The 55618-nt window shown below is 70.4% G+C and carries 58 protein-coding genes, 1 tRNA gene and 1 pseudogene (2 of these 60 only partly in view); 36 read left to right on the top strand and 24 right to left on the bottom strand.

Going from position 1 to position 55618, the window contains the following annotated elements:
* A protein-coding gene (locus AB0P29_RS13695; protein ID WP_217531424.1) for a phosphoglyceromutase crosses the window boundary here: on the top strand, positions 1-242 show its final stretch. Its footprint begins 508 nt before the window's first position; 242 of the gene's 750 nt are visible here — the last part of the coding sequence; the start codon falls outside the window, past its left edge; its stop codon occupies positions 240-242.
* A 67-nt stretch (positions 243-309) separates the two neighbouring features.
* Here AB0P29_RS13695 and phoU read toward each other — a convergent pair whose 3' ends face one another.
* Positions 310-981, bottom strand: coding sequence for a phosphate signaling complex protein PhoU (gene phoU, locus AB0P29_RS13690; protein WP_064003130.1), 672 nt, complete (start codon positions 979-981; stop codon positions 310-312).
* A gap of 176 nt (positions 982-1157) precedes the next feature.
* Here phoU and AB0P29_RS13685 point away from each other — a divergent pair, with 176 nt between their 5' ends.
* Positions 1158-2345: an ATP-binding protein gene (locus tag AB0P29_RS13685; protein WP_311285545.1), complete on the top strand. Its 1188-nt coding sequence runs from the start codon at positions 1158-1160 to the stop codon at positions 2343-2345.
* Entirely contained in the window at positions 2342-3025 is a 684-nt protein-coding gene (locus AB0P29_RS13680) for a response regulator transcription factor (RefSeq protein ID WP_363380574.1), read from the top strand. The genes AB0P29_RS13685 and AB0P29_RS13680 overlap by 4 nt, the downstream gene beginning before the upstream one ends.
* 58 nt (positions 3026-3083) lie before the next feature.
* On the opposite strand, the gene AB0P29_RS13675 is transcribed toward AB0P29_RS13680, so the two are convergent.
* Entirely contained in the window at positions 3084-3569 is a 486-nt protein-coding gene (locus tag AB0P29_RS13675) for a DNA modification methylase (protein ID WP_311285546.1), read from the bottom strand.
* A gap of 134 nt (positions 3570-3703) precedes the next feature.
* Here AB0P29_RS13675 and AB0P29_RS13670 point away from each other — a divergent pair, with 134 nt between their 5' ends.
* The 3 genes from AB0P29_RS13670 (at position 3704) to ispD (ending at position 6748) form a co-directional block, all read left to right on the top strand.
* The gene (locus AB0P29_RS13670) at positions 3704-4186 is read left to right on the top strand and encodes a CarD family transcriptional regulator (protein WP_036313590.1); all 483 of its coding nucleotides are present in this window, start codon (positions 3704-3706) and stop codon (positions 4184-4186) included.
* Positions 4187-4283: 97 nt separating this feature from the next.
* Positions 4284-5561: an acyltransferase gene (locus AB0P29_RS13665; RefSeq protein WP_363380569.1), complete on the top strand. Its 1278-nt coding sequence runs from the start codon at positions 4284-4286 to the stop codon at positions 5559-5561.
* Entirely contained in the window at positions 5558-6748 is a 1191-nt protein-coding gene (gene ispD / locus AB0P29_RS13660; RefSeq protein WP_363380566.1) for a 2-C-methyl-D-erythritol 4-phosphate cytidylyltransferase, read from the top strand. The genes AB0P29_RS13665 and ispD overlap by 4 nt, the downstream gene beginning before the upstream one ends.
* Before the next feature lie 9 nt (positions 6749-6757).
* Here the strand turns inward: ispD and AB0P29_RS13655 are convergent, their stop codons facing one another.
* Both AB0P29_RS13655 and AB0P29_RS13650 read right to left on the bottom strand, forming a co-directional pair.
* Positions 6758-7225 carry a GNAT family N-acetyltransferase gene (locus AB0P29_RS13655; RefSeq protein WP_363380563.1) on the bottom strand — a complete coding sequence of 156 codons (468 nt, stop codon included), beginning with the start codon at positions 7223-7225 and terminating at the stop codon, positions 6758-6760.
* A gap of 1 nt (position 7226) precedes the next feature.
* Entirely contained in the window at positions 7227-8156 is a 930-nt protein-coding gene (locus AB0P29_RS13650) for an EamA family transporter (RefSeq protein WP_363380560.1), read from the bottom strand.
* A 55-nt stretch (positions 8157-8211) separates the two neighbouring features.
* Here AB0P29_RS13650 and cysS point away from each other — a divergent pair, with 55 nt between their 5' ends.
* Genes cysS through AB0P29_RS13635 form a run of 3 tightly spaced genes read left to right on the top strand, consistent with a single transcriptional unit; the run spans position 8212 to position 11296 of the window.
* The gene (gene cysS / locus AB0P29_RS13645) at positions 8212-9618 is read left to right on the top strand and encodes a cysteine--tRNA ligase (RefSeq protein ID WP_363380558.1); all 1407 of its coding nucleotides are present in this window, start codon (positions 8212-8214) and stop codon (positions 9616-9618) included.
* On the top strand, positions 9611-10597 hold the full coding sequence (gene rlmB, locus AB0P29_RS13640; RefSeq protein WP_363380555.1) for a 23S rRNA (guanosine(2251)-2'-O)-methyltransferase RlmB: 987 nt from the start codon (positions 9611-9613) through the stop codon (positions 10595-10597). Before cysS ends, rlmB begins: the two co-directional genes overlap by 8 nt.
* Positions 10598-10657: 60 nt before the next feature.
* Positions 10658-11296: an NAD(P)H-binding protein gene (locus AB0P29_RS13635; protein ID WP_363380552.1), complete on the top strand. Its 639-nt coding sequence runs from the start codon at positions 10658-10660 to the stop codon at positions 11294-11296.
* Between the two features lie 6 nt (positions 11297-11302).
* Here AB0P29_RS13635 and AB0P29_RS13630 read toward each other — a convergent pair whose 3' ends face one another.
* Together AB0P29_RS13630 and ugpC are read right to left on the bottom strand one after the other, a co-directional pair.
* Positions 11303-12613: a DUF4032 domain-containing protein gene (locus AB0P29_RS13630; RefSeq protein WP_363380549.1), complete on the bottom strand. Its 1311-nt coding sequence runs from the start codon at positions 12611-12613 to the stop codon at positions 11303-11305.
* 79 nt (positions 12614-12692) lie between these two features.
* Positions 12693-13796 (bottom strand): sn-glycerol-3-phosphate ABC transporter ATP-binding protein UgpC, encoded by a 1104-nt coding sequence (gene ugpC / locus AB0P29_RS13625; RefSeq protein WP_217531414.1) that lies wholly within the window; start codon positions 13794-13796, stop codon positions 12693-12695.
* A 225-nt stretch (positions 13797-14021) separates the two neighbouring features.
* Here ugpC and AB0P29_RS13620 point away from each other — a divergent pair, with 225 nt between their 5' ends.
* Entirely contained in the window at positions 14022-14993 is a 972-nt protein-coding gene (locus tag AB0P29_RS13620) for a thioredoxin domain-containing protein (RefSeq protein WP_217531413.1), read from the top strand.
* Positions 14994-15023: 30 nt separating this feature from the next.
* A tRNA-Thr gene (locus AB0P29_RS13615) sits at positions 15024-15099 on the top strand.
* Positions 15100-15188: 89 nt separating this feature from the next.
* On the opposite strand, the gene AB0P29_RS13610 is transcribed toward AB0P29_RS13615, so the two are convergent.
* From AB0P29_RS13610 to AB0P29_RS13590, 5 genes are all read right to left on the bottom strand, one after another.
* Positions 15189-16292: an acyltransferase gene (locus AB0P29_RS13610; RefSeq protein ID WP_253034278.1), complete on the bottom strand. Its 1104-nt coding sequence runs from the start codon at positions 16290-16292 to the stop codon at positions 15189-15191.
* A 118-nt stretch (positions 16293-16410) separates the two neighbouring features.
* A complete protein-coding gene (locus AB0P29_RS13605) occupies positions 16411-17691 on the bottom strand; it encodes a hemolysin family protein (protein ID WP_253034279.1) in 1281 nt (426 codons plus the stop codon).
* A 62-nt stretch (positions 17692-17753) separates the two neighbouring features.
* Positions 17754-18791 (bottom strand): TerC family protein, encoded by a 1038-nt coding sequence (locus AB0P29_RS13600; RefSeq protein ID WP_363380545.1) that lies wholly within the window; start codon positions 18789-18791, stop codon positions 17754-17756.
* 193 nt (positions 18792-18984) lie between these two features.
* Positions 18985-19887, bottom strand: a complete 903-nt coding sequence (locus AB0P29_RS13595) for a hypothetical protein (protein ID WP_363380542.1) — start codon at positions 19885-19887, stop codon at positions 18985-18987.
* A 33-nt stretch (positions 19888-19920) separates the two neighbouring features.
* Positions 19921-22035 (bottom strand): S9 family peptidase, encoded by a 2115-nt coding sequence (locus AB0P29_RS13590; RefSeq protein WP_363380539.1) that lies wholly within the window; start codon positions 22033-22035, stop codon positions 19921-19923.
* Between the two features lie 170 nt (positions 22036-22205).
* Between AB0P29_RS13590 and AB0P29_RS13585 the strand changes: the two genes are divergently transcribed.
* From AB0P29_RS13585 to AB0P29_RS13560, 6 genes are all read left to right on the top strand, one after another.
* Positions 22206-23459 (top strand): inorganic phosphate transporter, encoded by a 1254-nt coding sequence (locus tag AB0P29_RS13585; protein ID WP_363380537.1) that lies wholly within the window; start codon positions 22206-22208, stop codon positions 23457-23459.
* Complete coding sequence (locus AB0P29_RS13580; protein ID WP_311859976.1) at positions 23456-23791, top strand: peptidase; 336 nt, start codon at positions 23456-23458, stop codon at positions 23789-23791. Before AB0P29_RS13585 ends, AB0P29_RS13580 begins: the two co-directional genes overlap by 4 nt.
* A 37-nt stretch (positions 23792-23828) precedes the next feature.
* Complete coding sequence (locus tag AB0P29_RS13575) at positions 23829-24731, top strand: phosphodiesterase (protein WP_363380534.1); 903 nt, start codon at positions 23829-23831, stop codon at positions 24729-24731.
* Positions 24732-24773: 42 nt separating this feature from the next.
* A complete protein-coding gene (locus AB0P29_RS13570; RefSeq protein ID WP_363380531.1) occupies positions 24774-25049 on the top strand; it encodes a MerR family transcriptional regulator in 276 nt (91 codons plus the stop codon).
* 123 nt (positions 25050-25172) lie between these two features.
* A complete protein-coding gene (locus AB0P29_RS13565; RefSeq protein ID WP_363380528.1) occupies positions 25173-26630 on the top strand; it encodes an aspartate ammonia-lyase in 1458 nt (485 codons plus the stop codon).
* A gap of 80 nt (positions 26631-26710) precedes the next feature.
* Complete coding sequence (locus AB0P29_RS13560; protein ID WP_363380526.1) at positions 26711-27154, top strand: DUF4190 domain-containing protein; 444 nt, start codon at positions 26711-26713, stop codon at positions 27152-27154.
* A gap of 64 nt (positions 27155-27218) precedes the next feature.
* Here AB0P29_RS13560 and AB0P29_RS13555 read toward each other — a convergent pair whose 3' ends face one another.
* Positions 27219-28088: a fumarylacetoacetate hydrolase family protein gene (locus AB0P29_RS13555; RefSeq protein ID WP_363380524.1), complete on the bottom strand. Its 870-nt coding sequence runs from the start codon at positions 28086-28088 to the stop codon at positions 27219-27221.
* A gap of 64 nt (positions 28089-28152) precedes the next feature.
* On the opposite strand from AB0P29_RS13555, the gene AB0P29_RS13550 reads away from it, so the two are divergent.
* From AB0P29_RS13550 to rpsO, 5 genes are all read left to right on the top strand, one after another.
* The gene (locus AB0P29_RS13550; protein WP_363380522.1) at positions 28153-29310 is read left to right on the top strand and encodes a PrsW family intramembrane metalloprotease; all 1158 of its coding nucleotides are present in this window, start codon (positions 28153-28155) and stop codon (positions 29308-29310) included.
* Positions 29311-29531: 221 nt separating this feature from the next.
* On the top strand, positions 29532-30095 hold the full coding sequence (locus tag AB0P29_RS13545; RefSeq protein WP_064003157.1) for a YceI family protein: 564 nt from the start codon (positions 29532-29534) through the stop codon (positions 30093-30095).
* A 40-nt stretch (positions 30096-30135) separates the two neighbouring features.
* Positions 30136-30504, top strand: a complete 369-nt coding sequence (locus AB0P29_RS13540; RefSeq protein ID WP_217531400.1) for an FKBP-type peptidyl-prolyl cis-trans isomerase — start codon at positions 30136-30138, stop codon at positions 30502-30504.
* 78 nt (positions 30505-30582) lie between these two features.
* Positions 30583-32118 carry a M15 family metallopeptidase gene (locus AB0P29_RS13535; RefSeq protein ID WP_363380518.1) on the top strand — a complete coding sequence of 512 codons (1536 nt, stop codon included), beginning with the start codon at positions 30583-30585 and terminating at the stop codon, positions 32116-32118.
* Between the two features lie 125 nt (positions 32119-32243).
* Positions 32244-32513 (top strand): 30S ribosomal protein S15, encoded by a 270-nt coding sequence (rpsO, locus tag AB0P29_RS13530; RefSeq protein WP_018187174.1) that lies wholly within the window; start codon positions 32244-32246, stop codon positions 32511-32513.
* An 82-nt stretch (positions 32514-32595) separates the two neighbouring features.
* Here rpsO and AB0P29_RS13525 read toward each other — a convergent pair whose 3' ends face one another.
* Positions 32596-33606 (bottom strand): 2-oxoglutarate and iron-dependent oxygenase domain-containing protein, encoded by a 1011-nt coding sequence (locus tag AB0P29_RS13525; RefSeq protein WP_363380515.1) that lies wholly within the window; start codon positions 33604-33606, stop codon positions 32596-32598.
* Between the two features lie 59 nt (positions 33607-33665).
* Complete coding sequence (locus AB0P29_RS13520; protein WP_363380512.1) at positions 33666-34175, bottom strand: Lrp/AsnC family transcriptional regulator; 510 nt, start codon at positions 34173-34175, stop codon at positions 33666-33668.
* 119 nt (positions 34176-34294) lie between these two features.
* Here AB0P29_RS13520 and ald point away from each other — a divergent pair, with 119 nt between their 5' ends.
* A complete protein-coding gene (gene ald / locus AB0P29_RS13515; protein WP_363380509.1) occupies positions 34295-35392 on the top strand; it encodes an alanine dehydrogenase in 1098 nt (365 codons plus the stop codon).
* A 6-nt stretch (positions 35393-35398) separates the two neighbouring features.
* On the opposite strand, the gene AB0P29_RS13510 is transcribed toward ald, so the two are convergent.
* A complete protein-coding gene (locus AB0P29_RS13510; protein ID WP_363380629.1) occupies positions 35399-36070 on the bottom strand; it encodes an acyltransferase family protein in 672 nt (223 codons plus the stop codon).
* A 181-nt stretch (positions 36071-36251) separates the two neighbouring features.
* Between AB0P29_RS13510 and AB0P29_RS13505 the strand changes: the two genes are divergently transcribed.
* Positions 36252-37448 carry an LLM class flavin-dependent oxidoreductase gene (locus tag AB0P29_RS13505; protein ID WP_363380627.1) on the top strand — a complete coding sequence of 399 codons (1197 nt, stop codon included), beginning with the start codon at positions 36252-36254 and terminating at the stop codon, positions 37446-37448.
* Positions 37445-38089 carry an FMN reductase gene (locus AB0P29_RS13500; RefSeq protein ID WP_064003163.1) on the top strand — a complete coding sequence of 215 codons (645 nt, stop codon included), beginning with the start codon at positions 37445-37447 and terminating at the stop codon, positions 38087-38089. The genes AB0P29_RS13505 and AB0P29_RS13500 overlap by 4 nt, the downstream gene beginning before the upstream one ends.
* Positions 38090-38094: 5 nt before the next feature.
* On the opposite strand, the gene AB0P29_RS13495 is transcribed toward AB0P29_RS13500, so the two are convergent.
* The gene (locus AB0P29_RS13495; RefSeq protein ID WP_363380506.1) at positions 38095-38691 is read right to left on the bottom strand and encodes a VTT domain-containing protein; all 597 of its coding nucleotides are present in this window, start codon (positions 38689-38691) and stop codon (positions 38095-38097) included.
* A 150-nt stretch (positions 38692-38841) separates the two neighbouring features.
* On the opposite strand from AB0P29_RS13495, the gene AB0P29_RS13490 reads away from it, so the two are divergent.
* Complete coding sequence (locus AB0P29_RS13490; protein WP_363380503.1) at positions 38842-40797, top strand: glycosyltransferase; 1956 nt, start codon at positions 38842-38844, stop codon at positions 40795-40797.
* 10 nt (positions 40798-40807) lie between these two features.
* Here AB0P29_RS13490 and AB0P29_RS13485 read toward each other — a convergent pair whose 3' ends face one another.
* Both AB0P29_RS13485 and AB0P29_RS13480 read right to left on the bottom strand, forming a co-directional pair.
* Entirely contained in the window at positions 40808-41488 is a 681-nt protein-coding gene (locus AB0P29_RS13485) for a response regulator (protein WP_311289757.1), read from the bottom strand.
* A complete protein-coding gene (locus AB0P29_RS13480; RefSeq protein ID WP_363380500.1) occupies positions 41485-42750 on the bottom strand; it encodes an ATP-binding protein in 1266 nt (421 codons plus the stop codon). The genes AB0P29_RS13485 and AB0P29_RS13480 overlap by 4 nt, the downstream gene beginning before the upstream one ends.
* A 127-nt stretch (positions 42751-42877) precedes the next feature.
* Between AB0P29_RS13480 and AB0P29_RS13475 the strand changes: the two genes are divergently transcribed.
* On the top strand, positions 42878-44317 hold the full coding sequence (locus AB0P29_RS13475; protein ID WP_363380497.1) for a cation:dicarboxylase symporter family transporter: 1440 nt from the start codon (positions 42878-42880) through the stop codon (positions 44315-44317).
* A 72-nt stretch (positions 44318-44389) separates the two neighbouring features.
* On the opposite strand, the gene AB0P29_RS13470 is transcribed toward AB0P29_RS13475, so the two are convergent.
* Entirely contained in the window at positions 44390-44572 is a 183-nt protein-coding gene (locus AB0P29_RS13470) for a DUF5302 domain-containing protein (RefSeq protein ID WP_064003169.1), read from the bottom strand.
* Positions 44573-44866: 294 nt separating this feature from the next.
* Between AB0P29_RS13470 and AB0P29_RS13465 the strand changes: the two genes are divergently transcribed.
* The 6 genes from AB0P29_RS13465 (at position 44867) to AB0P29_RS13440 (ending at position 51108) form a co-directional block, all read left to right on the top strand.
* Entirely contained in the window at positions 44867-47131 is a 2265-nt protein-coding gene (locus tag AB0P29_RS13465) for a polyribonucleotide nucleotidyltransferase (RefSeq protein WP_363380494.1), read from the top strand.
* A gap of 201 nt (positions 47132-47332) precedes the next feature.
* Positions 47333-48352, top strand: coding sequence for an aldo/keto reductase (locus tag AB0P29_RS13460; RefSeq protein ID WP_363380491.1), 1020 nt, complete (start codon positions 47333-47335; stop codon positions 48350-48352).
* 65 nt (positions 48353-48417) lie between these two features.
* Entirely contained in the window at positions 48418-49017 is a 600-nt protein-coding gene (locus tag AB0P29_RS13455; protein WP_308210378.1) for a histidine phosphatase family protein, read from the top strand.
* Position 49018: 1 nt separating this feature from the next.
* A complete protein-coding gene (locus AB0P29_RS13450) occupies positions 49019-49840 on the top strand; it encodes a TSUP family transporter (protein ID WP_363380488.1) in 822 nt (273 codons plus the stop codon).
* A gap of 9 nt (positions 49841-49849) precedes the next feature.
* Entirely contained in the window at positions 49850-50662 is an 813-nt protein-coding gene (dapB, locus tag AB0P29_RS13445; protein WP_363380485.1) for a 4-hydroxy-tetrahydrodipicolinate reductase, read from the top strand.
* Entirely contained in the window at positions 50659-51108 is a 450-nt protein-coding gene (locus AB0P29_RS13440; protein ID WP_363380483.1) for a tetratricopeptide repeat protein, read from the top strand. Before dapB ends, AB0P29_RS13440 begins: the two co-directional genes overlap by 4 nt.
* Before the next feature lie 4 nt (positions 51109-51112).
* Here AB0P29_RS13440 and AB0P29_RS13435 read toward each other — a convergent pair whose 3' ends face one another.
* From AB0P29_RS13435 to AB0P29_RS13420, 4 genes are all read right to left on the bottom strand, one after another.
* Complete coding sequence (locus tag AB0P29_RS13435; protein WP_363380480.1) at positions 51113-52003, bottom strand: TIGR01777 family oxidoreductase; 891 nt, start codon at positions 52001-52003, stop codon at positions 51113-51115.
* Positions 51996-52421, bottom strand: coding sequence for an OsmC family peroxiredoxin (locus tag AB0P29_RS13430; RefSeq protein ID WP_311289764.1), 426 nt, complete (start codon positions 52419-52421; stop codon positions 51996-51998). Before AB0P29_RS13430 ends, AB0P29_RS13435 begins: the two co-directional genes overlap by 8 nt.
* Before the next feature lie 94 nt (positions 52422-52515).
* On the bottom strand, positions 52516-53082 hold the full coding sequence (locus AB0P29_RS13425) for a DUF4395 domain-containing protein (protein ID WP_363380477.1): 567 nt from the start codon (positions 53080-53082) through the stop codon (positions 52516-52518).
* On the bottom strand, positions 53075-53512 hold the full coding sequence (locus AB0P29_RS13420) for a thioredoxin family protein (protein WP_253034308.1): 438 nt from the start codon (positions 53510-53512) through the stop codon (positions 53075-53077). Before AB0P29_RS13420 ends, AB0P29_RS13425 begins: the two co-directional genes overlap by 8 nt.
* Positions 53513-53595: 83 nt before the next feature.
* On the opposite strand from AB0P29_RS13420, the gene thyX reads away from it, so the two are divergent.
* The 3 genes and pseudogenes from thyX to AB0P29_RS13405 all read left to right on the top strand — a co-directional run.
* The gene (gene thyX / locus AB0P29_RS13415) at positions 53596-54339 is read left to right on the top strand and encodes an FAD-dependent thymidylate synthase (RefSeq protein WP_217531385.1); all 744 of its coding nucleotides are present in this window, start codon (positions 53596-53598) and stop codon (positions 54337-54339) included.
* A gap of 21 nt (positions 54340-54360) precedes the next feature.
* Positions 54361-55110, top strand: coding sequence for an SDR family NAD(P)-dependent oxidoreductase (locus tag AB0P29_RS13410; RefSeq protein WP_363380474.1), 750 nt, complete (start codon positions 54361-54363; stop codon positions 55108-55110).
* Between the two features lie 87 nt (positions 55111-55197).
* Positions 55198-55443, top strand: a pseudogene (locus AB0P29_RS13405) (type IV toxin-antitoxin system AbiEi family antitoxin domain-containing protein); the annotation flags it as partial.
* Between the two features lie 39 nt (positions 55444-55482).
* Here the strand turns inward: AB0P29_RS13405 and AB0P29_RS13400 are convergent.
* On the bottom strand, positions 55483-55618 hold the 3' end of the coding sequence (locus tag AB0P29_RS13400; RefSeq protein ID WP_363380636.1) for a hypothetical protein. 368 nt of this gene lie beyond the right edge of the window; only the last 136 of its 504 coding nucleotides appear in the window; the start codon falls outside the window, past its right edge — the gene reads right to left on this strand; the stop codon is at positions 55483-55485.

Here is a 55618-nt window from a genome sequence, read left to right as displayed (position 1 = left end):
TCCCCGACCTGAAGACGGGGAAGACCGTCATGGTGACCGCCCACGGCAACTCGCTGCGCGCGCTCGTGAAGCACCTCGACGGCATCAGCGACGACGACATCGCCGAGCTGAACATCCCCACCGGCATCCCGCTCGTGTACCGCCTCGACGAGAACCTCGTCCCGATCGGCCCGGGCGAGTACCTCGACCCCGACGCCGCCGCTGCCGGCGCCGCCGCGGTCGCCTCGCAGGGCAAGAAGTAACCCGCCTCACACCGGGAACACGAAGAGCGGATGCCTCCCGGCATCCGCTCTTCGTGGTTGCGGCGGCTCAGACTTCGAGGTCGACGCCCTCGGTGTCGGCGGCCCAGGTTCCGGTCGCGAGGTACGACACCTTCTTGGCGACCGACAACGCGTGGTCGCCGAAGCGCTCGTGGTAGCGGGAGGCCAGCGTGGCGTCGACGGTGGCGGATGCCTCGCCCTGCCAGTTGTCGCTCAGGACCTTCTCGAACACCGCGAGGTGCAGTGCGTCGAGCTGGTCGTCGAGCTCGTGCAGGCGGCTCACGAGCGACAGGTCCTCGGTGCGCAGCAGGTCGGCCAGGGTGCGGGCGACCTCGGTGTCGATCTCGCCCATCTTCGTGAACGTGTTCTTCAGGCCCTTCGGGACGGCGCGCTCGGGGAAGCGCATCCGCGTCAGCTGGGCGATGTGCTCGGCGATGTCGCCCATGCGCTCGAGCGAGGCGCTCACGCGCAGCGCCGCGACGACGATGCGCAGGTCGCGCGCGACGGGCTGCTGGCGCGCGAGGATCTCGATGGCGAGCTCGTCGAGCTCGATGGCCTTGTCATCGATGACCTGGTCGTTGTCGATGACGTCCTCGGCGAGGGCGACGTCGCTCGTGGCGAAGGCCCGGGTGGCCTTCTCGATGGCGACGGTGACGAGTTCGGAGATCTCGACGAGACGGGTCTGCACGTCCTCGAGGGACTGGTGGAAAACTTCGCGCATGGAGCACCTTCTCTTCGTGCGGGCGGGTGAGGGGCGCGACTGTCGCGCAGAGACCTCGGCGATCCTCCCGCGCTCAGGTTAACGGTCGGTGCCGACACGGTGAACAGTCGGCGGTGACCGACCTACGGGCCGATTTCCGTCCGATGGCGGGGGTGTGGCCACCCTACGCTGGGGTCATGGATTCGACGCAGCTCGAGCTGCTGGCGCTCGTCGTGGGGCTCCTGGTCGGCGGTGGTGCGGCCGCGCTCGTGTTCTATGCGGCGCGATCGCGGGAGCGCACCCGGCTGGTTACCTCGACCGAGCTCCCCGAGGGCACGGCATCCGTTCTGCAGGCCATGGACGACGCGGCCGTCGTCGTCGATCCGTCGATGCTCGTCCTCGCTGCCTCCGCGACGGCAGAGGTCTTCTCGCTGCGGGTGAACGAGAGCCTCGACGCCGAGCGGCTGCGCGTCCTCGTGCGCGGCGCCCGCCAGACGGGGCTTCCCGCGACCGAGAACATGACGCTCAACCGCGGCGTCGAGCCGCGCGTCGTGGCCGCGCGGGCGAGCGTCATCACCCCGCGTCTCACCCTCATCGTCATCCGCGACATCACCGAGCGCGAGCGCGTCGAGCAGATGCGGCGCGACTTCGTCTCGAACACCTCGCACGAGCTCAAGACCCCCGTCGGCGCCGTCACCCTCCTCGCCGAGGCGATCGAGTCCGCCGCCGACGACCCCGAACAGGTGCGCCACTTCGTCAGGCGTCTGAGCGCCGAGGCGACCCGCCTCGGGCAGCTGACCTCCCGCATCATGAACCTCTCCCGCCTGCAGTCCGCCGACGAGATCTCCGAGATGCGCGACGTCTCGGTGGACGAGGTGGTCCGCGCGGCGATCGAGTCGCTCGCGGTGTCGGCGGAGTCCGCCGAGATCAGCGTCGCCCGCGGGGGCGACCGCGGCCTGTTCGTCCGCGGCGACCGCCAGATCCTCACCGAGGCGGTCAGCAACCTGCTCGCCAACGCCATCGCCTACTCGCCGCCCGGAGCGCAGGTGGGGGTCGGCGTGCGGGAGGCCGACGGCGCGGTCGAGATCGCCGTGGCCGACCATGGCATCGGCATCCCCGAAGAGGACCAGCAGCGCGTCTTCGAGCGCTTCTACCGCGCCGACCAGGCCCGGTCCCGGCGCACCGGTGGCACGGGACTCGGGCTCGCGATCGTCAAGCACGCCGTCCAGCGCCACGGCGGGTCGGTCGACCTCTGGTCGCGCCCCGGGCGCGGGTCGACCTTCACGATCCGCCTGCCCCTCGCCGCCGTCGACACCTCCACCACCCGTAAGCCCAAGAAGAAGAAGATCGGCGCGAAGGCGCCCAGCAGAAGGAAAGCCTCATGACCCGAGTCCTGATCGTCGAAGACGAACCCGACCTCGCAGACCCCCTCGCCTACCTCCTGCGACGGGAGGGGTTCGAGGTCGAGACCGCCGAGGACGGAGGCCTGGCCCTCGACGCGTTCACGTCGCGCGGCGCCGACATCGTCCTGCTCGACCTGATGCTGCCGGGGATGCCGGGCACCGAGGTGTGCCGCGTCATCCGGCAGACCTCCAAGGTGCCGATCATCATGCTGACCGCGAAGGACAGCGAGGTCGACATCGTCGTGGGGCTCGAACTCGGCGCCGACGACTACATCACGAAGCCCTACTCCTCGCGCGAGCTGCTCGCCCGCATGCGTGCCGTGCTGCGCCGTGCGGACAGCGACGAGCTCGACGTCGACGACCGCATCATCCAGGGCGGTCGTGTGACCCTCGACATCGACCGGCACACGGTCGCCGTCGACGGCGACGAGATCTCGATGCCGCTCAAGGAGTTCGAGCTCCTCGAACTGCTCATGCGCAACGCGGGTCGCGTGCTGACGCGCGGGCAGCTCATCGACCGGGTGTGGGGGAGCGACTACTTCGGTGACACGAAGACGCTCGACGTCCACATCAAGCGCATCCGCTCGCGCATCGAGACGAATCCGAGCGACCCCGTCATGCTGCTGACCGTCCGCGGACTCGGCTACCGCTTCGAGGCCTGAGCGCTCCCTCGACGACGAAGGCCCCCACCTCGCGGTGGGGGCCTTCGTGACGGGGGTGTCAGCCGGTGGTCGTCGCCGTCGCGGCGGGCGTCGGGACGAATTCGGTGTAGTAGGGGAGCGTGCCGTCGAGGATCGGGACGGCGACGCGGACGCCCTCGCCCTCGCCCGACTGGAACGAGACCTCGACGTCGGAGCCGGGCTTGCCGGTGTCGTCGAACAGGAGCGGAGCCTGCGTCACGCCGAGGCTGACGGTGCTGTTCGCCGGGACGTCGACGCGCTGCGGCTGGTCGCCGACGGTGACGTTGAGGACCAGGTCCTCATCGGTGCCGTTGACGATGCCGGCGATGAGGTTGCCCAGCGAGCCGTCCTCGTTGGCGATGATCATGGCGTTCCGGACCTTCAGCGGCCCGGACTCGGGGATGTTGACGCCGTCGGACGCCGAGTACTGGATGGTCGTCGCCTGCGGGGCCAGCATGTTGCAGCCCGTGGTTCCCAGAACGACGGCGGCGCCCAGGGCGAGGGACGCGATGAGACGCGATTTCACGGATCCTCCAGATGACACGAACGGCGGCACTCTCATCCTATGGGGTCACGACGGCGAGACTGGGCGGAGGGGGCGGCGAACTCTAGCGTATATCGCCTGTGGTATTCTGGAGGTTGCCGAAAGGACACAACTGCATGCTTTTTGAGGTTGGCGAAACCGTCGTCTATCCGCACCATGGCGCTGCGACCATCATCGAGGTCAAGGATCGCGTCATCAAGGGAGAGACGAAGAAATACCTGAAGCTCAACGTCACCCAGGGCGACCTCATCATCGAGGTCCCTGCGGACAACGTCGATCTCGTGGGCGTCCGCGACGTGATCGGCAAGGACGGGCTCGAGAAGGTCTTCGACGTCCTGCGCGCACCCTTCACCGAGGAGCCGACCAACTGGTCGCGTCGCTACAAGGCGAACCTCGAGAAGCTCGCGTCGGGTGACGTCATCAAGGTGAGCGAGGTCGTGCGCGACCTGTGGCGCCGCGACCAGGACCGCGGGCTCTCCGCGGGTGAGAAGCGGATGCTGGCGAAGGCGCGGCAGATCCTCATCTCCGAGATCGCGCTGGCACTGAAGGCCGACGAGGAGAAGGCGTCCAGCGTCCTCGACGAGGTCCTCGCCTCCTGAGACCACGAAAGAACGGCCGGCTGCTCAGCCGGCCGTTCTTCGTTTGCCGCGGGACGGCATGCGTGCGTTCGGGCGATGCGCGCGCCAGGATGAGGCCGTGACCACCCGCGCCGCACCCGCCGCCGTCGACCTCTCGCGGCGGGACCTCACCCTCGACCTCGCCCGGGTCGTCTGCGTCCTGTTCGTCATCGTCGTGCACCTCGTGCAGGTCGGCATCGGACCCGGGCAGGACGGCGGTCTCGTCGCATCCCGCCCCGCCGAACAGCAGCCGTGGTTCGATGCGGCGACGTGGGTCGGCCAGATCATGCCGCTCTTCTTCGTCGTCGGCGGATTCGCCGCGGCCACCGGCTGGCGGTCCTGGACGGCGAAGGGCGGGGATGCCGCCGGCTTCATCCGCACGCGCACGCTCCGTCTCGCGCAGCCCGCCCTGCCCCTCTTCGTCTTCTTCGCGGTCGTCCTCGGCGTCGCCACGGCGGCCGGTCTGCCGGCGCAGCTCGTGTCGGATGCCGCCGTGGGCGCCGGGTCGCCGCTGTGGTTCCTCGCGGCGTATCTCCTCTGTCAGGCGGCGGTCCCGTTCCTCGCGGCCTGCCACGCCCGCCGCCCGGTGGCGACGCTCGTCGTCCTCGCACTGGGGGTCATCGCGGTCGACGTGGTGCGATTCTCGTCGGGTGTCGAAGAGGTCGGCCTGCTGAACCTGCTGTTCGTCTGGCCCCTCGTGCAGCAGTTCGGGTTCTGGTACGCCGACGGATGGTTCGCCCGGCGGCATCCGCTCACCCTCGTCGGCATCGCGACCGCCTGCTATCTGCTCCTGTGGCCGTTGACGACGGTCGGACCGTACTCGACCAGCATGCTCGGCAACCTCAATCCGCCGACGGTGCCGCTCGTGGTTCTCGGGATCGCCCAGGCCTGTCTGCTGCGACTGCTCAAGCCGGCGCTCGCGCGCCTCATGTCGCTCCGTGCGATGCAAGAGGTCGTCTTCGTCCTCGGGTCCCGGCTCATGACGATCTACCTCTGGCACCTGCCGGTGATGCTGGCCCTCACCGGCATCAGCCTGCTCATCCCCGGGGCGGCGCCGACACCGGCGTCCGAGGCCTGGTGGTGGTCGCGGCCGATCCTCTTCGTCGTCGTGCTGGCCGTCCTGCTCGTGCTCTCTCTCGCCATCGCACGGTGGGAGGCCCTCGGCACGCTCGGGTCGACACCGCCCCGGGCGGTCGTTGCCCTCGCCTGGGTGTGCGCGTTCGTCCCGCCGTTCGCGGTGATGGAGTGGTTCCTCGATCTGCCGATCGCGGTCGGGGGTGCGGTGCTGCTGGCCCTCGCTGTGTTCCTCCTTCGGCGCCGCCCGCGCGCACACGCGTCGGTACGCTCGGAGGCATGAGCATCATCCCCGTTCCCCATGTGGCCGTCATCGTCGTCGCCGCGGGGTTGGGCACCCGGCTCGGGGCCGACGCGCCCAAGGCGTTCGTGGGGATCGATGCGCACACGATCCTGCGTCACGCGCTGCGCGGCGTGTTCGCGGCCCCCCAGGCGCAGGTGGTCGTCGTCGCGCCCGCCGACCGCGTCGGCGACGCCACGACGGAGGCCCACGAGGCCGCCGGTGATCGGGGTGACCTGGTCTCGGTCGTCGCCGGCGGGGCGACCCGGCAGGCGTCGGTCGCGGCGGGACTGGCCGCGGTCTGGCCCGACGTCGAGATCGTCCTCGTCCACGACGCCGCCCGCGCGCTCACCCCGCCCGAGGTCTTCGCCCGGGTGATCGACGCGGTCGCCGCGGGGTCGGATGCGGTCATCCCCGTGCTGCCCGTCGTCGACACCCTGAAGCGGATCGACGCCGACACGGTCGTCGAGCCGGTGGACCGGTCGGTCCTCGCCGCGGCGCAGACCCCGCAGGGTTTCCGTCGCGCCGTCCTCGACGACGCGTATCGGGATGCCACGGCCGACCACACCGACGACGCCGCCCTGCTGCAGGCCGCCGGCACGGTCGTGCGCACCGTCCCCGGCGACGAGCGGGCGTTCAAGATCACGACGTCGGCGGACCTCGACCGGGCACGCGGACTCGTCTCGCCGATCCCGCCGGTCGTCCCCGCGGCGCCGGTCGCGATCCCGCGGGTCGGGATCGGTACCGACGTCCACGCCTTCGGCGGCGACGGCACGCTGTGGCTCGCCGGCCTCGAGTGGCCGGGGGAGCCGGGACTCCACGGGCACTCCGACGGGGATGCCGTCGCGCACGCGATCGTCGACGCGGTGCTGGCAGCTGCGGGGCTCGGCGACATCGGCACGCACTTCGGCACGGACCAGCCCGAGTACGCCGGTGCGCATGCCGCGGCGTTCCTCGCCCGCACCCGCGCGCTCGCCGGAGAGGCGGGATGGCGCATCGGCAACGTCAGCGTGCAGGTGCAGGCGAACCGGCCGCGGTTCGCCGCGCGGCGCGCGGAGGCGGAACGGGTGCTGTCCGAGGCGCTCGGCGCCCCCGTCGCGGTCTCGGCGACGACGACGGACGGGCTCGGATTCACCGGTACCGGAGAAGGAGTCGCGGCGTTCGCGGTCGCCATCGTCGTCCCCGCGTGACCCGGCGGCTCAGAGCTCTCGCGTCATGAACGTCGAGGCGGGATCCGGGCGGTAGTCGCCGAACGGCTCACACTCGACGAACCCCTCACTCGCGTACAGCGTGCGCGCGGCGAGGAACGCAGCATCCGACCCCGTCTCCAACCAGATTCGGGTGAGGCCGTCGGCGCGCGCCGCAGCGAGGATGTGACGCAGAATCGCGCGGCCGACGCCGGTGCCGAGATGGGCGTCGGCGACCCGCATCGACTTCAGCTCGCCGTCCGTCGCGCTGAGCCGGGCGAGGGCTCCGATCCCGGCGATCTCGCCGTCCCGCCACGCCGACCAGACGGTGACGGACGGATGCCGCAGCGCGCCGACGTCGAGGGCGTGCACGCTCTCGGTGGGGGACTGCGCGTGCATGCCGGCGAGGTGCTGCCGCACGAGGGCGGTGCTGGCCGGCCCGGTGAGGTCGTCGAGGCGGATGTCGAGGGGAGCGGGCACGTCAGGCCTCCACGGCGAACGGGGCGGGGTCGCGGGGTCGCCGCGACCCCCAGGCCAGGGTCACGAGACCCGCAGCCAGGACGACGAGGCCCGTCACCGCGAGAGCGGAGAGCCCCTCGCCGAGCACCGTCACGCCGAGCACCGTCGCCGTGAGGGGTTCGCCGAGGGTCAGCGTCGCCGCCGTCGCCGCCGTCAACCCCTGGAGGCCCCACGTGAAGAGCACATAGGCGAGGGAGATCGTCGCGAGACCGAGCCAGACCGCCATCGCGAGCCCGGACGGCGTCGCCGCCCAGCTCAGGTCGACGAAGGGGATCGCCGCGGCGCACAGGACGGCCGACCCGACACCCATCGATCCCACGACGGTGAAGGCGTCCCATCCCGCGTCCAGCAGTCGCCGCTGCGCGTTCGCGATGACGGCGAAGCAGGCGCCGGCGCCGACGGCGGCGGCGAGACCCGCGCCGTCGACACCACCCGTGCCCGATCCGCCGCCGAGCCCGAGCAGCACGACACCCACCGCGGCGAGGGCGGTGGCAGCCATCCACAATCCGGAGGGCACCTGGCGCGAGATCGCCCATTCGAGGATGCCGGCGAGCACGGGAGCGGACCCGAGCGCGATCACGGTGCTGACGGCGACGCCGTTGGTCTCGGTGCCGAGGAAGAAGAGCGGCTGGTAGAGGCTGATCGCGACCCCCGTGGCCGCCATGAGCGCGAGCGGGCGCCAGGTGAGCGCGGGGCGCGGCCGGTCGGGCGTCCGCCGGCGGAACCGGGCGGCGAGGAGGAACGCGAGGGCAGCGAGCCCGATGCCGCCGACCACCATCCGCGCGACGCCGACCGAGAGCGTCGAGGCGTCGTCCGGACCGAGGGCGCCTGCGGTTCCCGTCGTCCCGAACAGCAGCGCGGCGGCGAGGACGGCGAGCAGATGCAGCACCATCCTTTTCTATCGTCTCGACGCGGGTGCCTCCGCCACCCGCCGGTAGCATGGACCGGTGACGGTTCGGCTCTACGATTCCCAGGCTCAGGCGCTGCGCGACTTCGCGCCCGCCGACCCCGGAAACGTCACGATGTACGTCTGCGGGCCGACCGTCCAGTCGGGGCCGCACATCGGCCACGTCCGCGCGGCGCTGAGCTTCGACGTCCTCCGTCGGTGGCTCGCCCACCGTTTCGGTCGCGTCACGTTCGTCCGCAACGTCACCGACATCGACGACAAGGTCCTCGCGAACGCGACCGACGACGAGCCCTGGTGGGCGCTGGCGTACCGGATGGAACTCGAGTTCTCGCGCGCGTATGCCGCGGTCGGCATCCTGCCCCCGACGTACGAACCCCGGGCGACGGCATCCATCCCGCAGATGCAGGAACTCATCGAACGCCTCATCGAGGCCGGCCACGCGTACGCCGCTGCAGGTGACGTGTACTTCGACGTGCGGTCCTGGCCGCAGTACGGGGCGCTCACCCGCCAGTCCGTCGACGCGATGGAGTCCGCCGCCGACGCCGATCCGCGCGGCAAGCGCGATCCGCGCGACTTCGCCCTGTGGAAGGGCGCGAAGGAGGGCGAACCGGCGGATGCCGCATGGGCATCGCCCTGGGGATCGGGCCGTCCCGGCTGGCACATCGAGTGCTCGGCGATGAGCCGGCGGTACCTCGGGCCCGAGTTCGACATCCACGGCGGGGGTCTCGACCTGCGCTTCCCGCACCACGAGAACGAACTCGCGCAGTCGACCGCCGCCGGCGATCCGTTCGCGCGGTACTGGGTGCACAACGGCCTCGTCACTGTCGGCGACCAGAAGATGTCGAAGTCGCTCGGCAACTTCCTGCTCGCCGAGGACGTGCTGGCGGAGAACGACCCCGTCGTGGTGCGCTACGCGCTGCTCGCCGCCCACTACCGCTCGAATCTGGATCTCTCCGCCTCGACGTTCGCCGAGGCCGAGGCGGCGCTCGGTCGGATCGACTCGTTCCTGCAGCGCGTCCTCCGCGCGGCGGGTTCCGAGCCGTCGGTCCTGCAGCCAGGGAGCATCCCGGAGGCCTTCGCGGTCGCCATGGACGACGACCTCGGCGTGCCGCAGGCTCTCGCGGTCCTGCACGACACGGTGCGCCGTGGCAACACGGCGGTCGATGCGGGGGACCTGGCGACCGCCATCACGCACCGGGGGAGCGTCGTCGCCATGTTGCAGGTCCTCGGACTTCCCGCAGACGATTCCGCGACAGCGGTCGGTTACGGCGCCGCTGCGGACGCCGCCCTCGACGCCCTCATCACCACCATGATCGACCAGCGTGCGGAGGCCCGCGCGGCGAAAGACTGGGCGGCAGCCGACCGCATCCGCGACGCGATCGCGGCGGCCGGCGTCGTCCTCGAAGACGGTCCCGAAGGGACCCATTGGAGTTTGAACAATGGCTAAGCCAGGCAACCCGTCCGCCGGACGCGGCAAGAAGGGTCCCACGAAGGGATCCGGCGGCAAGAACAAGCGCTCGCTCGAAGGGCGCGGCCCGACCCCCAAGGCCGAGGACCGCGCCTGGCACCCCGCCGGGAAGCGCAAGGCCGCCAAGGAGCGGTTCGTCGCCGCCGGCGGCAAGCCGCAGATCCGCCAGACCACGGGCGGTCGCGCGCCCAAGGCGAAGTCCGGTGACGACACCGAGACCGTGACCGGGCGCAACAGCGTGCTCGAGGCCCTCCGCGCCAAGATCCCCGCGAGCGCGTTCTACATCGCGCAGCGCGTCGAGATGGACGACCGCGTCAAGGAGATGCTCTCGATCGCGACCAACCGCGACATCCCCGTCCTCGAGGTCACCCGTCAGGAGCTGGACCGGATGGCCGGGTTCGACGGTGTGCACCAGGGTGTCGCGCTCAAGGTGCCGCCGTACGAGTACGCCCACCCGCAGGACCTGCTCGAGCAGGTCATCGACCGCGGCCAGCTGCCCCTGTTCGTCGCCCTCGACGGCGTCACCGATCCCCGCAACCTGGGTGCCATCATCCGCTCGACCGCCGCGTTCGGCGGGCAGGCGATCATCCTGCCGCAGCGCCGCTCGGCGGGCGTGAACTCCGCCGCGTGGAAGACGAGCGCGGGAGCGGCCGCCCGCATCCCCGTCTCCATTGCGCCGAACCTCACGACGACGCTCAAGGAGTTCAAGAAGCAGGGCGTCTTCATCCTGGGTCTGGACGGCGGCGGGGACGTCTCCCTGCCCGCGCTCGAGCTCGCCGACCGCCCCGTCGTGATCGTCGTGGGCTCCGAGGGCAAGGGTCTCTCGCGCCTGGTCACCGAGACGTGCGATCAGATCGTGTCGATCCCGATCAACGCGGCGACCGAATCCCTGAACGCCGGCATCGCCGCATCCGTCGCGCTCTACCAGGTCGCCACGCTGCGCGCGGCGTCCGAGTGAGAGCCCAGGCGGAGGAGCGCGCGCCAGACTGACGTCACCGACTGCGAAAGGACGCATCCCATGACCCGTATCGCTGTGATCGGTGGCACCGGCTACGCCGGCGGCCACATCGTCGCCGAGGCCGCCGAGCGCGGCCACACGGTCGTCTCCGTGGCCCGCAAGCTCCCCGCCGAACGCGTCGACGGCGCGACCTACGTCGAGGGCACGCTCCTCGACGCGCCCGCGCTCGTCGCCGAGCTGGAGGGCGTCGAGGTCGTCGTGTTCGCGACGTCACCGCGCGGTGACATGGCCGGCAAGATGCGGGATGCCGTCACCGAGCTGATCCGCGAGCTTCCGCTGTCCGTGCGGGTCGGTGTCGTCGGCGGCGCCGGGGGCAGCCTCGTCGCCCCGGGTGGGCCCCGCGTGATCGACAGCGGCTTCCCCGACGAGATCAAGCCCGAAGCGATGGAGGCCATCGGCATCCTCGAGGACCTGCAGGCCGACACGACCGGCCGCGAATGGTTCTACATCCACCCGGCCGGCGGATTCGGCGCCTGGGCGCCGGGGGAGCGCACCGGCTCGTACCGCGACGGCGGCGACGTGATCGTCACCGACGACGAAGGCGAGTCCTTCATCTCCGGTGCCGACTTCGCGATCGCCGTCCTCGACGAGATCGAGTCGCCGAAGCACCGCAACGAGCGGTTCACCGTCGGGTACTGACCCCGCTCAGACGAGGTCGCGCCAGTCGACCTGCTCCTCGTCGTCCTCGTCGGGGAGGGGCAGATCGGCGGTGACGACCGGAACGGCCATCGTCTCGGTCGGCGGCCCCATCACGGTCGCCTCGTCGCGGCGGTGACGGAGGACGTCGTCGATGTACGACGACAGGACCTCCGCGATCGGGATGGATCTGCCGCGCGCCTGCGACATGTACCAGCGGTGCTCGAGCACCTGGTGGAACACCTCGGCAGGCTCGAGCTTGCTCCGCAGCTCCCACGGGATCGCCTTGACGACCGGCTCGAACACCCGCGTGAGCCACTCGTGCGCGACCATCTCCTCGTCGCTGCCGAGGCGCGAGACTCGGGCGGCGAACTCGTCCATGTCGTTGAGCAGGCGCCGCGCCTGGTTCTCCTCGACGTCGAGCCCCGTCAGGCGGAGCAGACGTCGCTGGTGGTGGCCAGCATCCACCACCTTCGGCTGGATGAGGACCTTCGTGCCGTCGGCGGTCTCGTCGATCGACATCTCGCCGATGTCGAAGCCGAGACCGTTGAGCCGCTGCACACGCTCGGTGATGCGCCAGGTCTCGTTCGCGGCGAAGCTCTCGGTCTCGGTCAGCGCGCTCCACAGGGAGCGGTACGAGGACATGATTCCGTCGGCGATGGCGACGGCATCCACACCGCCCTCGAGGCGGCCACCCGCTTCGAGGTCCATGATCTCGCCGGCGATGTTCGTGCGGGCGACGTCGAGGTCGTGCTCGCGCTGACCCCGCGTGAGGCCGCCCTCGTGCAGTTCGCCCGTCTCGGCATCCACCAGGTACGCGGCGAAGGCCCCGGCATCCCGTCGGAACAGCGTGTTCGACAGCGACACGTCGCCCCAGAAGAAGCCGACGTTGTGCAGGCGCACGAGCAGGGCTGCCAGTGCGTCGACCAGCCGCGTCGCCGTGTCGGGACGCAGCACCTGGGTGAACAGGGCGCGGTAGGGGAGGGAGAAGCGCAGGTGCGCGGTGACGAGCGCGGCCGGGAGCGGCTCGCCCTTGGGCGTCCGCCGCCCGTCGATGACCGCCACCCGACTCACGCAGGGTACGTCGAGCCGGCCGAGCGAGCCGAGCATCTCGTACTCCCGGCGCGCCATCTCGGCGGTCGTCTCCTTCACCGCGATCACCCGCCCCGACAGGCTCGCGAATCGCACGAGGTGGCGGGAGAGGCCTTTGGGGAGCGAGACGATCGCGTCGCTCGGCCACTCGCCGAGCGGGGTCGACCAGGGCAGGGCGAGGAGCCCTGCGTCGACGCTGCTGGCGGTGATGCTCAGGGAATGGACCACGCGGTGACCTCCGGCTGACGCGCCGCGGCGCGGGAGGTCCGGAGACCTTCCCGCGCCGCGGTCCTGCTGATGATGACGATCAGGCCGAGACGACCGGCTTGTCGTTGAGGCGGTCGCCCGACTCGATGTCGAACGCGTGGACGTGGCCCGGCTTGGCGGCCAGCGTGACCGTCTCGCCCGCGTTCGGGTGGTTGCGGCCGTCGACACGGGCGACGACGTCGGTGCGCTTGCCGTCGATGTCGACGTGACCGTACAGGTAGCCGTCGGCGCCGAGCTCCTCGACGAGGTCGACCTGAACCGCGAGGCCGCGACCGTCGGCGGGGCCGACCTCGAGGTCCTCGGGGCGCACACCCACGGTGACCTGGCTGCCGGTGGCGCGGCCGACGGTGTCGCGGTCGAGGGGGACGACCTCGGTGCCGAACTGGATGCCGCCGTCGGCGAGGCTCGCCGGGAACAGGTTCATGGCAGGCGAGCCGATGAAGCCGGCGACGAAGACGTTGTTCGGCTTCTCGTAGAGGTCGCGCGGGGTGCCGACCTGCTGGAGCAGACCGTCCTTGAGGACCGCGATGCGGTCACCCATCGTGAGGGCCTCGGTCTGGTCGTGCGTGACGTAGACCGTGGTGACGCCGAGGCGACGCTGCAGCGACGCGATCTGCGTGCGCGTCTGGACGCGGAGCTTGGCGTCGAGGTTCGACAGCGGCTCGTCCATGAGGAAGACCTGGGGCTGGCGGACGATGGCGCGACCCATGGCGACACGCTGACGCTGACCACCCGAGAGGGCCTTCGGCTTGCGGGTCAGGTACTGCTCGAGGTCGAGGAGCTTGGCGGCCTCGAGGACGCGGGCGGCGCGCTCCTCCTTGCCGACGCCGGCGATCTTGAGCGCGAAGCCCATGTTCTCGGCGACGGTCATGTGCGGGTACAGCGCGTAGTTCTGGAAGACCATCGCGATGTCGCGGTCCTTCGGCGGGACGTCGGTGACGTCGCGGTCGCCGATGCGGATCGAGCCGGAGTTGACCTCCTCGAGACCCGCGAGCATGCGCAGGGAGGTGGACTTACCGCAGCCGGACGGGCCGACGAGGACGAGGAATTCGCCGTCGGCGACCTCGAGGTTGAGCTTGTCGACCGCGGGGCGGGTTCCACCGGGGTACAGACGGGTTGCGTTGTCGAACGTGACGGACGCCATTGTTTCTTCTCCTTCACCGGCAGGTACGTGCCGGACGATCCGTAGTGAAGCGAGCGGGGACGACCCCGCACACCCGCCATCGGGTGCGTCTTCAGTATGGCACGGGAGGGCCGCGAGAGGGGATGCGGTCTCGTCAGCCTTTTTCCAGCGCGTCTGACTAACATCGACCGTGCGCCACCCCCGAGCGCCGGGCCCTACGGCCACCACAGATCTTCCCGAGGTTTCATGTCCACCGATTCCGGCGACACTCCGTCATCCGCGACCGACCGCCGCGAGGCCGTGCGAGAGAAGGCGCAGCGCGTCCACATCCGCCAGTCGCGCGCGCGGATCGCTCGTCGCATCTCGCTCGGCGTCCTGGCGACCGCGGCCGTCGCCGCCGTCGCGACCGTCGTCGTGTGGTCGGTCACGTCGACAATGGGCGGACGCGACCTGACCCCGAGCACCGCATCATCGGACGGCTTCGCGGTCAGCGACGTCACGGGCGTCGCGGCGGACCAGGGCGCGATCGACGAGAGCGCCGTCGAGGCGACCCCGGGGTCGGACAAGGCGGCGACGCCGGCACCGACGGCATCCCCGACCGCTGCTCCCGTCGACATTCGCGTCTACGTCGACTACCTCTCGCCGGGTGCGCGCGAATGGCAGCTCGCCAATGTCGACCAGCTCACCACGTGGGTCGACCAGGGAGCCGCGACGCTCAGCTACCACCCGGTGTCGATGCTCACGGCCAAGTCCAACGGTACGAAGTACTCGCTGCGCGCCGCCGCGGCGGCGGCCTGCGTCGCGACCCACGACGAGAGCGTCTTCTTCGCGTACAACACCGAGCTGCTCACGCGTCAGCCGGCGATGGACACCGACGGATTCTCCGACGTCGAGCTCGCCGACCTGGCGCAGGCCGTCGGCGCGAGCGACCCCGAGAAGCTGCGGTCGTGCATCGAGGACGGCGACTTCATCGAGTGGGCGAAGGATGCCACGGAGCGCGCGATCGCCGGCATCCCCGACACCGACGGCCTGGAGCTCACCGGCACGCCGATGATCCTCGTCAACGGCCAGCCCTACATGGGTGCGCTGTCGGACGCCGCGGAGTTCTCCCAGTTCGTGCTGACGAGCGCGAGCGACGCGTTCTACACCGAGCAGACCCCGACCCCCACGCCGACGGCACCGGCGGAGACGCCGACGCCCACCGCGCCTGCGGAGTGACCGGCGCGGCCCGGATAGACTGGGCCACCTGCCGGCTTGGCGCAATTGGTAGCGCACCGTACTTGTAATACGGGGGTTGCAGGTTCAAGTCCTGTAGCCGGCACCATCGCTGTGCGTCGACCCGTACTTGTCATACGGGGGTTGCAGGTTCACGTCCTGTAGCCGGCACTCCATCTGTGCGTCGACGCGCGCTTGTCATACGGGGGTCGCGGGTCGTTCGCGTCGGACGCGCAGGCGCAGGAACGGACGCTCGACGAACCAGTAGGACGCTTCCGCGACGAGCAAGAGTGCCAGGAGTCCGCCGATCGTCAGCCCCCCGAACCAGGTCTCGTTGTGCCGGGTCAGGAACAGCTGCTGGTAGAGGTAGAGGCTGTAGGAGATCAGCCCGATGTGGACCATCGGGCGCCAGTTCAGGAATCGTCCGAACGGCGAGGCAGGGGCCCGCATCATCCACACGATGACGAGCGCCACCGCGAGAGCATCGCCGACGTAGCCGACCGTGTACATCCACACGCCTTCGAATCTCGACGTGAGCGCCCAGGACAGCGGCAGCCACACCACCACCGCCCACTGCAGGTGACGCGCGAAGATCCACTCGGTGAGGCGCTCGAACCATCGCTCTCCGGCGCCGTACGCCAACAGGCATCCGATCATCAGCGCGTCCGCGCGGGTATGGAACATGTAGGTCACTCCTCCCTCGGGCACGAACGGCAGGAGGTAGGTCCCGATCCGGACGAACGGCGAGATCAGCACGCCGATGACGAGCACCTTCACCGCGACCCGGCGCGGCATGAGGATGACGGCGAGGGGCCAGAGGACGTAGAACTGCTCCTCGACGCTGAGCGACCAGGTGTGCCCCGTCCACCACGAGCCGTCGAGCGGCCAGTAGTCGCGGAGGAACAGGGCGGGGCTGATGATGTCGCGAGGGCCGAGCCCGTCGATCACCCGGGTCGCCGCGAGCACGGACACGACCGCGAGGAACACGAACAGCGCGGGAAGGATGCGGTATGCGCGACGGCGGTAGAACGCCGACAGCGAGATGCGACCGGTCTTCCCGCGCTCGCGCAGCAACAGCGTCGTGATCAGGAACCCCGACAGGACGAAGAACGCCTGCACGCCGAAGTATCCGCCGGGAAGGTTCGCTCGGAGGAACACCACGACGTCGTTCTGGGGAAGCGTGGCCGCGCCGTGCCCCCAGATCACGCAGAGCACCGCGAGCGCTCGGATCCCGTCCAGCGACGGGATGGTGCGGGCGAGCGCCGGATCGGTCGCGCGCGAGACGGTCGACGCACTCGTCATGTCTTCCCCCAAGAAGTCGCGAGCAGCGCAGGTCCCCACCGCGCTCAGCCCGTCTAGGGCATGACGCTACCCGCTCGCACGACGTTTCGCGAGGGTCGAGCGAGCGGGAAGCTTCGGCTCACGCCACGGGCGTCTCGGCCTCACGAGGCGTGACGCGGACCTCCGCGATGCGCCGGCGGTCCATGGCGGTCACCTGGATCGTCGCGCCGTCGACGTCAATCGTGTCGCCCACGACCGCGAGGCGACCGAGCCGCTCGGTCACGAATCCGGCGACCGTGTCCGAGGCGCCGCGGGGGAGCGTGATCCCCGTCGCCTCGGAGAAGTCCTGCAGGTTGAGGCGCCCGTCGATGATCTCGCGATCACCCACGGGGGCGACGGCGTCGTCGTACTCGTCGAAGATCTCACCGACGACCTCCTCCACGAGGTCCTCGAGGGTCACGATGCCGTCCGTACCGCCGTACTCGTCGACGACGACAGCGATCTGGTGCCCCTCCGCCCGCATCTTCGTCAGCGTCGGGAGGACGCGCGCCGTCGACGGGAAGTAGGGGATCGGCCGGACGATGCTGGACAGGGGGGCCGCCGCATCCGCAGCCGCCTCGAACAGATCCCGGACGTGCACGAAGCCGACGATGTCGTCGATGGACGTGTCGGCCACGGGGTACCGCGAGAACGGCAGTTCGTGCACGGCGGAGATGGCCTCGCCGATCGTCGCGCTGTCGTCGAGGGAGGTGACGTCGGGACGCGGTCGCATGACTTCGCTCAGCTGTCGCTCCCGCAGCGAGAGGACGTCCTCCAGGATGCGGCGCTCGTCCTCGGGCAGACCCTCGTGGCTCGCGACGATGTCGCGGACCTCCTCATCCGTCATCTCCTCACCCGTCTTGTGCGGGTCTCCGCCGAGGAGGCGCACGAGGGCGTTCGTCGATACCGACAGCAGCCAGATGACCGGCCTCATCACCTTGGCGAACCCGTCGAGGACGGGCGCGACGACGTAGGCGAACTGGGCGTTCCGCTGGATGGCGAGACGCTTCGGCACGAGCTCGCCGAGCACGAGCGACAGGTAAGCGATGAGCAGCGTGAGGATCAGCGTCGCGATCGTCAGAGCCAAGCCCGGGTCTGCGCCCCACGACTCGATGAGCGGCGCCACCGACGGGGCGATCGAGGTCGCGCCGTACGCGGCGGACGCGAAGCCTGCCACCGTGACGCCGATCTGCACCGCCGAGAGGAACGTGTTGGGGTTGCGGGCGAGGCCCGCCACCTTCTGCCCACGTTTGCCGCGCGCGGCGATCGCGTTGATCTGGCTCTCCCGCAGGGTCACCAGCGCCATCTCGGTCGCCGCGAATACCCCGCCCACCAGGACGAACACCACGACGAGGGCGATGTTGAGGGCCAGATCGTTCATCGAGTCACCTCGATGCCGTCGGTCTCAGTGGTGGGCGGGATCGTATGATCGCTGTCCATCGGTCAGCGGTGCTCCTTCGTTTCTGCGGGGGAGGGGGTCGAGGTCGGTGCGCCGGCGTCCAGCTCGCGCTCGCGGTCGCGACGGGTCTTGGCGAGGCTCGCCACCGTCGCGACGACGATCGTGGCGGCGATGAACAGGAGCGAGAACCAGATCGGGATCTCGGGAGCCCAGAGCATCGGCTCGCCGCCGTTGATGAACGGCAGCTCGTTGACGTACATGGCGTGCAGGACGAGCTTCACACCGATGAAGGCGAGGATGACGGCCAGGCCCTGTGCGAGGTACACGAGGCGCTCGAGCAGACCGCCGATGAGGAAGTACAGCTGACGCAGACCCATGAGGGCGAACGCGTTGGCCGTGAACACGATGTACGCCTCGTTGGTGAGACCGTAGATCGCGGGGATCGAGTCGACCGCGAAGATGAGGTCGACGAAGCCGATCGCGATGATCACCAGCAGCATCGGGGTGACGAAGCGCTTACCGGCCTTCTTGACCGTGAGCTTGTCGCCGTTGTACTCGTCGCTGACGGGCAGGATGCGGCGGACGAACTGCATGAACTTGCCGTTGGCCGGGTCGGACTCACCGTGTGCGAACGCCTGACGGTAGGCGAGGAACAGCAGCAGCGCGCCGAAGACGTAGAAGATCCACGAGAAGTTCTCGATGAGCGCGGCGCCGGCGGCGATGAACGCGCCCCGCATGATGAGCGCGATGACGATGCCGATCATCAGCACCTTCTGCTGGTACTTCTTCGGCACCGCGAACCCGGTCATGACGATGAGGAAGACGAAGAGGTTGTCGATCGACAGCGCCTTCTCGGTCAGGTACCCGGCGAAGTACTCGCCCGAGTACACCCAGCCCCAGCCCGGGATGAGGCCGATGACGACACCGAAGATCAGCGCGAGACCGATGTAGAACGCGGACCAGCGCGCCGACTCGCCGATCGACGGTTCATGCGGCTTGCGGACGTGCGCGAAGAATTCGTAGACGAAGAAGGCGATCGTGACGGCGATCGTGATGCCCCAGACGAGAGGGGTGATTTCCACAAGAGTCTCCTCAATGGCGTGATGAAAGGACGCCAGAGTCTTCTCCATCCCGAGTGATCGGGACCGGTGGTCCGGGATGCATCTTCACATCCGTAATGACGAACCGACCGTCGTGGAGTACTCCCCCTGGGGCTCAAAATATTACGGGATCGGCGCGGGCAAAACTGACAATTGCCTGACGCGGCCGAGCGTGCTAGCCGCGGGATGGTTCCTTGAGATCGTCGCTCGCGTACGGCGCCGGCGCGGGCGCGTGCGCATAGGGGATGAACCAGCTCGCGAAGTCGAGCGGAGGAGTCGCGGCGGCGGCATCCTGCTTGCTCGACGAATCCTGATCGACGAAGAGGGATTCCGCATCGAGGTCCTGGAACAGCACGGTGTCCAGGTGCTCGCGCCAGCCCTCCGGCAGGTCGCCGGTGAGGCGTTCGGCGCTGCGCGCCGCCTCGTCGAGCACGAGCTTCAGTGCCAGCTCGTGGGCGACGGTGGGAGGGTACACGGGTGAGGCGCTGAGCCGGGAGGTGACCTCGATCGTCGCGGCGAGGAACTTCTGCGCGAACGCTCGGTCGTAGTGCGTCGCGTACTGCGGGGGCAGTTGCGAGATCACGTGCGTCTCTCGCCAGGCGGATCGCGTGTCGGCCGCGTCCGCCAGCTGGCGGACATCGTCGAAAAGGCAGTCGACGACCAGGACGGAGGCGTTCCAGACGAGCCCCTTGATGATCGTCCGCTGGCGCAGCTCGGATGCCGTCGCCTCGGTCGTCGGTCCGCCGAAGAGTTCGTCCAGTGCCCAGTCGATCCCCGCCAGGCGCGCACCCGCCCGGGCGACCCGCGCGGTGTCGGAGGATCCTTCCGGAACCTCGCCCGACGTGCCCTCCCACTCCGAGTCGACGATCGAGGAGTTGGTGGATTCGATGCGCACCAGGTGCTGCGCGCCGTCGGCCACCGACACCTCGATCAGCGACAGCAGCGCGTCCTCGGCATCCATCGACGACTCGGACATCCGTGACGCGTCATCCATGCCGCCGACGAGATCGTCGGGGTGCGCGCAGACGAGGTCGAGATCGATGCGGACCGCCGCGCGGTAGCGGGGAACGGATGCCATGGGGGCATCGTACCCACGGCCCCGCTTACAGTGTCAGTCCGCGTCGGCCAGTCCCAGGACGTCGAGGAGCCAGGCGAGCTCGAACGCGCGCTCGCGCCACGAGTTGTACCGCCCGCTGACACCACCGTGCCCCGCCACCATCTCGCACTTGAGCAGGGCGTCCGCACCGACCTCGCGCAGCCGCGCGACCCACTTCGCCGGCTCGACGTAGAGCACCCGGGTGTCGTTGAGCGAGGTGACGGCGAGGATGCGGGGGTACCGGACGCCCTCCTGCACGTTCTCGTAGGGGGTGTACGACTTCATGTAGGCGTACACGTCGGCGTCGTGCAGCGGGTCGCCCCACTCGTCCCACTCGATCACGGTGAGCGGGAGGGACGGGTCGAGGATCGTCGTCAGCGCGTCGACGAACGGGACGCCGGCGAGGATGCCCGCGAACAAGTCCGGGGCGAGGTTCGCCACGGCGCCCATGAGCAGACCGCCGGCGGAGCCGCCCTCCGCGACCAGGCCGTCGGGGGAGGTGTACCCCTCGGCGACGAGGTGACGGCCGACGGCGACGAAGTCCGTGAAGGTGTTCCGCTTGTGCAGCAGCTTGCCCTCCTCGTACCACCGGCGCCCCATCTCGCCACCGCCGCGGACGTGGGCGATCGCGAAGATCACGCCACGGTCCAGCATCGACAGGCGGGCGACCGAGAATCCGGGCTCGATGGAGTGCTCGTACGAGCCGTAGCCGTAGAGGTGCAGGGGGCGGGGCGCCGCTCCCGGTTCGCCGAACGACCGCTTCCACACGAGAGAAACGGGGACGCGCGTGCCGTCGTCGGCGGTCGCCCAGACCCGTTCCTGACGGTAGTCGGCCGGGTCGTACCCGCCGAGGACCGGCTGGCTCTTGCGCAGCAGGAGCTCGCCCGTCGCCACGACGTAGTCGTACACCGTGCCGGGCGTCACGAACGAGGCGTAACCGAGACGGATGACCGGGGGCGCCCACTCCGACGATCCGCTCGCCCCGGCGGCGTACAGCGGCTCGTCGAAGGCGATCTCGGTGACCTCATCGGTGGCGTAGTCGAGGATCCCGACGCGCGCGAGGCCCTCGCGGCGGTACTCGACGACCGCCCAGTCGCGGTAGGCGGACGCGTCGAGCAACCGCCGACCCGGCTGGTGCGGCAGCACGACGTGCCGCTGCCCGGTGGGGTCGGATGCCGCTACCCGCACCAGCTCGAAGTCCAGCGCGCCGTCGTTGTGGAGGATGTAGAGCACGTCCTCCCCGTCGATCACCGCGTGGGTCAGCGAGTACTCGACGCCCTCGCGGCGAGGCCACACCGATCGGGGCTCCGCCGTGAGGTCGTCGGCCGGGACGAGGAACTCCTCCGAGGTGATGGAGGACCCCACCCCGATGACGAGGAAGCGGTCACTGCGCGTGAAGCCCGCGCCGACCCAGTACCGCTCGTCGGGTTCGGTGAAGATGACGCGGTCGGATGCGGCATCCGTCCCCACTTCGTGCAGCCAGACGGTGTCGGGTCGCCAGGCGTCGTCGACGGTCGTGTAGACGACGTGACGGCCGTCGGGGGAGAAGACCGCGCCGGAGAAGGTGTTCTCGATGACGTCGGCGAGGTCGTCGCCGGTCACCAGGTCGCGGATGCGGAGGGTGTAGCGCTCGTCACCGGCGACGTCGACGGCGTACAGCATCCGGGTGCCGTCGTTCGAGACGTCGAGGCTGCCGAGCGAGAAGAAGTCGTGGCCCTCGGCCTCGACGTTGCCGTCCAGGAGCACCTGCTCGCCGGGGACGTCGGTGTCGGGGGAGAGCACGGGCGGCGTCCAGTCCGCGACGTCCGCGATGGGGGCGCGGCAGTTGATGCCGTACTGCTTGCCCTCGACAGTGCGGCCGTAGTACCACCACTGCCCGCGGCGCGAGGGGACGGAGAGGTCGGTTTCGAGCGTGCGGCCCTTGATCTCCTCGAAGATCCGCTCGCGGAGGCCGGCGAGGTGCGCCGTACGGCTGTCGGTGTAGTCGTTCTCCGCCTCGAGGTGGCCGATGACGGTCTCGTCGTCCTTCGCGCGCAGCCACTCGTAGGGGTCCGAGACGTCGTCTCCGTGGTGCGTGCGGGTGAACGGGCGGCGGTCGGCGACGGGCGGTGTCACGGCTTCGGAGGTCACCCGACCACGCTAACCGACCCTCGCGGGCGCGCGCGGGTTATGCCATGGCGGATCGTGTGCGAGGATTTCCCAGGCCCGATTGAACCCCTGGTGACGTCTGGGTGAACTTTTCGTTCGCAACGCCGATCGCCGCGGCACCCGTTCCCCCGATTCCCGACGGAAAGCGAACTGTGGAGACCGCAGCACTCATCGTCGTCCTGGTCATCGCACTGGCACTCTTCTTCGACTTCACCAACGGCTTCCACGACACGGCGAATGCGATGGCGACACCCATCGCGACGGGCGCACTCAAGCCCAAGGTCGCGGTGCTCCTGGCTGCCATCCTCAACCTCGTCGGCGCATTCCTGTCGACCGAGGTCGCCAAGACGATCTCGGGCGGCATGATCCGCGAGGATCAGCTCTCGCCCTCGATCTTCCCCGCGATCATCTTCGCCGGGCTGATCGGCGCCATCACATGGAACATGCTCACCTGGCTGCTCGGCCTTCCCTCGAGCTCCTCGCACGCACTCTTTGGCGGCCTCATCGGGGCGACGATCGTCGGCGCGTCCGTCAGCGCGATCAACGTCGGTGTCGTCCTGTCGAAGGTCGTCCTCCCCGCCCTCATCGCCCCCCTCACGGCCGGCATCATCGCCTTCGCCGCCACGAAGATCGCCTACGCCGTCACCCGCCGCTACGACAACAAGCCGGACGGCCGCGACGGCTTCCGCTGGGGTCAGATCTTCACGTCGTCGCTCGTCGCCCTCGCGCACGGCACCAACGACGCGCAGAAGACGATGGGCGTCATCACCCTCGCCCTCATCACGGTCGGCTGGCAGACGCAGTCCGAGCCCGAGCTCTGGGTCATCTTCGCGTGCGCGTTCACGATCGCTCTCGGCACGTACATGGGCGGGTGGCGCATCATCCGCACGCTCGGCAAGGGCCTCACCGACGTCAAGCCCGCGCAGGGCTTCTCGGCGGAGGCATCCACCGCGTCGACGATCCTCGCCTCGAGCGCGCTCGGCTTCGCCCTGTCGACGACGCAGGTCGCCTCGGGATCCGTCATCGGGTCGGGCCTCGGTCGTCGCGGGTCCAGCGTGCGCTGGCGCACCGTCGGGCGCATCACGGTCGGGTGGGTCCTCACTCTCCCGGCCGCCGGCATCGTCGGCGCACTGGCCGCCCTCCTCATCGTCGGGCTCGAGAACCTCTTCGGCGAGGGACCGGGTGAGCTGATCGGCGTCATCATCGGCGCCGTCGTGGCCGTCGCCGTCGTGCTCGCGATCTTCCTGCGGTCCCGGCGCAACGAGGTCACCGCGGCGAACGCGATGAGCAGCGAGGTGGCCGACTCGGGTGCCGCCGTCGATCTCACGGAGGAACCGCCCCCCACACGCCGTCAGCAGCGCGTCGCGCAGTCCGCCGCCGCATCCGACGAGGAGGCAACCCGATGAGCGTCGACGTCAACTGGCTCGCCTTCGTGCAGGTCTTCGTCGCGGCGCTCCTCGCCGCCGCGACCGTGGTCGCCTTCTACGCGATCGGTCTGCGTCTGCTCGTTCGGGCGGGACGGGTGCCCGTCGTCATCCCGGCCACCTTCACCGACGCGCTGACCGTGATGACGCCCAAAGAGCAGAAGCGGGCCGCCAAGGCCGCCAAGAAGGCCGCCAAGAAGAACCCGCTGAGCCCGGCCCAGAAGCGCATCGCCCTCGTCGGGGCGTACGCCGCGTTCGCGGTCTGCGGCCTGGTCGTGCTGGGCGGGCTCCTGCTCATCCTGTTCAACCACTGATCGCCGCGCGTCCGGGGGCGTCAATAGGCTGGGCGGCATGCAGCCCGTCTCCTTCGGCCGCCATGCGCCCGCCGTCCGCACGATCGTCCATCTGAGCGACACCCACCTGCTCGCCGGCGATCGCCCGCTCGGCGGCGCCTACGACGCCACGGGCGGTGTCGCGGCAGCCCTCGCAGCCGTCGAGCGCACCGGCATCCGCCCCGACGCGATCGTCGTGACGGGCGATCTCACCGACCTGGGAGAGCCCGCCGCCTACCGCCGGCTGCGCGAGCTCGTGGAACCGATGGCCGAGCAGCTGGATGCGCCGGTCGTGTGGGTCGCGGGCAATCACGACGAGCGACCCGCCCTGCGGGAGGGGCTCTTCGATGAGCCGGGCTCCGAAGCGCCGCTCACCGCGGTCCACGACCTGGGCGGGCTGCGACTGGTCGTCCTCGACTCCACCGTCCCCGGCTGGCATCACGGCCTCGTCGATGCGGCGCAGCGCGAGTGGCTCCGGGAGGTGCTCGCCGAGCCGGCGCCGCTCGGCACGCTGCTCGCGCTGCACCATCCGCCGATCCCGAGCCACATCCCGTTCTTCGACATCCTCGAGCTCCGGGAGCAGGACGAGCTGGCGGCCGTGCTCGCCGGCACCGACGTGCGCGGCATCCTGGCCGGTCACCTGCACTACTCGACCTCGGGCACCTTCGCCGGCATCCCCGTGAGCGTCGCCTCCGCGACCTGCTACACGATGAACCTGCAGCGGTCGGCGAGCGAGGTGAACGGGATGGATGCCGGACAGTCCTTCCACCTCGTCCACGTCTACGACGACACGATCACGCACACGGTCGTCCCCGTGGTCGAGGCGCCGACGGGGGACTACTTCTCGGCCGAGTGGGTGGAGCGGATGGCCGCCCTCACGCCCGACGAGCGCCTCGAGGCCTTCTCCCGGAAGCCCGCCTGAGCCTCTTGACTTCGCGCGCACTCGAAGTCCTACCGTGAGGGCATGTCCCTCCTCTCCACCTCTGCCGGCGCCTCCATCGCCGAAGCGGCGGACGCGACCGGAGTCAGCGCGCACACCCTCCGCTCCTACGAGCGTGCGGGCCTGATGCTGCAACCCGTGGACCGGACATCCTCGACCCACCGGCGCTACTCGGACGCGGACCTCGCCTGGATCCGCTTCCTCACGCGGCTCCGCTGGACCGGGGTCAACCGCATGCCCGCGCTGCGCGAGCTCGGCATCGGGTTCGCGTCGCCGATGTTCTCGAGCTGCGCCGGCTGAGCGGGGTCGGGCCGGCGGTCGGCGACCGCTACGCCGACATGTCGAGCGTCAACCGCTAGGTCGGCGGGGCGCGGGGATAGGCTCGTCCTATCCCCGCACCCTGTGACCCACAAGGACACCGCAATGGCACCTGACGCGATGACGCGTACCGAGACCGACTCCCTGGGATCGATGGAGATCCCCGCCGACGCCTACTGGGGCATCCACACCGCGAGAGCGCTCGAGAACTTCCCGATCTCGATGCGGCCCATCTCTGTCTACCGCGACCTCGTCGTCGCCCTCGCGATGGTCAAGCAGGCCTCCGCGCGCGCCAACAAGGAGATCGGCGTGCTGGAGGCATCCCGCGCCGACCTCATCGACCGTGCGGCGCAGCGCGTCATCGACGGCGAGTTCCACGACCAGTTCGTCGTGGGCGTCATCCAGGGCGGGGCCGGCACCTCGACCAACATGAACGCGAACGAGGTCATCACCAACATCGCGCTCGAGATGGCCGGCCGTGAGAAAGGCGACTACGCGTTCCTCTCGCCGATCGACCACACGAACCGCAGTCAGTCGACGAACGACGTCTACCCGACGGCGATCAAGGTCGGCCTCGGCCTCGACCTGCAGTCCCTCCTCGAGGAGCTCGACCTGCTGCGGCAGGCCTTCCTGAAGAAGGCCGACGAGTTCCACGACGTGCTCAAGGTCGGCCGCACCCAGTTGCAGGATGCCGTGCCCATGACGCTCGGGCAGGAGTTCCACGGCTTCGCGACGACGCTGGGGGAGGACTACCACCGGCTCCGCGAGAACGCGTACCTGCTCTACGAGATCAACATGGGTGCGACGGCCATCGGCACCGGCATCACGACGCACCCCGACTACTCCGGCTCGGTGCTCCGCCACCTGCGCGAGATCAGCGGACTCGACCTCGAGACCGCCGAGGACCTCGTGGAGTCGACGAGCGACACCGGCGCCTTCATGTCGTTCTCCTCCTCGCTCAAGCGCAACGCCATCAAGCTCTCGAAGATCAGCAACGACCTGCGGCTCCTCTCGAGCGGCCCGCAGGCGGGCTTCGGCGAGATCAACCTCCCGCCCCGGCAGGCCGGCTCGAGCATCATGCCCGGCAAGGTGAACCCGGTCATCCCCGAGGTCGTCAACCAGGTCGCCTTCGCCGTCGCGGGCGCCGACCTGACGGTGACGATGGCCGTCGAGGGCGGGCAGCTGCAGCTGAACGCGTTCGAGCCGGTGATCGCGCACTCGATCTTCCAGTCGATCACCTGGATGCGTCGCGGTATGCGCACGCTGCGGGTCAACTGCGTCGACGGCATCACGGCCAACCGCGAACGCCTCGGGACGATGGTCGGGTCGTCCGTCGGCGTCATCACGGCACTGACGCCCTTCATCGGCTACACCGCCGCCGCGGCCCTGGCCAAGACCGCGCTGCTCACCAAGCGGAACGTCGGCGACCTCGTCGTCGAAGCCGGCCTGATGTCGCGCGACGAGGTGGACAAGCAGCTGTCGCCGGCACGCCTGTCGGGGCTGCAGGCGGTCACGCGGGCCATCCCCGTTAGCACGAAACCGGGTGACGTGGAGCAGCACTGATTGCCGGTTGTCTGGGAGAACGGTGAACGCTAGCGTCGGGGTCGTAATCCCGGCCGATGACCGACCAGAAGGACACTTCCATGACTGATCCCAACCAGCCGAACGCCCAGAACGTCCCCCCGGCACCGCCGGCCTACGAAGCGCCCGCCTACAGCAACGCGCCGCAGTACAACGCCGCCCCCTCGGGCGGATCGACCCCCGGCCGCACCATGGCGATCATCGCGCTGATCCTCGCCATCATCCCCGGCACCCAGGTGATCGGTCTCATCCTCGGCATCGTGGCTCTCGTGCAGAGCCGCAAGGCCGGCGTGAAGAACGGTCTGGCGATCGCGGCGATCATCGTGAGCGTCGTGCTGCTGATCATCGGGATCATCATCATCATCGCCCTCGTCTCGTTTGCGGCGAGCGTCGGAGGCGATCTGATGACACAGGTCAACGCCTGCCTGGAGGACCCGACCGGGTCGGTCACGTACCAGGGGATGACCTACACCTGCCAGGAGCTGCTGGAGCAGTCCGGCTACTGATCCGAGCTTCGCAACGACGAAGAGCCCTGGATGCGCGGCATCCGGGGCTCTTCGTCGTTGCGGGTCAGTCGGTGATCCGGCAGAACGTCGTCAGTTCACCGATGCCGTCGATGCCGACCGTGACCGTCGAGCGGTCGCGGAGGAAGATCTGCGGATCGCGGGAGTAGCCCGCGCCACCGGGGGAGCCGGTTGAGATGAGGGTGCCGGGGAGCAGGGTCGCCGACCGCGAAAGGTAGGAGACGAGCTTGGCGACGGGGTGGATCATCTGGCCCGTCGAGGCATCCTGCACCGTCTGCCCGTCGACGACGGCCCAGATGTGCAGATCCTGCGGGTCGGCGATCTCGTCCGCCGTCACGACGAAGGGGCCCGTCGGGGTGAAGCCGTCGAACGACTTGCACCGCGACCACTGGGCCTCGGAGAACTGGATGTCGCGGGCCGTGATGTCGTTGACGACCGTGTAGCCCCAGACGTGGTCGAGTGCGTCCTCGAGCGCGACGTCGCGGGCCGCTGGGCCGATCACGACACCGAGCTCGGCCTCGTAGTCGACCGACTGACTCAGCGAACGTGGCCAGGTGGTCGTCTGGCGGTGCCCGCCCAGGGAGCCCGGCCACAGCGTGAAGATGGTCGGAGCGGCGTCCGCCTTCAGTCCCAGCTCGCTCGAGTGCGCGGCGTAGTTCAAGCCGACGGCGATCGTGACGGGCGTGTCGAGGATCGCGGACGCGAACACGGGGGAGCCCAGCGGCATCCACTCGACCTCGGGGTCGGCGGCCGCGTCCCTGACGCGGGCGAGGAGGGCGTCGCCTCCTTCGATGAGCCGCTGCAGACGCGAGGGTGCATCGTCGAAGAGGCGCGACACCACCGTCGCGCGATTCTCCTCGACCAGGACCAGCTGCGGCTCGTCGACTCCGTCGGGGACAACGTGGGCGAAGCGCATGGTCCCAGGCTATCGTTCCTGTGCGCGGCGGCGGCTCGTGCGCGCCCGCCCCTAGGCTGAGCGCATGTCGTTCCCGTCGCCGCTCGCGCAGCCGACCCATTCGATGCCGGCGACGCCCCCGCCGGCTCCGCCGCGCCGGGACCTGCCCGTGCCCACGCCGGGAGCCGGGCGGACGGTCCTCTGGATCGTGGGCACCGTGCTCGTCTTCGTGGCGCTCGGCCTCGCGGCCTACTTCCTGACCTTCCTCGGCCCCGTCGCCGCGGTTGTCGCGGGGATCCTGGCGCTCGTCCCGCTCGCGCTCGTCCTGGTCGCGGTCCGGATCATCGACCGCTGGGAGCCGGAGCCCCGCGGCCTGGTGGTGTTCGCGCTCGCGTGGGGGGCGGTGGCATCCGTCGCCCTCACCCTGGCGGTCGACCTCGTCATCGGTCTCGTCGTCCCGCAGGTGCCGGAGACGTTGTCGACCGTCGTGCAGGCGCCGATCGTGGAGGAGCTCGCCAAGGGCGCGGGGGTGCTGCTCGTCTTCGTCGCCGCGCGCCGCGCCTTCGACGGACCGGTGGACGGTGTCGTCTACGGCGCCCTCGTCGGGGCGGGGTTCGCCTTCACGGAGAACATCCTCTACTTCGCCGACAGCCTCATCACTGAGGGTGTCGAGAGCGCCGCCTACACGTTCTTCCTCCGTGGGGTCCTGTCGCCGTTCGCGCACGTGATGTTCACGGCAGTGACGGGGTACGCGCTCGGCCGGGCCGCGCGGATCGGGCTCCGCGGCTCCGCGGCTGCGCCGCGGTGGCTCCTCGGAATCGTCGGGGCCATCGCTCTGCACGCCCTCTGGAACGGTTCCGCCGTGTTCGCCGACTTCTTCGCCCTCTACATGACACTCCAGGTGCCGCTGTTCGTGCTGTTCATCGTCGGTGTCGTCCTGCTGCGACGCGAGGAGGCGCGGTTGACCCGCGCGCGACTCGGCGACTACGCCGCGGCGGGGTGGTTCTCGCCCGGCGAGGTCGACATGCTGGCGACCCGCGCCGGGCGCGCGCGTGCGGTCGCCTGGGCGCGGACGCTGCCGGGGGACCGGTCCGCGGCGATGCGGCGCTTCATCGCCGAGGCGACCTCGCTGGCCGCCGCGCGGCAGCGCGTGGTGACCGGCCGCGACCCTGCGGCCGCCGTCGACGAGCGTGTTTACCTCGAGCGCGCCACCCGGGCCCGCGGCGACGTCCTCGCCCGCTGAGGGGGACTGCCGGAGAAAAGACTCAGCGCCCGGTGCCGCGGCGATGCCTGCGAGTCTTCCGGGCGCTGAGTTGGCCTGGAAAAATGATCCCGCTCACTCCCGGCGCTGTCAAGACCCCCGCCCGCGACGGGTTTTTCTATTCAGGGGAATAGGATCGGATGCGGCGACGTTTCGCCCTTTCGACCGCCGGAGCACTCCGGACCCCCAGACGAAGGACCACCATGACCGACTCCACCGCGACCCTCGACATCCCCGGCTACAAGGCGGGAACCTGGATCCTCGACGCCTCGCACAGCGAGGTCGGCTTCAGCGTCCGCCACATGATGATCTCGAAGGTCCGTGGCCACTTCAATGTCAAGGAGGCGACCCTCGTCGCCCCCGAGAACCCGCTCGAGGCCACTCTCGAGGCGAAGGTCGACGCGGCATCGCTCGACACCAAGGACGAGGGCCGCGACGGCCACCTCCGCAGCGCCGACTTCTTCGACGTCGAGACCTACCCCGAGATCACCTTCACGTCGACCGGTGTGCGCGTCGAGGGCGGCGACTTCCTCGTCGACGGCGACCTCACGATCAAGGACGTCACCAAGCCCGTCACCTTCGAGGTCGACTTCGGTGGCTTCGGCACCGACCCGTGGGGCAACTACAAGGCGGGTGCGACGGCGAAGACCGTCATCAACCGCGAGGACTTCGGTCTGACCTGGAACGCGGCGCTCGAGACCGGCGGCGTGCTCGTCGGCAAGGACGTCACCATCGAGCTCGACCTCCAGGGTTCCGTCCAGGCCTGACGGCTTTGACCACGGAGAGCGCCTCGGGTTGGATGGACTCATGACTGCAGACCGCACCAAGCCCGAGATCGACGCGCCTCAGGGTCCCGCACCCGCTGACCTGGTCGTCCGCGACCTGATCGAGGGGGACGGTGTCGAGGCGAAGCCCGGCGACACCGTCACTGTCCACTACGTGGGCGTCGAGTACCTCTCCGGTGAGGAGTTCGACTCGTCCTGGAACCGCGGCGAGAGCATCCAGTTCCCGCTCCGCGGCCTGATCCAGGGATGGCAGGACGGGATCCCGGGGATGAAGGTGGGCGGCCGGCGTGAACTCGTCATCCCGCCGCACCTCGCGTACGGTCCCGCCGGTGGACACTTCCTCGGCGGCAAGACGCTGATCTTCATCATCGATCTGCTCGACGTCGCCTGATCCGACGTCTCACGTGTGGCCCGGCCGTTCCTCGGTCGGGCCACACGTGCGCCCGGGCTCTGCTCTAAGGTGAGCACCATGGGGAACGAACGCCCGCGGGCACGGTGGACGGCGGTGCTCGCCGCGGCGGTACTCGCGCTGACCGTGGTCCTGACGCCCGGCGCGGCATCGGCGCAGACCGCGGCGCCCACCGGCACGCCCTCGCCCACGCCGACCCAGGCACCGACACCCACCCCGACACCGACGGCATCCCCGTCCCCGGCGGTCACGGTCCACGGCTACTACCGCACGCCGTGGTCCACCGACCCGCGGGTCTACCGCACCCGGACGGACGGCAGCGTCACCGCGCTGTCGAGGGAGCAGTGGAAGGCCGCTGGGAGTCCCCGCATCCGCACCCTTCCCGTCACCTATGGGCGGGTGACGTGGTCCCCTCAGGTGTACGCACTGATCACCTGGCCGGACCGCACGGGCGACCGCGGTGTCGACAAGGTCGTCGCGCTCGATCGGACGTCGTTCGTGAGCGCCGGCTCGCCGAAGGTCCGCCTGATGGGACATGTGCCGACGACGCGCTACTTCCGCTACCAGTCCGGGCCGTCGGACCTGTACGCGCGCACGCCCGACGGGAAGACGAAGAAGATGACGTCGGCGGAGCGGCGCGCGGCGGGTTCGCCGCGCGCGGGCTCCGTGGTGGCCGGCGGCTGGTACCGCGCCGCCTGGTCGCCCGCCGTGCACTTCGTCCGCACGAACGGATCGCACCGGGTGATCACGGCCGCGGAGTACCGGCGCGCCGGGAAGCCGCAGGTGGCGCGCGCTCCGGTCGTCTACGCCAAGACGGCATGGTCCCCGATCGTCTACGGCCTCGTCACGTGGCCGACCTCGACCGGCGACCGGAGCATCGACACCGTCGAAGCGCTCAGCGCGGCCGAGTACGCGCGCGCGGGCCGCCCGAAGACGACCATCCGCTCGCGGATCCCCGGCGATTCGTTCGTGCGCCTGTCGACGGGGTCCTCGATCCTCCACCGCATGGACGGCTATCTGACCCCGGTGACGACCGCGCAGTGGCGTTCCGCGGGGTCGCCCGCGGTCCGCACCGTCGCCCCCGGTAAGCCGATGTACATCCGCGGCATCCTGATCGTGAACAAGTCGATCCCGTTGCCGTCCTCCTACGGCAACGGGCTCCGTCCGGAGCTGACGAGCGCCTGGACGAGGATGCGGGCCGACGCCAGGAAGGACGGCGTCTCGCTCTCGATCATCTCGGGCTTCCGCTCCTACGCCTCGCAGCAGAGCGTCTTCGCGAGCAAGGTCCGTCAGCACGGCAGGGCGGAGGCCGAACGGCGCGCGGCGCGACCCGGCCACAGCGAGCATCAGACCGGTTTGGCCATCGACGTCAATTCGATCTCGCAGTCCTGGGGTGAGACCCGCGCCGGCCGGTGGGTGGCCGCGAACGCGCATCGGTACGGCTTCATCGTGCGGTACCCCCGAGGCGAGGAGAAGGTCACCGGCTACCGCTGGGAGCCGTGGCACCTGCGGTACGTCGGCACGGGGGTGGCGACGCATCTGAAGAAGACCGGCCTCACGCTGGACGAGTACCTCGGTGTGACCTCGCGCTACTGACGGCGGGCGGTGACCTCGGTCCCCGTCGTGTAGACTCCTGTGGTTGCCGTTCGATCGGCCGCGGATAAAGAGAGCCCACGCATCAGGCGTCGGGCGCCGCGCAACGAAGAGGAAGGGGATCACCTATGGCACTGGAAGCAGACGTCAAGAAGGCGATCATCGAAGAGTACGCGACGCACCCCGGTGACACCGGATCCCCCGAGGTGCAGGTCGCGATGCTGACGCAGCGCATCAAGGACCTCACCGAGCACCTCAAGGAGCACAAGCACGACCACCACTCGCGTCGTGGGCTGTTCCTGCTCGTCGGTCAGCGCCGCCGTCTCCTGGGCTACCTCCAGGACGTCGACATCAACCGTTACCGCTCGCTCATCGAGCGCCTCGGCCTCCGTCGATAAGGCACCGCACCCAGCGTTCAATCGCGCAAAACCTTCTTGAGAAGGCCGCCCCACGGTGTGGGGCGGCCTTCGTCGTTCCGGATCAGGCCCGCGCGGCGACGAGGTCGGGGTGCCAGATCGCGGCGACGTCCGGGTGCGCCCGCAGCCGCGACTTGAGCGCGTTCTCGCCGTGGAGCCCGTGGATGGGGTTGCCGGGGTCCTGCGACACCCCGCGCGCCTGCGCGGCCAGGTCGGCCGGGAGGTCGATCGCGGGCAGCTCGGCGTCGAGCGACGGGTTGAAGAAGAACGGGACCGAGATGCGGTCCTCGGGTGCACGGGGCGAGACGACGCGATGGTTGGTCGCGGTGAGGTACCCGCCGGTGGCGTGTTCGAGCAGTTCGCCGATGTTGACGACGAAGGATCCCGGAACGGCGGGTGCGTCGATCCATTCGCCGTCGCGCTCGACCTGCAGGCCGCCCTTGCCGGGCTCGACCCACAGCAGCGTGACGACACCCGCATCCTTGTGCGCACCGACGCCCTGCTGGGGCTCGGGCGCAGCAGACCCCGGGTAGCGGACGATCTTGAGCAGGGTCTGCGCCTCGCCGAAGTGGTCGTCGAAGTAGGTCGCGGGTGCGCCGAGGGCCTCGGCCCACGCGCGCAGGAGCGTCCGGGCCACGTCCGACAGGATCGTCGTCCACTCCTCGGCGATCCCGCGGAGTTCGGGCTGGGCGCTCGGCCACAGGTTGGGTCCGACGAGCGCGGCGTAGGCGGGGGCGTCCGGGTCGGTCACCGCGGGGCGCTCCGGTCCGATGTCGATCTGCTCGCGCCAGTCCACGAGGCCCTGCGTGCGCTCGCCGCCGATACGCGTGTACCCGCGGAAGTGCGGGCTCTTCACGTTCTCGATCTCGAGCTTGGCCTCGTCGGGCAGCGCGAAGAAGGCGCGCGCCGCGCGGTGGAGACGCGCCTCGAGTTCGGGGGAGACGCCCGTGCCGGTGAGGTAGAAGAACCCGACCTCGTGGGTGACCCGGCGCAGTTCGGCGCGGAACGCGTCGGCGGCCTCAGGCCCCTGATCGAGCAGCGAGAGGTCGAGGATGGGGAGGCTCTGAGCGGACATGGTCCGAGGATAAGCAGGCCGCCCTGGCGTGCCGCCCAATGTTGCGGGTCGTTACCGACTCAGTGGAACGCGGCGGCGACGCGGTTGCGGTGGTAGTCGAAGATGATGCTCGTCCGGGTGTTCGCGACGCTGCGCTGCGCGGAGAGGTGCTCGACGACGAAGGCCCGCACCTCGCTGGAGTCCGCGACGGCGATGTGGATGAGGAAGTCGTCCGACCCGCCGAGGAAGAACATCTGGATGACCTGGGGGAGCCCCCGCACCTCGTGGGCGAACTCTGTGATGCTCTCATGGCGCGAGCCGGGTCGCAGCGTCACGTGCACCATCGCCTGGAGTCCTGCACCGACGACCCGCTGGTCGACGCTCGCGTGGAAGCCGGTGATGACCCCGCGCTCCACCAGCGCCCGGGTGCGGGCGTGCGCGGTCGACGGTGCCACCCCGATGCGGGCGGCGAGTTCCGCGTTCGTGAGCCGCGCATCGGCGGCGAGGGCGTCGACGATCGAACGATCGACCTCGTCGAGGTCGACGGCGGGCCGAAGATCCTTCGCCCGGTCGCGCGAAGTGGTCGTCATTCCGTCTCCTTTTCCCGTCCTCAGGCCATCTTCACCGAAGGATGTTCCGTTGTCACACGTTCGTCACGAATCATCTGCAGGATGAGTCCACATCACTCGCCGACGAGGAGCGTGCCGCCATGCGCATCGGGGTCCCCACTGAGATCAAGAACAACGAGAACCGGGTGGCGATCACCCCCGCCGGTGTGGACGCCCTCGTCTCCCGCGGTCATGAGGTCCTCGTGCAGTCCGGTGCGGGCGCGGGCTCCCGCCTTTCCGACGACGCCTTCGCGGCGGCCGGTGCGACGATCACGCCGGACGCCGAATCGACCTGGGGCGACGCCGAGCTCGTGGTGAAGGTCAAGGAGCCCATCGCCGCCGAGTACGGTCACCTCCGGGGCGACCTCACCCTCTTCGCCTACCTCCACCTGGCCGCGGACCGACCGCTCACCGACGCGCTCGTCGCGGCGGGCACCACCGCCGTGGCGTACGAGACCGTGCAGGCCGCGGACCGGTCGCTGCCCCTCCTGTCGCCCATGAGCGAGGTCGCCGGCCGGATCTCCATCACCGTCGGCGCGCACACGCTCATGAGTGCCGCAGGCGGCCGCGGCACCCTCCTGGGCGGGGTCGCCGGGACGCCGAAGGCCAAGGTCGTCGTCATCGGCGGCGGAGTGGCCGGCGAGCACGCGGCGGCGAACGCCCTCGGGATGGGTGCGGACGTCACCGTCATCGACGTCTCGCTGCCGCGGCTTCGTGAGCTCGAGAAGCGGTACGCGGGACTGCACACCCGTGCCTCCAGTCGCTACGAGATCGCGGAGCAGGTGGCATCCGCTGATCTCGTCATCGGATCGGTCCTCATCCCGGGTGCGGCGGCGCCGAAGCTCGTCACGCTCGACATGGTGGCGGGGATGAAGGCGGGCGCGGTCCTCGTCGACATCGCGATCGACCAGGGCGGTTGCTTCGAGGGGTCGCGTCCGACCACGCACGACGACCCCACGTTCGCCGTCCACGACGCCGTGTACTACTGCGTCGCGAACATGCCCGGCGCGGTGCCCGAGACCTCCACGCGCGCCCTCACGAACGCGACGCTGCCCTACGTCACGGCGCTCGCCGACAAGGGGTGGGATGCCGCATCGGCGGCCGATCCCGCGCTGGCCAAGGGACTGAACGTGCGAGCGGGGCGGGTCGTCAACGAGGGCGTCGCCGCGGCGTTCGGTCTGACGTTCGCCCCCGCCTGACTCCTCTCAGGCCTTCCACGTCCCGCTCGGCGCGCCCGGCCGCCGCGACCCCGTCGGGTCGTTGCGCCGTCCGTCGCTCCGCGTGAGGTCGGGGTCGGCGAACAGCCATCCGGGGCGCGGTTCGATCAGCGGGCGGAAGACGCGGCGGACCGGTCGGGACGCCAGGAGCAGCGTGATCGCCACCGACAGGAGGGCGACGAGCGGCAGCCACAGCCACGTCGGATCGAGTCCGCGCGGCACCCCCGATTCCCGGAACGGGTAGAGCACGAAGGAGTGCAGGAGGTAGACGTACATCGTGTCCCGTCCGATCGCGGTCCAGTGGTACGGCAGCACGAGCCGGAAGATGGCGAGGGCGAGCAGGAACCAGAGGGTCCATGATGGCTGGGTGAGGTTCGGGTTCGCCTGGCCCTCGACGAGGAACTTCGTCAGCGTCCACAGGCCCTCGAAGATCACATACGGCACGACGATGTCGGTGAGGAGACGGGTCATCCGTCGTCTGCTCGGCGGGTCGGAGCGCGAGAAGTAGCCCGAGATGAGCGCGAACGCCGGCATGTGGAACGCGTAGATCAGGAAGTAGAGGCTCTGCGCGATGTCCGAGTCGTACGTCAGCCGCTGGATGGCGTGCCCGAGGACGACGAGCAGGATGCAGGCGGCGCGGGCGTTGTCCCAGATCGGGATGCGGCGGGTGCGGCCCGCGGCGGCGGTACTCGTCCGGGCCAGGGTACCCGCGGGAATAACGTGGACACCACGGCGTTGACACAGGTATATTCACTTGCATGAATCGGGCGCGATCCGTCCGGGAATCGAGAGGGACACCGTGAGCGACACCAGCAGCACCACCACCACCACCTGGCCCGGGGTGCAGTTCGGCATCTTCACCGTCACCGACATCACGCAGGACCCCACCACGGGTCACACGCCGAGCGAGCGAGAGCGCATTGCGGCGACCGTCGAGATCGCCAAGCACGCCGAAGAGGTCGGCCTCGACGTCTTCGCCATCGGCGAGCACCACAACCCGCCGTTCTGGTCGTCCTCGCCGACGACGACGCTCGCGTACATCGCGGCGCAGACCGAGCGCCTCATCCTCTCGACCTCGACGACGCTCATCACGACGAACGACCCCGTGAAGATCGCCGAGGACTACGCGATGTTGCAGCACCTGTCGGGCGGTCGCATGGACCTCATGCTCGGGCGCGGCAACACCGGTCCCGTCTACCCCTGGTTCGGCAAGGACATCCGTCAGGGCGTGACGCTCGCGATCGAGAATTACGCCCTGCTCCACAAGCTGTGGCGTGAGGACGTCGTCGACTTCGAGGGCAAGTTCCGCACGCCGCTGCAGGGCTTCACCTCGACGCCTCGGCCGCTCGACGGTGTGCCGCCCTTCGTGTGGCACGGCTCGATCCGCACGCCCGAGATCGCCGAGCAGGCCGCGTACTACGGCGACGGCTTCTTCGCGAACAACATCTTCTGGCCCGCCGAGCACTACCAGCGCCTCATCGGCCTCTACCGTCAGCGCTGGGAGCACTACGGCCACGGGGCTCCCGAGACGGCGATCGTCGGCATCGGCGGTCAGGCGTTCATGGCGAAGAACTCGCAGGATGCCGTCGCGCAGTTCCGCCCGTACTTCGACAACGCCCCCGTCTACGGCCACGGCCCGTCGATGGAGGACTTCACCGAGATGACGCCGCTCACCGTCGGTTCGCCGCAGCAGGTGATCGACCGGTACGCAGGCATGCGCGACCTGTTCGGCGATTTCCAGCGTCAGCTCTTCCTCGTCGACCACGCGGGGCTTCCGTTGAAGACCGTGCTCGAGCAGCTCGACTTCCTCGGCGGCGAGGTCGTGCCGGTGCTCCGCAAGGAGCTGGCGGAGGATCGGCCGGCGATCGTCCCCGATGCCCCCACCCACGCGGCGCGGGTGGCCGCCACGTACGGTGACGGTCCGGTCCGTGAGGCCCGCCCGCGCGCGAACCGCGGCGACAACCTCTCCGGCCCGAGCCCGTACCAGGACACCCCGGCTCCCGTCGGCGCCGCGTTCGGTCTGGGCGGTGCACGATGACCGCCCGTCGCATCGCGGTCGTCTCGGCGGGGCTCTCGAACCCGTCATCGACGCGGATGCTCGCCGACAAGCTGGCGACCGCCGTGCTCGCGGACCTGCGGGAGCGGGGGGTGGAGGCATCCGTCGACACCTTCGAGCTCCGCGAGTACGCGCACGACATCACGAACAACCTGCTCACCGGGTTCGCCCCGCCCGCCCTCGAGACGATGATCAACACGGTCGTGTCGGCCGACGCGCTCATCGTCGTCACGCCGATCTTCTCGACGAGCTACTCGGGCCTGTTCAAGTCGTTCATCGACGTGCTCGATCCCGACGCGCTGCAGGGCAAGCCCGTCCTCATCGGGGCGAACGCGGGCACGGCGCGGCACTCGCTCGCGATCGACTACGCGATCCGTCCGCTGTTCGCCTACCTGCACGCCGAGGCGGTCTCGACCGGTGTGTTCGCCGCGTCCTCGGACTGGGGTGCCCGCGCCGACGACGTCTCGCCGCTGTCGGCTCGCATCGAGCGCGGCGCACGGGAACTGGCGGATGCCGTGACGCGGCGGCCGGCCGGCGAGACGCTCGACCCGTTCGACCCCGAGTCCTACCTCGGTAAGGGCGGCTCGTTCGGTCACCTGCTCGGTGGTCTCACGGGGGAGTGATCCCCTCAGCGTGAGCGGCGGCCCGTCCAGCGGGCCGCCGCCGCGTCGATCGTCACGCCCAGGATGATCGCAACGGCGATGGAGACGACGACGGCCAGCGCGGGGCTCCCCTGCAGGAGACCGCCGACCGCGGCACCCACGACCGCCTGGTAGAGCGCCCAGGCGGTCGCCGCGACCGCGACCGTGCCCAGGTACCGGGCCGCGGGCACCCTCGTCGCTCCCGCAGTGAGGTTGACCGCGAGCCGCGCGAAGGGGATGAACCGCGCCGTGAACACCACCGTCGCCGTCCCGCGCGACAGGCGGGCTCCCGCCCACTCGAACGCGGCACGGATGCGGCGGTGCCGCATCCATCCCCACCGCTCCACGTCGGCGAACCGCCCCACGCCGTAGCAGAGCGCGTCGCCGCAGAAGGCGGCGAGGGCGGCCACCGCGACGACGGCGGCGAGCGGCGGCGTTCCGGTGGCGGCCGCGAGCGCCCCCGCCGCGGTGACGGCCACCTCGCCCGGGACGACGACGAGGACGGCGTCGGCGAGGACGAGGGCGAAGAGCGCCGGCAGCGCCCACGGGCCCGCCGCGACGCTCGTCAGCAGATCGGCGAACACGGCGCCTGTGTAGCAGGCGGGGGTGAACGACGCGCGAACGGGGGACGGCGCGGAACCGGTCGGTGGACGCGCGGGAAGGGGTGGATGAACACTCCGCGATCCGGGCCTTCCGCGCTGTGTCAGGGCTCCGCCGCCCGTCACCCTGGTGCTGTGAGAGTCGCGGTTGTCACCGAGTCCTTCCTCCCGCACATGAACGGGGTCACCGGATCCGTCCTGCAGATCCGGGATCATCTTGAGCGACGCGGGCACGACGTGTTCGTCATCGCGCCCGCCGCCGGACGCCGGGAGCTCGGGATGCCGGGCCGCGCCGTGCCGTCCTTCCCGCTGCCGCGGTACCCCGCCGTCCGCCTCGCCGTGCCGCCGGTCGCCTCGCTCGCCCGCGACCTCGCCCGCTTCGACGCCGACGTGGTCCACCTCGCCTCACCGTTCCTGCTCGGGTGGCAGGGGCTCCTCGCCGCCGAGGCGCGCCGGCTGCCGAGCGTCGCCGTGTACCAGACCGACGTCGTCTCGTACGCGGGGAGGTACGGGCTCCCGCAGGGGGCCGCCCTGGCCGAGGCGCACGTCCGCCGGCTGCACCGCCGTGCGACCCTCACCCTCGCCCCCTCCGCGTCGGCGCGCGCGCAGCTCGAGGGGTTCGGCGTCGACCGCGTCGCGCTGTGGGGACGCGGCGTCGACGGTGCGCGGTTCACGCCGAGCCGACGCGACGAGCGGTGGCGGCGGAGCGTCGCCCCCGGCGAGGTGATCGTCGGGTACGTGGGGAGGCTGGCTCCCGAGAAGCAGGTGGAGGACCTCGCGGCGCTGCGGGGGATCCCCGGCATCCGTCTCGTCATCGTCGGGGACGGGCCTGCGCGACCGGTCCTCGAGCAGCTCCTGCCGGATGCGGTCTTCCTCGGCCACGCCGATGGCGACGCGCTGGCGACCGCGCTCGCGTCGTTCGACGTCTTCGTCCACCCCGGCGAGAGCGAGACTTTCGGCCAGACGATCCAGGAGGCGCAGGCCAGCGGCGTCCCGGTCGTGGCGACGGGGGCCGGCGGTCCCGTCGACCTCGTCCGCAGCAGCGTCGACGGGTGGCTCTACCGCCCGGGCGACGCGGACGACCTGCGCGCGCGGGTCGCCGACCTCGCCGGTGACGACGCGAAGCGCCGCGCCTTCGCCCGCGCCGCCCGCGACGCGGTGTCGGGACGCACCTGGGAGGCGCTCGCGGACCGCCTCGTCGAGCATTACGACCGTGCCGCGATGCTGCACCGGACGGATGCCGGGCGCCGGGCCCTCGCGTGGCCCCGCCCGGACGTCGCCGCCCCCGGCGCCGCGGACGGGCGCTCCTGGTCCCGATACGTCGCGCTGGGGGACTCGATCACCGAGGGCCTGTGCGATGCGTCCCGCATGCCGCGGGGAGCGTTCCGCGGATGGGCCGACCGGCTCGCGCACCTGCTGGCGCTGAGCGGCGGGGAGCGTCATGCCTTCCGTTACGCGAACCTGGCCGTCCGCAGTCGCCGCGTCGCGCACCTCGTCGAGGAGCAGCTGCCCCGCTGTCTCGAGATGCGCCCCGACCTGGTGTCGGTGCTGATCGGCGCCAACGACCTCACGCAGGTGCGGTGCGACCCGGTCGCGCTGGCCGCGCAGGTGGAGGATGCCGTGACCCGCCTCCGCGGCGCGGGGTGCGACGTGCTGCTCGCGACGGTCTTCCTCCCGGACAGGTGGGCGGCGGGCGTGTTCACCCGACGCTTCGCCGTCTACAACGCGCACCTGCGCCGGGCGGCCGCACGCACCGGCACGATCCTCCTCGACCTCGCGGCCCTCCCCGAGCTGTCGCGCGCCGAGCTCTGGGCCGACGACAAGGTGCACCTGCGCTCGCGGGGGCATCGCTACGTCGCCTATCGCGCCGCCGAGGCGCTCGGCATGCCCGACGCCGAGGCGCTCGCCGGTCTCGACGAGGCGTTCCACGTCGACGAGGAGCCCCCGACCGGCTCGTGGCTGCGCCGCGATGCGTTGCCGTGGGTATGGCGCCGGCTGCGGGGCCGGACGGCCGGGGACGGGCTGACGGCGAAGGTCCCGGACTACGTCCTGGTCGGCCGTCCCGGCGGGCGGGCCGGCGTGCAGCGCTGAGCGGCGCCGCTCACTGCTTCCAGCGGTACTCCGTCTCGGGGCGACCTGGGGTCCCGTACCGTTGCACCCGCTCGACCCGGCCCGCCTCGGCGAGGTGCTCCAGGTATCGCCGCGCGGCGACCCGCGACATCCCGAGCCGGTCCGCCGCCTCTCGTGCCGACGCCGGCCCTGTCCGCAGCAGCGCGCTCACGCGGCCGAGGGTCTCGGGCGACAGCCCCTTCGGCAGTGTCGGCGCGGGCGCGGTGCGCAGGGTCCCGAGCATCGCGTCGATCTCGGCCTGCGTCGCCGCGCCCGCCGTCTGCGACACCTGGTCGCGGAAGCGGCGGTACTGCTGCATCCGGTCCTGGAAATCGCCGAACGTGAAGGGTTTGACGAGGTACTGCACCGCACCGAGCGTGATCGCCTGCCGCACCACCTCCGCATCGCGGACCGACGTGATCGCGATGACGTCGACCGTCCCGGCTCGGGCGCGCAGGTGGCGGAGGACATCGAGCCCCGAGCCGTCGGGCATCGTCATGTCGAGCAGGACGAGGTCGATGTCGGCGGCGCGGGGACTGTCGAGCAGGGCGGCGACGGCGGCGCGTGCGCCGGTGCACTCGGCGACGACCTCGAAGCCGTCCAGCCGCTCGACGTAGTGCCGGTGGAGTTCGAGGGTGAGGGCGTCGTCGTCGACGACCAGCACGCCGATCATCCGTTGCTCCGGGGGAGGATGACGCGGAACGTCGTCGGATCGGACGTCACCGAGATCGTGCCCTCGGCCTCCTCCACGATCGAGCGCACGAGGGCGAGGCCCACGCCGCGACCGAGCTCGCCCGCGGGTTTCGTCGAGAAGCCGTGCGCGAAGATGCGGTCCGCGATCTCAGCCGGGATGCCGTCCCCGCTGTCGGCGACCTCGATGGCGAGCTCGTCCTCCGCGGTGGGGGTCATGCGCACGTCCACCCACCGCGGCGCGGCGCCGGACGCCGCGGCATCCAGCGCGTTGTCGATGAGGTTCCCGACGACCGACACCGCGTCGACGGGGGAGAGCACCGATCGCGGCGCGTCGGCGTCGATGCGCGCGCGCCACTCGACACCGCGCTCGGCGGCCTGCGACGCCTTGCCGAGCAGCAGGGCGCCCACCGTCGGGTCGCCCTCGCGGCGGGCCGCGACCTGATCGACGAGCAACTGGCTCTGCCGGGCGTCCTCCGACAGGATCTCGATCGCCTCGCTCGTGCGGCCCAGTTCGAGCAGGGCGATGGCCGTGTGCAGCCTGTTGCCGTGCTCGTGCGTCTGCGCCCGGAGCGCCTCCCCGAGGGTGCGCATGGACTCGTACGACGAGACGGCGTCGCGCACGGCGCCGGCGGGGAGGTCTCCGGTGACCCGCCGGGTCGCCCGCCGGGCGAAGATGGCTCCGGCGAGCCCCGCCGCGGCGAGGACCACCGCGATGCCGACCGCCACCAGGACGCGCGGGCCGAGCGTCTCGGCGATCGATCCGATCGTGACGCCCACCGACACGCGCCCCACGACCTCGCCGTCCGAGACGACCGGCACGATCGTCCGGACGGACGGCCCCAGGGTCCCGGTGAACTCCTCCGTGAGGGTCACGGTGCCCTCGGGGATGGTCCCGAGGTAGCGCTCGCCGATCCGAGCCGGGTCAGGATGGGTGATCCGGATGCCGGAGGGGTCCATCACGGTCACGAAGTCGACGCCGGCGTCGGCGATGATCGCCTCGATCTCGGGCTGCAGGACGCGCGACGCCGCGGCGCGGTCCCCCTGCGCGAGGGCGTCGACGACGCCGGCGCTGTCGGCGATCGTCTCGGCCACCGCCCGCGTCACTCGCTCGGCCTCCGCGCGGACGGCGCGCTGGCCCTCCCAGAGCAGGATTCCCGCCATCGCGAGGGAGAGGACGACGACGGCGGCCGAGACGGCGACGAAGACGCGGGATGCCGCGCTCGTCGGTCGGGGTCGCGCCACCCTGCACTCCTCTCGCCGTTCTGCGAACAATACGACCACAACGGCGGATGCCGGTCCGCGAGGCGCACGCTGATCTTCGTCGACACTGCCGTCGGCTCACGACAAAGACTGTCACGCAGGAGAGATCATGGCCCTCACAACCTCGTTCCGGCTCCCCGGATACAACCCCCGCCGCGGCAGGCAGGCCTGGGACAAGCACACGTGGCTGTACGTCTCGGTGATCATCGCGGTGGTCCTCGGCTGCGTCGTCGGTCTCCTCTGGCCGACCTTCGCCGTCGAGTTGGAACCGGTCGGCAAAGCGTTCGTCAACCTCATCAAGATGATGATCGCGCCGATCATCTTCTGCACGATCGTCGTCGGGGTCGGCTCCATCGCCAAGGCCGCCACCGTCGGTCGCATCGGCGGTCTTGCGCTCCTCTACTTCATGGCGATGTCGACGTTCGCCCTGGGGATCGGTCTCGTGGTCGGCAACATCATCCACCCGGGTGAGGGCCTCAACATGCAGAGCGCCACCTACGACACCGGTTCGCTGCCCGAGGCGAAGACGACGACGGAGTTCATCCTCGGCATCATCCCGACCACCTTCTTCTCGGCCTTCACCGGCGAGAGCGTCCTCCAGGTCCTGTTCATCGCCCTGCTCGTCGGCTTCGCCCTGCAGAAGATGGGCGCCAAGGGCGAGCCCGTCATGAGCGCAGTAAAGAACCTTCAGGCCCTCGTCTTCCGCATCCTCGGCATGATCCTCTGGCTCGCCCCGATCGGCGCGTTCGGTGCCATCGCCGCCGTCGTCGGCAAGACCGGTGTCGCGGCGATCCTGAGCCTCGGCCTTCTGATGATCGCCTTCTACATCACGTGCATCGTGTTCATCGTCGGCGTCCTCGGAACGCTCCTGTACGCCGTCGCCCGCATCAACATCTTCCAGGTGATGAAGTACCTCGGCCGCGAGTACCTGCTCATCGTGGGCACCTCCTCGAGCGAGTCGGCATTGCCGCGCCTGATCGCCAAGATGGAGCACCTCGGCGTCTCCAAGCCCGTCGTGGGCATCACGGTCCCCACCGGGTACTCGTTCAACCTCGACGGCACCGCGATCTACCTGACGATGGCGTCGCTGTTCATCGCCGCCGGCATGGGGGCGCCGATGTCGATCCCCGAGCAGATCGGTCTCCTGGTCTTCATGATCATCGCCTCCAAGGGTGCTGCCGGTGTCACCGGTGCGGGGCTGGCGACCCTCGCGGGCGGTCTGCAGGCCTACCGCCCCGACCTCGTCAACGGCGTCGGCGTCATCGTCGGCATCGACCGGTTCATGTCCGAGGGCCGTGCGCTCACGAACTTCACCGGCAACGCGGTCGCGACGCTCCTCATCGGCACGTGGACGAAGCAGATCGACCGCGAGCAGGTCGCCGCGGTCCTCGCGGGGAAGCGTCCCTTCGACGAGTCGACGCTCACGGGTCACGGCGTCTCGGACGACACCGGCGCCGTCGACACGACGGGCCTCGGTGACGCCGCCCTCGACGAGGCAGCGGCCAAGGAGGAGCGCGCTCGCCGGCGCGCGGAGGTGGCGTCGCCCTGACGCGACACGAACGCGGCGGCCCCGGACAGCCAGAAGGCATCCGGGCCCGCCGTCATGTCGGGCCGTTCGGGCTCAGCCGCTCTTGCGTCGGAACTCGCGCTTGGTGACGGCGCCGTGCGTCCCGTGCACGGCGGAGTCCCCGTCCAGGTGGGCTTCACCCTTCCGGCTCTGCGCGTTCTTCTTCTCGAGCGCCTCGCGGAACTTCCGCTTCATGTCTTCGGATGCCGCGTCCGCGGTCTTCTCGTCGTCGCTCATGCCGCCACGATACGCACTCCGAAGGGTCCGCTGATAGGCTGGGCCGGGTTGCCCGCGGTCCTCATCGCGGCATCCGCTCAACTTCACAGTGAGCTCATGGAGCAGGCCCGGCAGGAAGCTGGTCCCCTGTGGTGGATTCCCATCCCGTTCCCGCGGATGGTGGTCTTCGACTGGTGGCCAGCGCAGGCGGTCCTCGCGGATTCTCCGCGCGCCCATATCTGCCTGTTCCTGCTCCTTCGCACGATCTCGCTCGCGAAACGCGCGTGCGAGTCTAAACAAAGAAGGAGAGACCTCTTGGAAGGTCCTGAAATCACCGCCGCCGAAGCCGTCCTCGACAACGGACGCTTCGGCACCCGCACCGTCCGGTTCGAGACCGGACGCCTCGCCCAGCAGGCGCAGGGCGCCGTCGCCGCCTACCTCGACGAGGAGACGATGCTCCTGTCGGCCACCAGCGCCGGCAAGCACCCCCGTGAGGGCTTCGACTTCTTCCCGCTGACCGTCGACGTCGAAGAGCGTTCGTACGCGGCGGGCAAGATCCCCGGCTCGTTCTTCCGTCGCGAGGGTCGTCCCTCGACGGAGGCGATCCTCGTCTGCCGCCTCATCGACCGGCCGCTGCGTCCGTCGTTCGTCGACGGCCTCCGCAACGAGGTCCAGATCGTCGTGACGGTGCTGTCCATCGCGCCCGGCGAGTACTACGACGCCCTCGCGATCAACGCGGCCTCCGCGTCGACGCAGATCTCGGGTCTGCCGTTCTCCGGCCCCATCGCCGGTGTCCGCCTCGCGCTCATCCCGGGCCACGGCCAGCACGCCGACCAGTGGGTCGCGTTCCCGAACCAGAAGCAGGTCGAGGAGGCCGTGTTCGACCTCATGGTCGCCGGTCGCGTCCTGCCCGACGGCGACGTCGCGATCATGATGGTCGAGGCCGAAGCCACCGAGAACTCGTGGAACCTCATCAAGGGCGGCGCCGTCAAGCCGAGCGAGGACATCGTCGCCGGCGGCCTCGAGGCCGCCAAGCCGTTCCTCAAGCAGCTCGTCGAGGCGCAGGCGCAGATGGCCGCCGAGTCCTCGCGCGAGCCGGGCGTCTACCCCGTCTTCCCGCCGTACAGCTCCGAGGTCTACGACTTCGTGGCCGGCCGCGCCTACGACGACCTGGTGAACGTGTACCAGATCGCCGACAAGCAGGAGCGTCAGGCTGCCGACGACGCCGTGAAGGACCGCGTCAAGGCGGAGCTCATCGCGGCCGTCGAGGCGGAGCAGCTGCCCGCCGGCGCGCCGATCGAGTTCTCCGCCGCGTACAAGTCGGTGACGAAGGTCGTCGTCCGCGGCCGCATCCTCTCCGAGGGCGTCCGCATGGACGGCCGCGGGCTGGCCGACATCCGTCCGCTCGACGCCGAGGTGCAGGTCATCCCGCGCGTCCACGGCTCGGCGATCTTCCAGCGCGGCGAGACCCAGATCCTGGGTGTCACCACTCTGAACATGCTCAAGATGGAGCAGCAGATCGACTCGCTGTCGCCCACGACGAGCAAGCGCTACATGCACCACTACAACTTCCCGCCCTACTCGACCGGTGAGACCGGCCGTGTCGGCAGCCCGAAGCGTCGCGAGATCGGGCACGGCTTCCTGGCCGAGCGCGCCCTCGTGCCCGTGCTGCCGAGCCGCGAGGAGTTCCCGTACGCGATCCGCCAGGTGTCCGAGGCTCTCGGCTCCAACGGCTCGACGTCGATGGGCTCGGTGTGCGCCTCGACCCTGTCGCTGCTGAACGCGGGTGTGCCGCTGCGCGCCCCCGTCGCCGGTATCGCGATGGGTCTCGTGACCGATGAGGTCGACGGCCAGACGCGCTATGCCGCGCTGACCGACATCCTCGGCGCCGAGGACGCCCTCGGTGACATGGACTTCAAGGTCGCGGGCACGAGCGAGTTCATCACCGCGATCCAGCTCGACACGAAGCTCGACGGCATCCCGTCGTCGGTGCTCGCCGCCGCGCTGACGCAGGCGAAGGATGCCCGCCTCACGATCCTGAACGTCCTGAACTCGGCGATCGACGCGCCCGACGAGATGGCGCCGACCGCGCCGCGCGTCATCAGCGTCCAGATCCCGGTCGACAAGATCGGTGAGCTGATCGGCCCCAAGGGCAAGACGATCAACGCGATCCAGGACGAGACCGGCGCGCAGATCTCGATCGAGGACGACGGCACGGTGTACATCGGCGCCGTCGACGGTCCCTCGGCCGAGGCCGCTCGGGCGCAGGTGAACGCCATCGCCAACCCGACCAACCCCGAGGTCGGCGAGCAGTTCCTGGGCACGGTCGTCAAGATCGCGACCTTCGGTGCGTTCGTCTCGCTCCTGCCGGGCAAGGACGGGCTGCTGCACGTCAGCGAGGTCCGCAAGCTCGCGGGCGGCAAGCGCGTCGAGAACGTCGAGGACGTCCTCGGTGTCGGTCAGAAGATCCTGGTGCGCATCACCAAGATCGACGACCGCGGCAAGCTGTCGCTCGAGCCCGTGGTCGAGGAGTCGGCTCCGGCCGGCGACGCGGCCGCTGAGGCGCCCGCCGAGGCCTGATCCCGCACGTCGCGAACGCCCGTCCTCCTCGGAGGGCGGGCGTTCGCCGTTGCGGGCCTTGCGCGGACAACCGTTATCGAAACGTCATCGATCGCCGCGCGGACGCGCACGTCCAGTCCGAGGGCTGCTCTACCCTCGGAGTGAGCGCATCCGGCGGTGCGTGGACACATGTCTCCCGGAACGCTCTGCAAGGAGACGGGCATGGCAGCGTTCGAGACGGCGGATCCGACGTCGCCGACCACCGCGCCCACGCTGCATCCCTCCGGCCCGCTGCCGGTCCACGGCGCTCCGCTGGGCCGCGCCGTCCGTGTCCCCCTCGGCGAGACCGGCCTCACGGTGTTCCCGCTCATCCTGGGGGGTGGGGAGTTCGGGTGGCACATCGACATCGCGGCGGCCCACGCCATCCTGGACCGCTATGTCGAACGCGGCGGCAACGCGCTCCACACCTCCGACAGCTACGCCGCCGGTCGCAGCGAGCACGCCATCGGCAGATGGATGGCGGCCCGACGCAACCGCGACGACATCGTCCTCACGGTCCGGGTCGGTCGCGGCGCCGACAACCCCGGTCTCGGCCCGGTCAACCTCGTGCGGGCCGTCGAGGCATCCCTCATCCGACTCGGCACCGACCGGATCGACGTGCTGTCCCTCGACGGCACCTCCGACCGCACCACCATGCTCGAGGACACCCTCGCCACGGCGGAGTGGCTCGTCGAGTCGGGCAAGGTGCGCGCTGTCGGCGCCGCGGGCTACCGCGCCGCGCAGCTGGTGGAGGCCCGCATCCTGTCGGCGGCCGGATACCCCCGCTTCACTGTGCTCGACGTGCCGTACAACGTGCTCCGGCGCGACGAGTTCGACGGCGATCTGCGACTGGTCGCCGGAGCGCAGGGCATCGCCGTCACGCCGTCGCAGGCCCTCGAGCACGGGTACCTGTCGGGGATGCATCGCGACCGCGACCACGTCGGGGGCACGGTGCGCGGTCGCCAGTTGGCGGCGAGTATGAACCGTCGCGGCGCGCGGACCTTGCGGGCGATGGACCGGATCGCCGGCGAGCTCGCGGTGCCGCCCGCCGCTGTCGCCATCGCCTGGCTGCTCGCGCAACGGATCGTCGCGGCGCCGATCGTCAACGCCTACGCCGTCGCCCACGTCGACGAACTCGTGCAGGGTGTCGGCCTGCACCTCAGTCGAGCGCACCTCGCCGAGATCGCGCGGGCCACCGACTGAGGCTGGTTTAGGGTGGAAGGAGCCGGGGCAACGCCCGGCGAACTTTCGACGAAGCGAGCAGACACGTGACGCACTATCTGTATCTGGTGCGGCACGGCGAACACCTCGACGCCGAGCACGGCCTGGCCGACGGACCGCTCTCGCCGCGCGGTCGCCGCCAGGCCGAGCTGCTCGCTGACCGCCTGTCGGGTGTCCCGCTCACCGCCGTGTGGCACTCGCCGCTGCTGCGTGCGGCCGAGACCGCTCGCGCGGTCGCCGAGCGCTTGCCGGCCGTCGACCCCGAGCCCACCGCCCTGCTGTTCGACTGCGTGCCGAGTGGCATGACGCCGGACACCCCGCACGTCTACGAGCCGTTCTTCGGGGGAGTGACCGAGGCCGAGGCCGACGCGGGAGCCGCGCAGATGGCGGATGCCGGGGTGGAATTCCTCGCGCACCGTCCCCACGCGCACGAGCTGCTGATCACCCACAACTTCGTCATCGCCTGGTTCGTACGCGAGGTGCTGCAGGCGCCGGAATGGCGGTGGCTGACGATCAACCAGGCGCACTGCGGCCTGACGGTGCTGGCGCAGCGCCCGGGGCGTCCGTGGACGCTCGTCTCCCACAACGACCTCGCGCACCTGCCCGTGGAGCTGCGGACGGGCCTCCCCGACATCCTCTCGGTGTGAGGTGCTGACCGGCCCTCTCCTCGCCGAGTGGCTCCCCGTCTCCGCGAGCGCCCTGTTGTTCCTCGTCGTCGCCGCCGGGCTCGCCGGCTGGGTGGACGCGGTCGTCGGAGGAGGCGGCCTGATCCAGCTCCCCGCCCTCGTGATCGGGGTGCCGAAGGACGTCGCGACGCCGTTCATCCTCGGGACGAACAAGCTCTCGTCCTTCTTCGGGACGCTCTCGGCCAGCTGGGTCTATCTGCGTCGTATCCGGGTCCACCTCACCCTCCTGATCCCGCTCGTCGCCGGGGCGTTCGCCGGTTCCGCCGTCGGTGCGGCCCTCTCGCGGTACGTGCCGCGCGAACTCCTGACCCCCGTCGTGCTCGTCGCCGTCGTCGCCGTCGGCGTCTACACGCTGCTGCGGCCCCGGATGGGGCTGCACCACGAGCCGCGGCACATGGATCGCCGCGCCGTGGTGTGGCGCTCGGGCGCCATCGGGCTCGGGGTCGGCTTCTACGACGGGATCCTCGGGCCGGGCACCGGGTCGTTCTTCGTCATCCTCCTCGTCGGCGTCCTCGGCTTCGGGTTCCTGCAGGCGAGCGTGAACGCCAAGATCGCGAATCTCACGACGAACCTGGCCGCGCTCATCGTCTACGGTGTGCACGGCGAGATCATCCTCGCCCTGGGCCTGCTGATGGCGTGCGCCAACATCGCCGGTGGTCTCCTCGGCGCGCGAATGGCCACCCGCGGCGGCAACGGCTTCGTCCGCGTCGTGTTCCTCGTCGTCCTCGGCCTGCTGGTCGTCAAGCTCGCGTGGGACACGATCGCGTCGTTCCTGCCCGCCTAGGCTGGTGGCATGACGACGCGCGTGGCCCTCGTGGGCGGGACCGGCAAACTCGGCGGGATCATCGCCCAGGTGATCGCAGCGACCGACGGATACGAGACGGTCGCCGTCCTCGGGTCCTCGAGCGACCTCGCCGAGCTCGACGGGGCCGATCTCGTCGTCGACGCCTCGACCCCGGCGGTGTCGATCGACGTCGTCCGCGCCGCGATCGAACGCGGCAAGAACGTCCTCGTCGGCACCTCCGGATGGTCCGCCGAGCGCATCGCCCTCGTCCGCCCGCTGGTGGATGCCGCCGGCACGGGCGCCGTCTTCATCCCGAACTTCTCGCTGGGTTCGGTGATCGGGTCCGCGCTGGCTGCGGCATCCGCTCCCTTCTTCCCCTCGATCGAGATCGTCGAGACCCACCGCGAGACGAAGGTCGATTCGCCCAGCGGCACGGCCGTCCGCACCGCGGAGCTCATCGCCGCGGCGCGGTCGGAGGTCGGACCCGTCGAGGCGCCGCACGTCGACCAGCGCGCGCGGGGTCAGCAGATCGCCAGCGTCCCCGTCCACTCGCTCCGCCGTCCGGGGGTCATCGCCCGCCAGGAGACGATCCTGTCGGGGCCGGGGGAGTCGCTCACGATCGTCCACGACACCGTGGACCCTGCCGCGGCCTATGCCCCCGGCATCCGTGTGGCACTCGATGCCGCCCGCGACGCGTCGGGGATCGTCGTCGGTCTCGACGCGATGATCGACATCGGGATCCGGATGCCGCACACGTCCCGCACCGAGCCGGTCGCCGACGGGGACGTCTCGGGCCAGGTCGCCGCGACGACCGCCCGATGAGGACCCGCATCGGCGTCGGGATCGTCGCCGCCGTCCTCATCCTCTACATCGCCCTCGTCGCGCAGCGCGCCGTGCTGCTCGTGGCGAGCGGCGATCCGGTGGGCATCGCGATGGGGATCGCCCTCGTGCTCCTGCCCGTCGTGGCGGTGTGGGCGCTGTGGCGCGAGCTGAGCTTCGGCCTGGGAGCGCAGCGGCTCGGCCGACGACTCGAGGCCGAGGGCGGCCTGCCCGAGGAGGAACTCTCGCTGCGCCCGAGCGGACGCCCCGTGCAGGCCGAGGCCGACGCGCTCTTCCCGGCGTACCGCGACGCCGTCGAGCGCGATCCCGACGACTGGCGCGCCTGGTACCGGATGGGGCTCCTCTACGACGGCGCGGGCGACCGTCGGCGTGCGCGCAGCGCCATCCGCACCGCGATCTCGCGCGAGCGCGCCGACCGTCGCGGCTGACCGGTCAGACGGCCGCCGCGACGGCGTCCTCGACGGTCGGATGCCGGAACGTGAAGCCCGTGTCGAGCAGCACCGCCGGGACGACGTGCGTGTCGTTGGCGAGCAGCGCCTCGACCGCGTCCTTGCCGAGCACGAGCCGGACCGCCCACAGGGGCGCGCGCAGCACGTACGGGCGGTTCAGGCGGCGTGCCAGGGCGAACCCGAGGTCGTTCGCGGTGGCGCGTTCGGGCCCCGTCAGGTTGACCGGCCCCGTGATCCCGCGGTCGATGACGTGGCGGATCGCACGCACCTCGTCCTCGAGCGAGATCCACGGCCACACCTGCGTGCCGCGGCCGAGCGGCCCCGACAGGCCGAGCTTGGTGAGCAGCAGCAGCGGCTTCAGCACGCCGTCCCGGTGGACGACGGGGGCGGTGCGCAGCAGCGCGGTGCGGACGCCCGATGAGGTCGCCGCGGACTCCCACTCGCCGCAGAGGTCGGACAGGAACGCGTCGCCGCGCGGACCCGACTCGTCGAAGGTCCGGCCGTGCGCGGCGGGCGGGTAGTACCCGGTCGCCGAGGAGCTCACGAACAACGGTGCCTCGTCCGCGAGCTCGCGGAGGGCGCGGGCGAGTGTCTGCGTCGGATGGATGCGCGACCACACCAGCGTCTTCTTGTAGGACGGCGTCCACGGGAAGCGCCCGATCGTCGCGCCGTTGAAGTTCACGACGGCCGCAGCCCCCGCGAGCACCTGGGGGTCGAGCGGCGATTCGCCCGGCGCCCAGGTCGCCTCGTCGGGGGCCTGCGCCTCGTGGCGGACGAGTCGCGTGACGGTGTACCCGTCGGCCCGCAGCGAATCGACGAGCGCCCGTCCGATCAGACCCGACGCCCCCGAGACGACGACGCGGCGATCAGGCAAGCGTCGCCTCGAGCGTGATCTCGATGCCGGAGAGGGCTGCCGAGACGGGGCATCCCGCCTTCGCCTCGTTGGCGATGCGATCGAAGTCCTCCGCCGAGAGGCCGGGCACCGACGCGTTGACGTTCAGATGCGAGCCGGTGATCCCGGTGCCGGGGATGAAGGTGACGGATGCCGTGGTCTCGACGCTCTCGGGCGGGGTGCCGTTCTCGGCGAGGGCGTTGGAGAGGGCCATGCTGAAGCACGACGAGTGCGCGGCGGCGATGAGTTCCTCGGGCGTCGTCACCGAGGTGGATCCCTCGCTGCGCGCCTTCCAGTTCACGGCGAACGGTCCCTGGTTGGAGCTCTCGAGGGCGACCTCGCCCGCCCCTTCGAACAGGGTGCCCTTCCAGCTGGTGGTGGCTTCGCTCGTGACGCTCATGGTGTCTCCTCGGTCGTGGTCGTGACGGATCGCTGCCGAGCCTAAACCTCGACCATGAGCGAGCGATATGACTTGACGCGGCCGCAGCGGAGCGTCAGGCGGTACGGCCCACGAGGCCGATGCGCTGCAGGACCAGCCACAACTGGCATCCGAGGCACAGCCCGAACACGGCGTTGAGGAACGCGGCCATGAAGGCGAGGCCCGCGGCGATCGGGAGCGCCACCGGGACGCCCATCACGTGGAGCAGCAGACCGACGGTGGTGACGAAGAGTCCGACGCCCTGGGCGAAACGGGGCGGACGGGGGTCCTCGAGGTCGGTCGGGGGAGCGAGGCGGGGCTGGATGAGGCGGCGGTAGAGCACACCCCACGGCGCCGTGCGCGGCGAGACCACACCCCACAGGAACAGCACCGCGATCACGAGGACGGCGAGGAAGCCGAGGTCGAGGAGGCGCATCGGCAGCGGTGTGAACGGAAGCACCCAGCCTTGGACCGGGACGATGAACATGCCGCCTCCCAGCGGGCCGAGCCAGCCGAATCCGGCGTCGGTATGAGCGGTCGAGCTCCCCAGCAGCGCCAGAAGCGTCGCAACGAGCAGCAGCACCGACGTGACGGATGCCGCGAACCGCGGCCCGCGCGGATCGATCCCGCGCACCTCAGCCACGGCCGGCTCCCGTGGTCACGCGGTCGAGCTCCATCTCGACGACCTGGCGTCCGGGTGTGCCGCCGAACCGGGAGCGCACGACGCCGTGCTTGTCGAGGATGAGGGTGGTCGGGGTCTGCAGGACCCGGAAGTGCTGCGCGATGTCGACGCGGTGGGTGAGGTCGACGTCGAGGTGGATGACCCCGTCCCGCTCGTCCGCGATCTCGCGGAGCGTGCGGTGAACGCCCGGGCACCGGCCGCACATCTCGGTGCTGAACTGCAGCAGGGTCGCCTCGTCGCCGAGCCGCTCCGCGCCCAGGCGGGTCGGCTCGACGACCTCCTGCGGGTCGAAGGGACGCGGCCGGTTCTGCCGCCACCGCAGCGTGAGACCGATGCCGACGGTGACCGCGAGCAGCGCGGTCAGCACGACGATGGCGGGGAAGAGTTCCATGACCGCTCCACAGTAATGCCGGCCGCGGGTGTCGGGGCGCCGCGGCGTCATCCGGCGTCACCCCGACGGGTAGTGTGTGAGCCGTGAGTGAGCGCGCCGACAGCCCCGAGATCGAGTTCCGCAGCGATGTCACCGTCGAGCTGGTGCGCTCGTCGGCATCCGACAGTGACGTGCTCTTCGCGGCCCGGGTCTCGACCCAGGGCGAGCAGACCCTCGAGGCCGCCGCCGAGGGCACCGAGGCGACGGGGCGCGACCGAGGCCTCATCAACTACCTCATGCGCGACCGCCACGGTTCGCCGTTCGAGCACAACTCGATGACCTTCTACGTCCAGGCGCCGATCTTCGTGTTCCGCGAATTCATGCGGCACCGCATGGCGTCCTACAACGAGGAGTCGGGCCGCTACCGCGAGCTGCGTCCCGTCTTCTACGTCCCGGCCCCCGAGCGCAATCTCGTCCAGGTCGGCAAGCCCGGCGCCTACCAGTTCCTCCCCGGGTCCGAGGAGCAGGTCGAGCTCGTCGCCCGCGAGACGCGCGCGGCATCCGTCGCCGCTTTCGAGAGCTATCAGCGGATGCTGGACGCCGGCATCGCCCGCGAGGTCGCCCGCATCGTCCTGCCGCTGAACATCATGTCCTCGATGTACGTGACGGTGAACGCCCGGTCGCTGATGAATTTCCTGTCGCTGCGCACCACCCGCGAGGGCACGCACTTCCCGTCGTTCCCACAGCGCGAGATCGAGATGTGCGCCGAGAAGATGGAGAACGTGTGGCGCGAGCTCATGCCGCTCACGTACGCCGCCTTCAACGCGAACGGTCGCGTCGCCCCCTGACCCGCTCCTAGGCTGGCGCGCATGAGTCGCACCGCCCTCGTCACCGGAGCCAGCTCCGGGATCGGCGCAGAGTACGCCCGTCAACTGTCGTCCCGCGGCGCCGAGGTCGTCCTCGTCGGCCGCGACGCCGACGCGCTGCGCGCTCTCGTCGACGAGATCGCGGCGGCCGGAGGACGGGCCGAGCACCTCGTGGCCGACCTGCTCGATCCCGCCGGGCGGCGGCGCGTCGAGGAGCGCGCGGCGGGTGTCGACGTGCTCGTCAACTGCGCCGGCTACGGCCTGCGCCGCGCGTTCGAGGAGAGCGACATCGACGAGGAGGCCCGCCACCTCGAGCTCCACGCCGAGGTGACGATGCGTCTCACCCGTGCCGCGCTGCCCGCCATGCTCGAGCGCGGCAGTGGCCGCATCCTGAACGTCGCCTCGGTGGCGGGGCTGGTCCCGCGAGGCACCTACGGAGCCGCCAAGGCGTGGGTCGTGAGTTTCAGCCGGTGGGCGAACGCCGTCTACGCGCCCCGCGGCGTGACGGTCACGGCGGTGTGTCCGGGCTTCGTCCACACGAACTTCCACGAGCGGCTCGGCCTGCCGCCCGGGCAGGAGGGCGTCCCCGGATGGATGTGGCTGGAGGCCCCTCACGTGGTGCGCACCTCGCTGCGCGACGCCGCCCGCGGCCGTGCCGTCAGCATCCCCTCATTCCGATACAAGGCGCTGGTCGCCGTCTCGCGCCTGCTGCCCGACCGCGTGGTGGTGCCCGCCGCCTCCCGCGGCCGCTGACCCGGAACACCGTTCTCCCCGCCGACACGCCGCCGGGGCGACCGTTGTCTGCGGCGTGTCTCCGCTCGACCGGTCATCTGCATCTGGATGCCGGGTGTCATCGCCTCCTCCCACGAGATCGGCCCGCTGCCGGTGTCCACAGGGGCGGCGACTCCGCCCCGGATCCGGGCCGGACGCCGCCACGCTCGATCGGTGCTTCCCACCGCCGTCGCCACCGTCGTGTCCCAAGGGGGAGTCGCGAGGACGCGGACCCTTCGGGACGCGGGAGTGACGGATGCCGCACTCCGCGCCGCGGTCGAGGCGGGTCACCTCCTTCGGGCACGACAGGGCGTGTACGCCCTGCCGGATACCACCCCCGCCGTTCTTGAGGCGCTACGAGGGCGGGGTCGGGTCGCCTGCCTCAGCGCCGCGCGACATCACGGGCTCTGGACCCTCGATGGGGGACCGCACTCGCAGACCCACATGTGGGTCGATCCCGACCGACACACCGTCCCCGCGCCCGTCGGCG

The organism is Microbacterium sp. NPDC080220 (assembly GCF_040686395.1).
GTDB lineage: Bacteria > Actinomycetota > Actinomycetes > Actinomycetales > Microbacteriaceae > Microbacterium > Microbacterium gawkjiense.
The sequence above is the reverse complement of the archived record's forward strand: the minus strand, read 5'-3'. Positions and strand labels throughout refer to the sequence as shown.

Coding starts and splice junctions, on each gene's coding strand:
- phoU (WP_064003130.1), bottom strand. CDS start 981: ATGCGCGAAGTTTTCCACCAGTCCCTCGAGGACGTGCAGACCCGTCTC.
- AB0P29_RS13485 (WP_311289757.1), bottom strand. CDS start 41,488: ATGATCGGCGTGCTGGTCGTCGACGACGACGCCCTCACCCTCGAACTC.
- AB0P29_RS13635 (WP_363380552.1), top strand. CDS start 10,658: ATGACCCGTATCGCTGTGATCGGTGGCACCGGCTACGCCGGCGGCCAC.
- ispD (WP_363380566.1), top strand. CDS start 5,558: ATGAGCATCATCCCCGTTCCCCATGTGGCCGTCATCGTCGTCGCCGCG.
- AB0P29_RS13560 (WP_363380526.1), top strand. CDS start 26,711: ATGACTGATCCCAACCAGCCGAACGCCCAGAACGTCCCCCCGGCACCG.
- AB0P29_RS13440 (WP_363380483.1), top strand. CDS start 50,659: ATGAGGACCCGCATCGGCGTCGGGATCGTCGCCGCCGTCCTCATCCTC.
- AB0P29_RS13420 (WP_253034308.1), bottom strand. CDS start 53,512: ATGGAACTCTTCCCCGCCATCGTCGTGCTGACCGCGCTGCTCGCGGTC.
- AB0P29_RS13535 (WP_363380518.1), top strand. CDS start 30,583: ATGGGGAACGAACGCCCGCGGGCACGGTGGACGGCGGTGCTCGCCGCG.
- rpsO (WP_018187174.1), top strand. CDS start 32,244: ATGGCACTGGAAGCAGACGTCAAGAAGGCGATCATCGAAGAGTACGCG.
- AB0P29_RS13650 (WP_363380560.1), bottom strand. CDS start 8,156: ATGGTGCTGCATCTGCTCGCCGTCCTCGCCGCCGCGCTGCTGTTCGGG.
- AB0P29_RS13565 (WP_363380528.1), top strand. CDS start 25,173: ATGGCACCTGACGCGATGACGCGTACCGAGACCGACTCCCTGGGATCG.
- AB0P29_RS13570 (WP_363380531.1), top strand. CDS start 24,774: ATGTCCCTCCTCTCCACCTCTGCCGGCGCCTCCATCGCCGAAGCGGCG.
- AB0P29_RS13475 (WP_363380497.1), top strand. CDS start 42,878: ATGGCCCTCACAACCTCGTTCCGGCTCCCCGGATACAACCCCCGCCGC.
- AB0P29_RS13550 (WP_363380522.1), top strand. CDS start 28,153: ATGTCGTTCCCGTCGCCGCTCGCGCAGCCGACCCATTCGATGCCGGCG.
- AB0P29_RS13545 (WP_064003157.1), top strand. CDS start 29,532: ATGACCGACTCCACCGCGACCCTCGACATCCCCGGCTACAAGGCGGGA.
- dapB (WP_363380485.1), top strand. CDS start 49,850: ATGACGACGCGCGTGGCCCTCGTGGGCGGGACCGGCAAACTCGGCGGG.
- AB0P29_RS13685 (WP_311285545.1), top strand. CDS start 1,158: ATGGATTCGACGCAGCTCGAGCTGCTGGCGCTCGTCGTGGGGCTCCTG.
- AB0P29_RS13595 (WP_363380542.1), bottom strand. CDS start 19,887: ATGGCATCCGTTCCCCGCTACCGCGCGGCGGTCCGCATCGATCTCGAC.
- AB0P29_RS13555 (WP_363380524.1), bottom strand. CDS start 28,088: ATGCGCTTCGCCCACGTTGTCCCCGACGGAGTCGACGAGCCGCAGCTG.
- AB0P29_RS13580 (WP_311859976.1), top strand. CDS start 23,456: ATGAGCGTCGACGTCAACTGGCTCGCCTTCGTGCAGGTCTTCGTCGCG.
- AB0P29_RS13520 (WP_363380512.1), bottom strand. CDS start 34,175: ATGACGACCACTTCGCGCGACCGGGCGAAGGATCTTCGGCCCGCCGTC.
- ald (WP_363380509.1), top strand. CDS start 34,295: ATGCGCATCGGGGTCCCCACTGAGATCAAGAACAACGAGAACCGGGTG.
- AB0P29_RS13620 (WP_217531413.1), top strand. CDS start 14,022: ATGTCCACCGATTCCGGCGACACTCCGTCATCCGCGACCGACCGCCGC.
- AB0P29_RS13670 (WP_036313590.1), top strand. CDS start 3,704: ATGCTTTTTGAGGTTGGCGAAACCGTCGTCTATCCGCACCATGGCGCT.
- AB0P29_RS13680 (WP_363380574.1), top strand. CDS start 2,342: ATGACCCGAGTCCTGATCGTCGAAGACGAACCCGACCTCGCAGACCCC.
- rlmB (WP_363380555.1), top strand. CDS start 9,611: ATGGCTAAGCCAGGCAACCCGTCCGCCGGACGCGGCAAGAAGGGTCCC.
- AB0P29_RS13500 (WP_064003163.1), top strand. CDS start 37,445: ATGACCGCCCGTCGCATCGCGGTCGTCTCGGCGGGGCTCTCGAACCCG.
- AB0P29_RS13430 (WP_311289764.1), bottom strand. CDS start 52,421: ATGAGCGTCACGAGCGAAGCCACCACCAGCTGGAAGGGCACCCTGTTC.
- AB0P29_RS13575 (WP_363380534.1), top strand. CDS start 23,829: ATGCAGCCCGTCTCCTTCGGCCGCCATGCGCCCGCCGTCCGCACGATC.
- AB0P29_RS13610 (WP_253034278.1), bottom strand. CDS start 16,292: ATGACGAGTGCGTCGACCGTCTCGCGCGCGACCGATCCGGCGCTCGCC.
- AB0P29_RS13605 (WP_253034279.1), bottom strand. CDS start 17,691: ATGAACGATCTGGCCCTCAACATCGCCCTCGTCGTGGTGTTCGTCCTG.
- AB0P29_RS13470 (WP_064003169.1), bottom strand. CDS start 44,572: ATGAGCGACGACGAGAAGACCGCGGACGCGGCATCCGAAGACATGAAG.
- AB0P29_RS13410 (WP_363380474.1), top strand. CDS start 54,361: ATGAGTCGCACCGCCCTCGTCACCGGAGCCAGCTCCGGGATCGGCGCA.
- AB0P29_RS13540 (WP_217531400.1), top strand. CDS start 30,136: ATGACTGCAGACCGCACCAAGCCCGAGATCGACGCGCCTCAGGGTCCC.
- AB0P29_RS13525 (WP_363380515.1), bottom strand. CDS start 33,606: ATGTCCGCTCAGAGCCTCCCCATCCTCGACCTCTCGCTGCTCGATCAG.
- ugpC (WP_217531414.1), bottom strand. CDS start 13,796: ATGGCGTCCGTCACGTTCGACAACGCAACCCGTCTGTACCCCGGTGGA.
- AB0P29_RS13460 (WP_363380491.1), top strand. CDS start 47,333: ATGGCAGCGTTCGAGACGGCGGATCCGACGTCGCCGACCACCGCGCCC.